General features: G+C 61.9%; 55 protein-coding genes (2 of these 55 only partly in view). 30 read left to right on the top strand and 25 right to left on the bottom strand.

Annotated elements, in window-relative coordinates:
* Window positions 1-756, bottom strand: partial view of an SDR family NAD(P)-dependent oxidoreductase gene (locus H6M51_RS10490; RefSeq protein WP_185809804.1) — the 5' portion only. 9 nt of this gene lie to the left of the window's left edge; only the first 756 of its 765 coding nucleotides appear in the window; it begins with the start codon at window positions 754-756; the stop codon falls past the left edge of the window.
* A 173-nt stretch (window positions 757-929) separates the two neighbouring features.
* On the opposite strand from H6M51_RS10490, the gene rpe reads away from it, so the two are divergent.
* The 4 genes from rpe (at window position 930) to H6M51_RS10470 (ending at window position 3,904) form a co-directional block, all read left to right on the top strand.
* Window positions 930-1,607, top strand: a complete 678-nt coding sequence (gene rpe, locus H6M51_RS10485; RefSeq protein WP_185809803.1) for a ribulose-phosphate 3-epimerase — start codon at window positions 930-932, stop codon at window positions 1,605-1,607.
* Between the two features lie 36 nt (window positions 1,608-1,643).
* Window positions 1,644-2,168, top strand: a complete 525-nt coding sequence (locus H6M51_RS10480) for a hypothetical protein (RefSeq protein WP_246780471.1) — start codon at window positions 1,644-1,646, stop codon at window positions 2,166-2,168.
* A 64-nt stretch (window positions 2,169-2,232) separates the two neighbouring features.
* The gene (purB, locus tag H6M51_RS10475) at window positions 2,233-3,534 is read left to right on the top strand and encodes an adenylosuccinate lyase (RefSeq protein ID WP_185809802.1); all 1,302 of its coding nucleotides are present in this window, start codon (window positions 2,233-2,235) and stop codon (window positions 3,532-3,534) included.
* Window positions 3,535-3,613: 79 nt separating this feature from the next.
* Entirely contained in the window at window positions 3,614-3,904 is a 291-nt protein-coding gene (locus H6M51_RS10470) for a hypothetical protein (RefSeq protein ID WP_185809801.1), read from the top strand.
* A 10-nt stretch (window positions 3,905-3,914) separates the two neighbouring features.
* On the opposite strand, the gene H6M51_RS10465 is transcribed toward H6M51_RS10470, so the two are convergent.
* A complete protein-coding gene (locus H6M51_RS10465; RefSeq protein WP_185809800.1) occupies window positions 3,915-4,706 on the bottom strand; it encodes a DUF2189 domain-containing protein in 792 nt (263 codons plus the stop codon).
* Between the two features lie 377 nt (window positions 4,707-5,083).
* On the opposite strand from H6M51_RS10465, the gene H6M51_RS10460 reads away from it, so the two are divergent.
* Entirely contained in the window at window positions 5,084-5,638 is a 555-nt protein-coding gene (locus tag H6M51_RS10460) for an alpha/beta hydrolase (RefSeq protein ID WP_185809799.1), read from the top strand.
* A gap of 145 nt (window positions 5,639-5,783) precedes the next feature.
* On the top strand, window positions 5,784-8,303 hold the full coding sequence (locus H6M51_RS10455; protein WP_246780470.1) for a bifunctional diguanylate cyclase/phosphodiesterase: 2,520 nt from the start codon (window positions 5,784-5,786) through the stop codon (window positions 8,301-8,303).
* Window positions 8,304-8,341: 38 nt separating this feature from the next.
* Here H6M51_RS10455 and H6M51_RS10450 read toward each other — a convergent pair whose 3' ends face one another.
* Window positions 8,342-8,656: a DUF1476 domain-containing protein gene (locus tag H6M51_RS10450; RefSeq protein WP_185809798.1), complete on the bottom strand. Its 315-nt coding sequence runs from the start codon at window positions 8,654-8,656 to the stop codon at window positions 8,342-8,344.
* Window positions 8,657-8,899: 243 nt separating this feature from the next.
* On the opposite strand from H6M51_RS10450, the gene purC reads away from it, so the two are divergent.
* The 6 genes from purC (at window position 8,900) to H6M51_RS10420 (ending at window position 11,993) form a co-directional block, all read left to right on the top strand.
* Window positions 8,900-9,664, top strand: coding sequence for a phosphoribosylaminoimidazolesuccinocarboxamide synthase (gene purC, locus H6M51_RS10445; protein WP_185809797.1), 765 nt, complete (start codon window positions 8,900-8,902; stop codon window positions 9,662-9,664).
* Window positions 9,665-9,682: 18 nt separating this feature from the next.
* Window positions 9,683-9,925, top strand: coding sequence for a phosphoribosylformylglycinamidine synthase subunit PurS (gene purS, locus H6M51_RS10440; protein WP_185809796.1), 243 nt, complete (start codon window positions 9,683-9,685; stop codon window positions 9,923-9,925).
* 19 nt (window positions 9,926-9,944) lie between these two features.
* Window positions 9,945-10,202: a hypothetical protein gene (locus H6M51_RS10435; RefSeq protein WP_185809795.1), complete on the top strand. Its 258-nt coding sequence runs from the start codon at window positions 9,945-9,947 to the stop codon at window positions 10,200-10,202.
* The gene (gene purQ / locus H6M51_RS10430) at window positions 10,199-10,870 is read left to right on the top strand and encodes a phosphoribosylformylglycinamidine synthase subunit PurQ (RefSeq protein WP_185809794.1); all 672 of its coding nucleotides are present in this window, start codon (window positions 10,199-10,201) and stop codon (window positions 10,868-10,870) included. Before H6M51_RS10435 ends, purQ begins: the two co-directional genes overlap by 4 nt.
* A 61-nt stretch (window positions 10,871-10,931) precedes the next feature.
* The gene (locus H6M51_RS10425) at window positions 10,932-11,318 is read left to right on the top strand and encodes a hypothetical protein (protein WP_185809793.1); all 387 of its coding nucleotides are present in this window, start codon (window positions 10,932-10,934) and stop codon (window positions 11,316-11,318) included.
* Window positions 11,319-11,420: 102 nt separating this feature from the next.
* Window positions 11,421-11,993 (top strand): acyloxyacyl hydrolase, encoded by a 573-nt coding sequence (locus H6M51_RS10420; protein WP_185809792.1) that lies wholly within the window; start codon window positions 11,421-11,423, stop codon window positions 11,991-11,993.
* A gap of 126 nt (window positions 11,994-12,119) precedes the next feature.
* Here H6M51_RS10420 and H6M51_RS10415 read toward each other — a convergent pair whose 3' ends face one another.
* Window positions 12,120-12,368 carry a DUF1127 domain-containing protein gene (locus H6M51_RS10415; RefSeq protein WP_246780469.1) on the bottom strand — a complete coding sequence of 83 codons (249 nt, stop codon included), beginning with the start codon at window positions 12,366-12,368 and terminating at the stop codon, window positions 12,120-12,122.
* Window positions 12,369-12,458: 90 nt separating this feature from the next.
* Here H6M51_RS10415 and H6M51_RS10410 point away from each other — a divergent pair, with 90 nt between their 5' ends.
* The 3 genes from H6M51_RS10410 to H6M51_RS10400 all read left to right on the top strand — a co-directional run bounded on the left by H6M51_RS10410 (window position 12,459) and on the right by H6M51_RS10400 (window position 16,593).
* Window positions 12,459-13,874 carry a PLP-dependent aminotransferase family protein gene (locus H6M51_RS10410; protein ID WP_185809791.1) on the top strand — a complete coding sequence of 472 codons (1,416 nt, stop codon included), beginning with the start codon at window positions 12,459-12,461 and terminating at the stop codon, window positions 13,872-13,874.
* A gap of 148 nt (window positions 13,875-14,022) precedes the next feature.
* Window positions 14,023-16,245, top strand: coding sequence for a phosphoribosylformylglycinamidine synthase subunit PurL (purL, locus tag H6M51_RS10405; RefSeq protein ID WP_185809790.1), 2,223 nt, complete (start codon window positions 14,023-14,025; stop codon window positions 16,243-16,245).
* A 114-nt stretch (window positions 16,246-16,359) separates the two neighbouring features.
* Window positions 16,360-16,593 carry a BolA/IbaG family iron-sulfur metabolism protein gene (locus H6M51_RS10400; protein ID WP_138286229.1) on the top strand — a complete coding sequence of 78 codons (234 nt, stop codon included), beginning with the start codon at window positions 16,360-16,362 and terminating at the stop codon, window positions 16,591-16,593.
* 60 nt (window positions 16,594-16,653) lie between these two features.
* On the opposite strand, the gene H6M51_RS10395 is transcribed toward H6M51_RS10400, so the two are convergent.
* Window positions 16,654-17,808: a hypothetical protein gene (locus H6M51_RS10395; protein WP_185809943.1), complete on the bottom strand. Its 1,155-nt coding sequence runs from the start codon at window positions 17,806-17,808 to the stop codon at window positions 16,654-16,656.
* Window positions 17,809-17,930: 122 nt separating this feature from the next.
* On the opposite strand from H6M51_RS10395, the gene H6M51_RS10390 reads away from it, so the two are divergent.
* The 3 genes from H6M51_RS10390 (at window position 17,931) to H6M51_RS10380 (ending at window position 19,936) form a co-directional block, all read left to right on the top strand.
* Window positions 17,931-18,161: a hypothetical protein gene (locus H6M51_RS10390; RefSeq protein WP_185809789.1), complete on the top strand. Its 231-nt coding sequence runs from the start codon at window positions 17,931-17,933 to the stop codon at window positions 18,159-18,161.
* Window positions 18,162-18,268: 107 nt separating this feature from the next.
* Entirely contained in the window at window positions 18,269-18,601 is a 333-nt protein-coding gene (gene grxD, locus H6M51_RS10385; RefSeq protein ID WP_185809788.1) for a Grx4 family monothiol glutaredoxin, read from the top strand.
* A 129-nt stretch (window positions 18,602-18,730) separates the two neighbouring features.
* Window positions 18,731-19,936 (top strand): multidrug effflux MFS transporter, encoded by a 1,206-nt coding sequence (locus H6M51_RS10380; protein ID WP_185809942.1) that lies wholly within the window; start codon window positions 18,731-18,733, stop codon window positions 19,934-19,936.
* A 53-nt stretch (window positions 19,937-19,989) separates the two neighbouring features.
* On the opposite strand, the gene H6M51_RS10375 is transcribed toward H6M51_RS10380, so the two are convergent.
* Window positions 19,990-20,817 (bottom strand): inositol monophosphatase family protein, encoded by an 828-nt coding sequence (locus H6M51_RS10375; RefSeq protein ID WP_185809787.1) that lies wholly within the window; start codon window positions 20,815-20,817, stop codon window positions 19,990-19,992.
* Window positions 20,818-20,992: 175 nt separating this feature from the next.
* Here H6M51_RS10375 and H6M51_RS10370 point away from each other — a divergent pair, with 175 nt between their 5' ends.
* Window positions 20,993-21,610 carry a thioesterase domain-containing protein gene (locus H6M51_RS10370; protein WP_185809786.1) on the top strand — a complete coding sequence of 206 codons (618 nt, stop codon included), beginning with the start codon at window positions 20,993-20,995 and terminating at the stop codon, window positions 21,608-21,610.
* A gap of 4 nt (window positions 21,611-21,614) precedes the next feature.
* Here the strand turns inward: H6M51_RS10370 and H6M51_RS10365 are convergent, their stop codons facing one another.
* The 5 genes from H6M51_RS10365 to rpsD form a co-directional block, all read right to left on the bottom strand.
* Window positions 21,615-22,199 (bottom strand): protein-S-isoprenylcysteine O-methyltransferase, encoded by a 585-nt coding sequence (locus H6M51_RS10365; RefSeq protein WP_185809941.1) that lies wholly within the window; start codon window positions 22,197-22,199, stop codon window positions 21,615-21,617.
* Window positions 22,193-23,398, bottom strand: coding sequence for an alpha/beta hydrolase (locus H6M51_RS10360; protein ID WP_185809785.1), 1,206 nt, complete (start codon window positions 23,396-23,398; stop codon window positions 22,193-22,195). The genes H6M51_RS10365 and H6M51_RS10360 overlap by 7 nt, the downstream gene beginning before the upstream one ends.
* A gap of 177 nt (window positions 23,399-23,575) precedes the next feature.
* Complete coding sequence (gene ttcA / locus H6M51_RS10355) at window positions 23,576-24,463, bottom strand: tRNA 2-thiocytidine(32) synthetase TtcA (protein ID WP_185809784.1); 888 nt, start codon at window positions 24,461-24,463, stop codon at window positions 23,576-23,578.
* Between the two features lie 58 nt (window positions 24,464-24,521).
* On the bottom strand, window positions 24,522-25,448 hold the full coding sequence (locus H6M51_RS10350; RefSeq protein WP_185809783.1) for a glutaminase: 927 nt from the start codon (window positions 25,446-25,448) through the stop codon (window positions 24,522-24,524).
* Window positions 25,449-25,561: 113 nt separating this feature from the next.
* Window positions 25,562-26,179, bottom strand: a complete 618-nt coding sequence (rpsD, locus tag H6M51_RS10345) for a 30S ribosomal protein S4 (protein WP_185809782.1) — start codon at window positions 26,177-26,179, stop codon at window positions 25,562-25,564.
* A 361-nt stretch (window positions 26,180-26,540) separates the two neighbouring features.
* Here rpsD and H6M51_RS10340 point away from each other — a divergent pair, with 361 nt between their 5' ends.
* Together H6M51_RS10340 and pepT are read left to right on the top strand one after the other, a co-directional pair.
* A complete protein-coding gene (locus H6M51_RS10340; protein WP_246780468.1) occupies window positions 26,541-27,362 on the top strand; it encodes a D-alanyl-D-alanine carboxypeptidase family protein in 822 nt (273 codons plus the stop codon).
* 28 nt (window positions 27,363-27,390) lie between these two features.
* Window positions 27,391-28,626 (top strand): peptidase T, encoded by a 1,236-nt coding sequence (gene pepT, locus H6M51_RS10335; RefSeq protein ID WP_185809781.1) that lies wholly within the window; start codon window positions 27,391-27,393, stop codon window positions 28,624-28,626.
* Between the two features lie 28 nt (window positions 28,627-28,654).
* On the opposite strand, the gene H6M51_RS10330 is transcribed toward pepT, so the two are convergent.
* The 8 genes from H6M51_RS10330 to H6M51_RS10295 all read right to left on the bottom strand — a co-directional run bounded on the left by H6M51_RS10330 (window position 28,655) and on the right by H6M51_RS10295 (window position 36,381).
* Window positions 28,655-30,175 (bottom strand): ATP-binding protein, encoded by a 1,521-nt coding sequence (locus tag H6M51_RS10330; RefSeq protein WP_185809780.1) that lies wholly within the window; start codon window positions 30,173-30,175, stop codon window positions 28,655-28,657.
* Window positions 30,176-30,274: 99 nt separating this feature from the next.
* Window positions 30,275-31,411 (bottom strand): MFS transporter, encoded by a 1,137-nt coding sequence (locus tag H6M51_RS10325; protein WP_185809779.1) that lies wholly within the window; start codon window positions 31,409-31,411, stop codon window positions 30,275-30,277.
* 153 nt (window positions 31,412-31,564) lie between these two features.
* Window positions 31,565-31,801, bottom strand: coding sequence for a DUF1127 domain-containing protein (locus H6M51_RS10320; protein ID WP_185809778.1), 237 nt, complete (start codon window positions 31,799-31,801; stop codon window positions 31,565-31,567).
* A gap of 396 nt (window positions 31,802-32,197) precedes the next feature.
* Window positions 32,198-33,487 carry a hemolysin family protein gene (locus H6M51_RS10315; RefSeq protein WP_185809777.1) on the bottom strand — a complete coding sequence of 430 codons (1,290 nt, stop codon included), beginning with the start codon at window positions 33,485-33,487 and terminating at the stop codon, window positions 32,198-32,200.
* An 85-nt stretch (window positions 33,488-33,572) separates the two neighbouring features.
* On the bottom strand, window positions 33,573-34,403 hold the full coding sequence (gene murI, locus H6M51_RS10310) for a glutamate racemase (protein ID WP_185809776.1): 831 nt from the start codon (window positions 34,401-34,403) through the stop codon (window positions 33,573-33,575).
* Complete coding sequence (locus tag H6M51_RS10305; protein WP_185809775.1) at window positions 34,381-35,214, bottom strand: RNA methyltransferase; 834 nt, start codon at window positions 35,212-35,214, stop codon at window positions 34,381-34,383. Before H6M51_RS10305 ends, murI begins: the two co-directional genes overlap by 23 nt.
* 67 nt (window positions 35,215-35,281) lie before the next feature.
* Window positions 35,282-35,857 (bottom strand): hypothetical protein, encoded by a 576-nt coding sequence (locus H6M51_RS10300; RefSeq protein ID WP_210314791.1) that lies wholly within the window; start codon window positions 35,855-35,857, stop codon window positions 35,282-35,284.
* An 8-nt stretch (window positions 35,858-35,865) separates the two neighbouring features.
* Window positions 35,866-36,381, bottom strand: a complete 516-nt coding sequence (locus H6M51_RS10295; protein ID WP_185809773.1) for a hypothetical protein — start codon at window positions 36,379-36,381, stop codon at window positions 35,866-35,868.
* A 217-nt stretch (window positions 36,382-36,598) separates the two neighbouring features.
* On the opposite strand from H6M51_RS10295, the gene H6M51_RS10290 reads away from it, so the two are divergent.
* Entirely contained in the window at window positions 36,599-37,813 is a 1,215-nt protein-coding gene (locus H6M51_RS10290; RefSeq protein ID WP_185809772.1) for an NADP-dependent isocitrate dehydrogenase, read from the top strand.
* Between the two features lie 34 nt (window positions 37,814-37,847).
* Here the strand turns inward: H6M51_RS10290 and H6M51_RS10285 are convergent, their stop codons facing one another.
* A complete protein-coding gene (locus tag H6M51_RS10285) occupies window positions 37,848-38,372 on the bottom strand; it encodes a hypothetical protein (protein ID WP_185809771.1) in 525 nt (174 codons plus the stop codon).
* A gap of 163 nt (window positions 38,373-38,535) precedes the next feature.
* Here H6M51_RS10285 and H6M51_RS10280 point away from each other — a divergent pair, with 163 nt between their 5' ends.
* A complete protein-coding gene (locus H6M51_RS10280; protein ID WP_185809939.1) occupies window positions 38,536-40,170 on the top strand; it encodes a SulP family inorganic anion transporter in 1,635 nt (544 codons plus the stop codon).
* A 6-nt stretch (window positions 40,171-40,176) separates the two neighbouring features.
* On the opposite strand, the gene H6M51_RS10275 is transcribed toward H6M51_RS10280, so the two are convergent.
* The 3 genes from H6M51_RS10275 to recA all read right to left on the bottom strand — a co-directional run bounded on the left by H6M51_RS10275 (window position 40,177) and on the right by recA (window position 45,461).
* Entirely contained in the window at window positions 40,177-41,427 is a 1,251-nt protein-coding gene (locus H6M51_RS10275; protein WP_246780467.1) for a diguanylate cyclase, read from the bottom strand.
* A gap of 135 nt (window positions 41,428-41,562) precedes the next feature.
* Window positions 41,563-44,220: an alanine--tRNA ligase gene (gene alaS / locus H6M51_RS10270; RefSeq protein WP_185809770.1), complete on the bottom strand. Its 2,658-nt coding sequence runs from the start codon at window positions 44,218-44,220 to the stop codon at window positions 41,563-41,565.
* 152 nt (window positions 44,221-44,372) lie between these two features.
* Entirely contained in the window at window positions 44,373-45,461 is a 1,089-nt protein-coding gene (gene recA / locus H6M51_RS10265) for a recombinase RecA (protein WP_185809769.1), read from the bottom strand.
* A gap of 242 nt (window positions 45,462-45,703) precedes the next feature.
* On the opposite strand from recA, the gene H6M51_RS10260 reads away from it, so the two are divergent.
* Together H6M51_RS10260 and H6M51_RS10255 are read left to right on the top strand one after the other, a co-directional pair.
* Complete coding sequence (locus H6M51_RS10260) at window positions 45,704-46,648, top strand: carbohydrate kinase family protein (RefSeq protein ID WP_185809768.1); 945 nt, start codon at window positions 45,704-45,706, stop codon at window positions 46,646-46,648.
* 30 nt (window positions 46,649-46,678) lie between these two features.
* Entirely contained in the window at window positions 46,679-47,605 is a 927-nt protein-coding gene (locus tag H6M51_RS10255) for a pseudouridine-5'-phosphate glycosidase (protein ID WP_185809767.1), read from the top strand.
* Between the two features lie 82 nt (window positions 47,606-47,687).
* On the opposite strand, the gene cckA is transcribed toward H6M51_RS10255, so the two are convergent.
* A complete protein-coding gene (gene cckA, locus H6M51_RS10250) occupies window positions 47,688-50,312 on the bottom strand; it encodes a cell cycle histidine kinase CckA (protein WP_185809766.1) in 2,625 nt (874 codons plus the stop codon).
* 256 nt (window positions 50,313-50,568) lie between these two features.
* Between cckA and H6M51_RS10245 the strand changes: the two genes are divergently transcribed.
* Window positions 50,569-52,032, top strand: coding sequence for a flagellar biosynthetic protein FliO (locus H6M51_RS10245; RefSeq protein ID WP_185809765.1), 1,464 nt, complete (start codon window positions 50,569-50,571; stop codon window positions 52,030-52,032).
* A gap of 98 nt (window positions 52,033-52,130) precedes the next feature.
* On the opposite strand, the gene dksA is transcribed toward H6M51_RS10245, so the two are convergent.
* The gene (gene dksA / locus H6M51_RS10240) at window positions 52,131-52,550 is read right to left on the bottom strand and encodes an RNA polymerase-binding protein DksA (RefSeq protein WP_185809764.1); all 420 of its coding nucleotides are present in this window, start codon (window positions 52,548-52,550) and stop codon (window positions 52,131-52,133) included.
* A gap of 275 nt (window positions 52,551-52,825) precedes the next feature.
* Between dksA and H6M51_RS10235 the strand changes: the two genes are divergently transcribed.
* The 4 genes from H6M51_RS10235 to H6M51_RS10220 all read left to right on the top strand — a co-directional run.
* Window positions 52,826-53,320 (top strand): histidine phosphatase family protein, encoded by a 495-nt coding sequence (locus H6M51_RS10235; protein ID WP_185809763.1) that lies wholly within the window; start codon window positions 52,826-52,828, stop codon window positions 53,318-53,320.
* A gap of 126 nt (window positions 53,321-53,446) precedes the next feature.
* A complete protein-coding gene (locus H6M51_RS10230; RefSeq protein ID WP_185809762.1) occupies window positions 53,447-54,919 on the top strand; it encodes a YcjX family protein in 1,473 nt (490 codons plus the stop codon).
* Complete coding sequence (locus H6M51_RS10225) at window positions 54,916-56,022, top strand: YcjF family protein (RefSeq protein WP_185809761.1); 1,107 nt, start codon at window positions 54,916-54,918, stop codon at window positions 56,020-56,022. Before H6M51_RS10230 ends, H6M51_RS10225 begins: the two co-directional genes overlap by 4 nt.
* A gap of 141 nt (window positions 56,023-56,163) precedes the next feature.
* Window positions 56,164-56,404, top strand: partial view of a hypothetical protein gene (locus H6M51_RS10220; RefSeq protein ID WP_185809760.1) — the 5' end (the start) only. Its footprint extends 311 nt past the window's final position; 241 of the gene's 552 nt are visible here — the first part of the coding sequence; the start codon lies at window positions 56,164-56,166; its stop codon lies beyond the right edge, outside the window.

Here is a 56,404-nt window from a genome sequence, read left to right as displayed (position 1 = left end):
ATAGGGCCAGAAGGCCTGGCTGAACACGCCGCCATCCACCCAGATCGTCTGGCCGGTGACGAAACCCGATTGCGAGCCAGCGAGGAAGAGGATGGGGCCTGCGATATCCTCTGGAGTTCCGACACGGCGCAGCGGTGTCACATCACCCCATGTCTTGGCATAGTCGGGAGCCTCGGCCTGGGTGCGCGCCGTCTCGATGGCGCCAGGCGCCACGCAATTGACCCTGATCTGGTGCGGCCCGAGCTCGACGGCAGACACTTTGGTCAGCTGCTCGATGCCCCCCTTGGAGGCGGTATAGTCGACGAGCTTCGGGAAGGCATGTTTGTTGCAGCCGGAGCCGAGATTGATGATCGAGCCGCCCTTGCCCGCCTCGACCATGCGGCGGGCGACACGCTGGGTGTTGAGAAAAGTGCCCTTGAGATTGGTGCTGATCACGGCATCCCAGCGCTCTTCGGGAAGCTCGAGCATCGAGGCCCAGGTCTGAATGCCGGCATTGTTGACCAGCACATCCGGCACCTGTCCCGCCCAGGCGGTCACCTCATCGAGAAAGGCCTCGATGGCAGCACTGTTGGCAACCTCGCATTCCCGGCCGATCGCCCGACCGCCGAGCGCTGCCGCTTCGGCCTCGACCTCTGTGGCGGCAGCATGCTGGGCGAGGTGGGTAAAGGCGACGTCATACCCTTCGCGCACGAAGGCCGAAACGAGGTGCCGGCCGATGCCGGAGCTGCCGCCGGTTATGATCGCGAACTTGGCCATGTCGTCCTCCCAGACTGCTTTGCTTGTCTCGAAGGGATGAAGGGCAGCTCGGCAATCGTCAAGGGCGCAACGCCCTCCGAGCGGCGGCGTCTCATTCGAAGGCATGGTTGCCGCCTACGGTGGCCGATGATATGCGGACGCAAACATTGATCCTGCCTGGCAAGGAGCCCCCGATGACCCGCCCCCTCCTGATTTCGCCCTCCATTCTCGCTGCCGATTTCTCCCGCCTCGGCGAAGAAGTGCGCGATGTCGTCGAGGCCGGTGCCGAATGGGTGCATCTCGACGTCATGGACGGCCATTTCGTGCCGAACATCTCCTTCGGTCCGGCCGTCATCAAGGCGCTGCGCCCCTGGACCAAGGCGGTCTTCGACTGCCACCTCATGATCGCGCCGGCCGATCCCTATCTCGCCGCCTTTGCCGATGCCGGCTGCGACATCATCACGGTGCATGCGGAAGCAGGGCCCCATCTGCATCGCTCGCTGCAGACCATTCGGGCACTTGGCAAGAAGGCCGGCGTCTCGATCAACCCGGCCACGCCGCTCTCCGTGCTCGAGCATGTGATGGATGATCTCGACCTGATCTTGATCATGAGTGTCAACCCGGGCTTTGGAGGCCAGAAATACATCCCCGCCATGACCGACAAGATTGCGCGCACCAAGGCCCTGATCGGCAACCGCCCGATCGATCTGGAAGTCGATGGCGGCGTGACGGCGGAGAATGCCGCCGAAATCGCCAAGGCCGGCGCGAATGCCCTGGTCGCGGGTTCCGCGATCTTCAAGGGCAAGGGCGTTGACGACTACCGCAAGACGGTCGACACTCTGCGAAAGGCAGCCGAAACCGGACGGGGCTGACAGGTCGCAGGGCACGGCGGAAGGGGATCAGGACAGTTGAACGCCACAGCCGCGCATCCCATGCCTGAGGGATCAGAGCGCTTCATCGCTCGTCTGCTTCCGCCCAAAGGCTTCTGGCTCGGCGGCGCAATCGGCTGGGCTCTTGCCATGGCGCTGAGCTTTCAGCTGTCGGTTCACCTCTTCGGTCGCGCGACCAGCAGCCATGACCTGGCGCTGACCCTGATCTATGGCTTTGGCGGCATGCTGGGATGGCTCGTGGCGCTGCCCTGCATCCGAGCTGTCACACACAAGGCCGCCCCGCAAACCGTTCTCGCAGCCTGGCTTCTTCTGCTCGGTGTCGTCACCGTTGGTGCGATCGCCGGTGTCTATGCGCTGCAATATCGAACCTTCTATGCCCATTGGCACGCGCCATTTCTCTCGCGCATCTGGGCCTATCAGCAGATTTTCACCACCGCGTCTGCCCTCTACCAGTTCGCCGTGCTCGGGCTGCGTCATCTGCTGCCGGCCGGATTGGCCATGCTTCTGGTGCTGAGCTTGGTGATGGCCCGTCGCAGCCGTTGAGCTTGCGGCCCCACTTTGCTAAGGGGGGCCAGCTTTTTGTGAAGTCCAACGAAAGACGAGCCCGATGATCCCGCGTTACTCCCGGCCGGAAATGGTCGCCATCTGGTCCCCCGAAACCAAGTTCCGCATCTGGTTCGAGATCGAGGCCCATGCCTGCGACGCGCTCGCCGATCTCGGCGTGATCCCGAAGGAATCCGCCCGCACCATCTGGGAAAAGGGCGGCCCGGCCGAATTCGACGTCGCCCGTATCGATGAGATCGAAGCCGTGACCAAGCACGACGTCATCGCCTTCCTGACCCATCTCGCCGAATTCATCGGTCCGGACAGCCGCTTCGTCCACCAGGGCATGACCTCGTCCGACGTGCTCGATACGACGCTGAACATTCAGCTGGTGCGCGCCGCCGACATCCTGCTCGCCGACATGGACCGCGTTCTGGCAGCTCTGAAGGCGCGCGCCTTGGAGCACAAGGACACGGTCCGCATCGGCCGCAGTCACGGCATCCATGCCGAGCCGACGACCATGGGCCTGACCTTTGCCCGCTTCTATGCCGAAATGGCCCGTAACCGTGACCGCCTCGTCAACGCCCGTGCGGAAGTCGCGACCGGCGCGATCTCCGGCGCCGTCGGCACCTTTGCCAATATCGACCCGCGCGTCGAGGAGCATGTCTGCGCCAAGCTCGGCCTCGTGCCGGAGCCGATCTCGACGCAGGTTATCCCGCGCGACCGCCATGCGATGTTCTTCGCCACCCTCGGCGTCATCGCCTCCTCGATCGAAAACGTCGCAATCGAAATCCGCCACATGCAGCGCACGGAAGTTCTGGAAGCGGAAGAATTCTTCTCGCCGGGCCAGAAGGGCTCGTCCGCCATGCCGCACAAGCGCAACCCGGTCCTGACCGAAAACCTGACCGGTCTCGCTCGCCTGGTACGCATGTCGGTGACCCCGGCGCTTGAAAACGTCGCCCTCTGGCACGAGCGTGACATCAGCCATTCGAGCGTCGAGCGCGCCATTGGCCCTGATACGACAATCACCCTCGACTTCGCCCTCAACCGTCTGGCGGGCGTCATCGAAAAGCTCGTGATTTACCCCGAGAACATGTTGAAGAACATGAACAAGTTCAAGGGCCTGGTGATGAGCCAGCGTGTGCTTCTGGCGCTGACGCAAGCCGGCGTCTCGCGCGAGGACAGCTATCGCCTCGTGCAGCGCAACGCGATGAAGGTCTGGGAAAAGGGTGCCGATTTCCTGGAAGAGCTGCTGGCCGACGAAGAGGTGCGCGCCGCCCTTTCGGAAGAGGATATCCGCGAAAAGTTCGACCTTGGCTATCACACCAAGCATGTCGACACGATCTTTGCTCGCGTCTTCGGCTGACACCCGGCGGTCGGGCATGGGACGATTGGACGGGCGCGGAGACATTCGCGCCCGTTTTGATTGAAGGGGGGAGTGAATCATGCCGCACCTGTCACGCCTCCTGCTGTCGGCGATCCCTGTTCTGGCGATTTTCGGCCTGCTTCTATTGCGGGGAAGCGGCTACGAATGGATGGCGGAGCTTGAGCCCGGTCTAGATCCCTCGGCAATCGAGACCGATGGCAGCCGCGCGCTTGTCCGCAATTTTCTGCTTGGTGCAGCGCTGGGAACATCGGCGCTTATGGCGATCGCCAAGAGGACGAGAGGCGCGCAGATACTGCCCCTCGTCTGGGCGGTTCTCGCAACGGTGGCCTATATCTTCAGCAGCACTTGAGGCTGCCGCCCTAAACCACCAGCCGGCGATAGAAGTGCCAGGTCGCATGGCCGAGCACGGGCACGATGACGATCAAGCCGACCATCAGCGTTGCCATCCCGATCGCCAGAAGCGCGGCGACCATGAGGCCCCAGAGGGCGACCGGAACCGGGTTGGCAAGGCTCGCCCTGACCGACGTCGAGACTGCCGAAGCAGCGCCGCAATCACGATCCAAGAGCATTGGAAAAGCCACGAGGCTGATCAGAAGAGCGACCAGCGCAAGGGCAAAACCGATCGCGTTGCTCCAGAAAAGGAAGACGCCCGCGTTGGGGTGATCGAAGACGCCACTGGCAAAGGCAAACAGGCCTGGTGCCGGGTAATCGCCGATCATCGAGAGATACAATCCCCGGGCAACCACCAGCCATATCATGAACAGCGTCACAAGATAGGCGCTCATCATCAGGAGCGACGGAAGGGAGGGTGACTTCAGGAGGTCGAGGACGCTGGACCAGTCGGCGGGCTGTCCAAGTTCACGGCGCCGGCTGATTTCCATCAGACCCAGTGCAAGAAGCGGACCCAGCAAGGCAAATCCCGTCAGGAGCGGATAAACCATCGGCAACAGTTCGACGCCGGCGCTCCAGCCGATCATGATCGCACCGGCAATCGGATAGATAAGTGCGACGAAGGCGTAGTGTGAAGGCTTTTCGCGAAAATCCTCATAACCTTCGCGTAACGCGGAAAACACGTCCGACACGCCGATTTTGCGCACTGCCGGACGTATGATGGTGCCGGTGGCACCTGTCATGACATGAAATGTCGACATTCTCACTTCCTCCTCGAGCAACAGGGTCTGCAAGCTGCAAAGTGAAATGCGTGGGCGGCATCGGGCCGAAGCGGTCGCGACGTCGCGCCGTCATTCTCAGGGCCTAGGCTCCTCCGCCCACAACGCCGAGAGAATTAAGTGATTAGGTTATCAGCTAATGGCCTTTCTGTCGCGCAGCATCGGCGCACGAAGCCGTGAACGCGCAACGCGGAGCAGGCTGCCGGGAAAACCGCATAAGTTCGCGGTTCCAAAAGCGGCCTGCAAGCCCTCAGAAGCCAAGACAAGTCTCGCCAAAGCCCACCTCGAAGCGGATTTTCCGCCGCCAAAATATCCTCCAAAATCTTGACGTCTCCGCATCGGGACAGCAGATAGGGGCCATGAAAGTCTCTGAAGCCGAAATTCTAATCGTCCCGGGCTATACCAACTCCGGACCTGACCACTGGCAGACGCGCTGGGAGCAAAAGCTCTCCACGGCGCGACGCGTCGAGCAGGCGGAGTGGTCCAAGCCTGTGCGCGAAGACTGGGTGGCCCGCGTCGCGGACGAAGTCAACGCGGCTACCAAGCCTGTCGTTTTGGTCGGCCATTCGCTTGGCATACCGGCGATCGTACATGCCATCCCGGAGATGAAGAAGAAGGTTGCCGGCGCTTTCCTGGTAGCGCCACCGGACGTGGCCAACCCGGAGATTCGCCCGAAGCATCTGATGACTTTCGGGCCGTATCCGCGCCTGCCCCTGCCCTTCCCATCGATCATGATCGCGAGCCGCAATGATCCGTTCGGAGAGTATGCCCATGCAGAGGACATTGCCAACGCCTGGGGCTCTTTCCTGATCGACGCCGGTGAATCAGGTCACATCAACGCCGAGTCCGGCCACGGCCCCTGGCCGGAGGGCACGATGGTGTTTGCCCAGTTCCTCGGCCGCCTGCAGCCGTGACAGGTGGCCGCGCCGCCCGGCCCCAGATGCGGGCGGAAGCTTACCAATTGCAAAGACCGCGTTAATTGTCGTCCTGGTAAGCCCAGCTTAAATCCTTCTTAAGTGCGCAGCCCTAGACTTCCTGCAACTTTGCGAAGCCAGGAGCATGAATTTGCGCCCAGAAGCTGCCATCCCCACCAATCCTGGCGCGGGTGGACTTGAAATTTCCAACATACCCTGGCCTGCAGCATGGCTTGATCCCGACGGTATCATCCGTGCGATGAACGAAGCCATGTGCCGGGCGACCGAAGGCGTGATCGCGAGGGGCGACAACATCGTCGCGTGGTTCGCCCGAGCAGATGCCGCGAAAATGGTCCTGGCGCTCAGCCGGCTGATGGACGGCACGCCCTCGACGCTTGAGGTCGCTACCCAGGGCAGGAATCAACAACACTTTATCGCCACCCTCACCGGCCCGGAAACCCTGGGCGCGGGTCATGCATCGACCCTGCTTCAGCTCAACGACATCACCGAACTTCGCCGGGAACTCACTGAGGTTCAGGAGCGCGAAAGCCGCTGGAACCACGCGCTGGTCGGCTCCACTTCGGGTGTCTGGGATCAGCGCAGCTCCGGGGACTATTACTATTCCAGCATATGGCGCCAGATCCGCGGCATGGGTCCCGATGACCCCTTTCCGCCGACCATGGAAGCCTGGCTCGAACTTGTGCACCCGCAGGATCGCGAACGGGTCGTCCACTGCATCGAACGCCAGAATGCCGGCGATCCCGACTACAGCGTGTTTCAGTATCGCGAACTGCACAGGGACGGCCACTATGTCTGGATCGAATGCCGCGGCGCCTGCGTCGAGCGCGACGAAGACGGCAATCCTGCCCGCATCATCGGCACGGACACCGACATCAGCACCCGCAAGCAGCAGGAAGAATGGCTGGAAAGCCTGTCTCGCCGACTGAAACTGGCGATCGACATCTCCGGGATCGGCATTTTCGAAACAGATTTCGAGGCAGGGACCAGCGAGTGGGACGAAGGCATGCGGCGCATTTTCGAGGTCGATCACGACCGCGACGTGCCGATCGGCGGCTTCTGGGAAAGCAAGCTGCACCCGGATGATCGAAGCCGCACACTCGCCCATGTTGCCGCAAAGATTGCCGAGCTCAAGCCATTCACCGACAACTACCGCATCATCGCCAGGGACGGCAGCATCCGCTACATCCGGTCAAACAGCCTGCCCTTCATGGATCATGATGGCCGGTTGAAGCTGATCGGCGTCAACTGGGACGTCACCGAAGACCAACGCCTGCGACAGGAACTGGAACAGCAGAAGACGCTCGCCGAGGCACGCAACGCCGAACTTGAACGGACGAGGCTGGAGGCCGAGCACTCGGCCCTGCACGACTATCTCACGGGCCTGCCGAACCGCCGTTATCTCGAAATGAAGCTGGAGGAATGGCGCGCCGGCAACGGCACGCTGGGCTCCGGCATTGCCGCGCTTCACATCGACCTCGACCGGTTCAAGCAGATCAACGACACGCTTGGCCACGGCGCCGGTGACGCCATGCTGACGCTCGCCGCCAGGATCTTGCGCGAGAACATCCGTGCTGCCGATTTTGCTGCCAGAATAGGCGGGGACGAATTCGTCGTTCTCATCGATCACGATGGCTCGTCTGCGACCCTGGCTGCCGTGGCAAGCCGGATCATTTCGCAGATGCGCCAGCCCGCATGGTATCACGGTCAGGAATGCCGGTTCGGCGCCAGCATCGGCATCGCGCACACGATGACGCGCAAAATCGACCCGAAGCAGTTGCTACAGAACGCCGACATCGCCCTCTACAAGGCAAAAAATCTCGGGCGGAACCGCTATGAATTCTACGCCCCGGCCAGCCGAACCCTGATTGCCGATAGCAGCCGCATGTCGAGCGAGCTGCTGCGCGCACTGGAAAATGACGAAATCTTCCCGCACTACCAGCTGCAGTTCGATGCCAAAACACGCAAGATCGTGGGCGCCGAATGCCTTGCCCGTTGGCGCCACCCCACACGCGGCATTCTCGGCCCCGACAAGTTCCTGGCGATTGCCGAGGAATACGGCGTACTTGCCCAGATCGACGGGCTGATACTCGAAAAGTCGCTCCGCGATCTTGAGGCCTGGCGCTCGGAAGGCATCGCACCGCCGAAGATCTCGGTGAATGTCTCCGCTCGCCGCCTCACGGATCCGGACCTTGCCCGCGGCCTGGCCGATCTCGACATCACGCCAGGGACGGTCTCATTCGAGCTTCTCGAAAGCGTTTTCCTCGACCGGCAGGATTCCGCGGTGATGAGCAATCTCGACACGCTCCGCAGGCTCGCAATCCAGATTGAAATCGACGATTTCGGCACCGGCCATGCCTCGATCGTCGGACTGCTGAACCTGAAACCGACCACGCTCAAGATCGACAGGCAGTTGATCGAGAACGTGCCCGAAAGCCAGGAGCAACGGGTTCTCGTCAAGTCGATCATCCAGATCGCCCGCTCTCTGGGGATCAAGGTGACGGCCGAGGGCGTGGAGACGGAAGAACACGCACGAATCCTCGCGCGCCTCGGCTGCGATGTCCTGCAGGGCTACGGAATGGCGCGACCGGCAGGCTTTGCCGACGTGACGACGCTGCTCCGAAACAGAAAACCCGCCCTGGCCTGAGCCGGGCGGGTTCCTTCAGACTGCTTGTCGAAGAACGATCAGGCGTTCTGGATCTGGTCGATCGCCTGGCCGAGGAACTCGATCATCTTGGCGCGCAGCTCTTCGTCGGTGATCGACACGCCGCCGGCCGTCAGATCGGCCTTGACCTTCCGAATCACGTCTTCGTCACCGGCTTCTTCGAAATCTGCGGCAACCACTTCCTTGGCATAGGCGTCCGGATCAGCCTTGCCGAGCAGACCAGCGGCCCAGAGACCGACAAGCTTGTTGCGGCGGGCTTCTGCCTTGAAGCGCAGTTCCTGGTCGTGGGCAAACTTGTTTTCGAAGGCCTTTTCGCGATCATTCATGCCGCTCATATCGATCTCCCGTTATACGCCGTCATTGTGCGGTTTGGTTTCCCCATTAATCAAAAGGGAGTACAAAGTGCAATGCAAACTTCCGCGATTCCGGGTGAGTCTCTGAAGGCGCGACGTTTTGGCAGGAAGGGGTGATCTGCGCATTGTGAAAACCGAGGTTTTCCGTTATGGGACCGCTTCAATGACCGATCCACTGCATCCGCGCGTCAGGCGCCTTGATGCCAACAACAGAGAAAACAACCCATGAACCGTCGCCGCCGCGTTTACGAGGGCAAGGCAAAGATCCTCTATGAAGGTCCCGAGCCCGGCACGCTGATCCAGTTCTTCAAGGATGATGCAACGGCATTCAACAAGAAGAAGCATGAAGTCATCGACGGAAAAGGCGTTCTGAACAACCGCATCTCTGAATACGTCTTCACGCATCTGAACAAGATCGGCATACCCACACATTTCATCCGCCGCATGAACATGCGCGAGCAGCTGATCAAGGAAGTCGAGATCATCCCGCTTGAGATCGTCGTGCGCAATGTCGCCGCAGGCTCGCTTTCGACCCGCCTCGGCATCGAGGAAGGCATCGTCTTGCCGCGCTCGATCATCGAATTCTACTACAAGTCCGACGCGCTCGGCGACCCCATGGTGTCCGAAGAGCACATCACCGCCTTCGGCTGGGCCAACCCTGCCGAACTCGATGACATCATGGCACTTGCCATCCGCGTCAACGATTTCCTCTCCGGCCTCTTCCTCGGCATCGGCATCCAGCTCGTCGACTTCAAGATCGAATGCGGCCGCCTTTACGAGGGCGACATGATGCGCATCATCCTGGCCGACGAAATCTCGCCGGACAGCTGCCGCCTCTGGGACATCGAGACTCGCGAGAAGCTCGACAAGGACCGCTTCCGCCACGATATGGGCGGCCTGCTCGAGGCCTACCAGGAAGTTGCCCGCCGTCTGGGCATCATGAATGAAAACGAACCGGTGCGCGGCACTGGCCCGGTTCTCGTCAAGTAAGCTTTGGAGAAGAGATCAGTGATCAAGGCACGCGTCACCGTCACCCTGAAGAACGGCGTTCTAGACCCTCAGGGCAAGGCCATCGAAGGCGCGCTCAGCGCACTCGGCTTCGACGGCGTCGGCCAGGTCCGCCAGGGCAAGGTCTTCGATCTTGAGCTTGCCGGCGACGACAAGGCCAAGGCGGAAGGCGACCTGAAGGCAATGTGCGAGAAGCTTCTCGCCAACACGGTCATCGAGAACTATACTATCTCCATCGCCTGAGGGTTGTAGGAGATGCGCGATGGCTGAAGTCACCAGCGAGTTGATGTTCGAGCTTTTGAAGCGGATTCACGCTGATGTTGCGGACATTAAGCTGGGACAGCGGGAATTGCGCGCCGAGATGAACGCGATGCGGGGAGCACTCGTCTCCGTGCATCAGGACATTCACAACATCCATACCACGCTGGCGCGTCACGAGACACGCCTGGATCGGATTGAAAATCGCCTGGAACTGCGCGAGTTTCAGGAAGCCCAGATAAGGTTTGAGCCACAGCCATGAAATCAGCCGTCGTCCAGCTCCCAGGCCTCAACCGTGACCGCGACATGATCGCGGCCCTCACCAAGATCTCCGGCCATGCGCCCGTCACGATCTGGCAGACCGAGACCGAGATCCCGGATGTCGATCTGATCGTCATCCCCGGCGGCTTCTCCTATGGCGACTACCTTCGCTGCGGCGCAATCGCTGCCCGAATGCCTGTGATGCAGGCGATCAAGGAAAAGGCTGAGAAGGGCGTCAAGGTCATCGGCGTATGCAATGGCTTCCAGATCCTCGTCGAAGCCGGCATGCTGCCGGGCGCGTTGATGCGCAACACTTCGCTCAAATTCGTCTGCAAGGAAATCAAGCTAGAAGTCGTCAACGCCGATACCGACTTCACCCGCGCCTACGCCAAGGGCCAGATCATCCGCTGCCCGGTCGCCCACCACGACGGCAACTATTTCGCCGATACCGAGACGCTGAAGGCGATCGAGGGAAATGGCCAGGTGGTCTTCCGTTATGCCGACGGCACCAATCCAAACGGCTCGATGAACGACATTGCCGGCGTCATCAACGCCAAGGGCAACGTGCTCGGCATGATGCCGCATCCGGAAAACCTCATTGAAGCCGCCCATGGCGGCAATGACGGCCGCGGCATCTTCGCTTCGGCGCTGGACGTCATCGCGGCCTGACGTAAGCTTCGCTTAACCACAGACCTTTAATGGAAGGCGGCCATCAGCCGAAAGATCGCCCATGCGTCGCCTCGCCATCTCCGCCATACTCCTTGCCGCAGCCGGGCTCACCGCCTGCAAACCCGAGGCTCCTCGGCCTCCGGCCGGTGGACAGTCGGCTCTCGACATCATGGAGAAGGTGGCCGTCGCTGCGAACAGCTGCTGGTTCAAATCCGCAGACCCCGCGTTCAAGACCTACCAGTTGTCGCCGGAACTCAGTTCCTTTTCCGGGCGCCCACGGATCCTCTTCGTTCGCAAGGGTTCACGCGACGACCGTCCCGTTCTCGTGGTCCAGGCAGAGGGAAAACCTCCGCGTCTCGATGCTTTCGGCCCTCTTCTGAACGAGGATCTCGCGCCACGCATTCGCCAGGACGTTGTTCGCTGGGCAAATGGCCAAAAGAGCTGCTGAAGGCAAGTATCCACAGCTTGTAGCATCCGTGCCATGGCACTTCCGCAAGACCGTGCTAGCCTAACTTAACATTCGGTTAAGGATGCTTGCAGGGGGGATGCAATGGCATTGGGTATCGAGCGTGTATTGTTTTCTGTTTTTGGACTAATGGCTGCGCTCGCCTTACCGCAAGCGATCAACAGCGCGTATGCCGGTGACTGGACCATTGATGAAGCAAGGTTTGGGGCAGCCGGATCTATACAGTCAGACAGCTCCTTTGAGCAGGGCTTCTTCCCAAATGTCGTGATTTTCCTTGATCCACTCAATAGTGACGAGGCAGTCGACTTGCGCGACAAGATGATGCGGCCCCGGATACATGCCGGTGCCATGATCAGCACGACAGATGAGGCAAGCTTTGCCTTTACCGGCATCAACTGGACGTTCGACGTCACGGAACGCCTATATCTCGACTTTGGCTTTGGCGGGGCGATCCACAACGGCAAACTGCATGATAACGGGCACCGCGGACCTTCGCTCGGCTGCGCAGCCCTTTTCCGCGAATATGCAGCGGTGGGGGTGCGTGTCACGGAGAAAGTCCATCTCCTGGCAACCGTCGATCACGCGTCGAATGCGGGCCTCTGTCGCGACAATGACGGAAGCAGCCATGCAGGTCTTGCAGTGGCCTATAAATTCTAGCTGATCACCACCGGCACGCAGCACAACTCCGCGACAAGCACAGGCATTGCGGATGCCCACTCGATGCGCTCCATGGTAGCAAGCAGTTTCTGCCAAAAACCGCGTCGCATTTTTGCAGCGAACGGGTCAGAGCGGGGGAAAGAGCGGCCGATCGATCCATAACAGACGCGACCGGCGGATCTCGCGCATTGCCTCCTCAGGTGTGATGCCGATGTCCTTGAGCTGGTCAGGTGTCAGGTCTGCAATCTGATTGCGCGTGCGCCGCAGCATGAAAACCCTCGTGATCCACCGTATCAGCCGCTGCTGGGTCCCCATCGGCGGGGCGGGCACCTGCGCATAGGTCGCAGACCGATACTCCTCAAGAATTGTAACCATTGTCATCATTCCCAATATCGCTCATCCGTTTTGAGCCTTATGAAGCTATGAATTGACACGCCAACGGTGACAATCTAAAGAATTGTCATCATGACAAATTGGCTTCCTTCACTCGAAAACGGAACTGGACCGCTTTACATCCGCATCGCGGACGAGGCGGAAAGCGCCATCAAATCTGGCACTCTGCCCCACGGCACCAAGCTGCCGCCACAGCGCGACCTCGCTTATGACGTCGGGGTAACAATTGGGACAATTTCGCGCGCCTATGCCCTGTTGCGGGAACGCGGGCTGGTCACGGGCGAAGTGGGCCGTGGCACCTATGTGCAGGGAAACAGCGATGGGCGCGTGCCGGCCCGCGATCCCGTGACGATCAATTATGGTGGCACTCGGGCTATGGTCCCGCCGCCCGGAAAACTGCGCTTTGACACCACGGCCGCGATCGACGTCGGCCAGGCGGAGACCGTGGGGCGGATCATGGCCGAGATTGCATCGGCATATCCGGGCGAGATTTCAAGCTACACCCGAACCCTTTCCTCCGATTGGCTGGAAGCAGGCCGCCAATGGCTATCCTCGGGCAACTGGAAGCCCGAGGCCGATCAGGTCCTGCCGCAGCTTGGCGTGCATGCCGGCATCAACGCCGTCGTCGCAGCTGTGAGCGGCGCCGGCGACCGCATCGTCTGCGAGCACCTCACCTATTCGCAGGTGTCGCGCAGCGCCAACCTGATGGGCCGCCAGATTGCGCTTGTTGATTCGGATCAGAACGGCATCCTGCCCGAAGATTTCGAGCGGGTCTGCGCCCGCGAGCACCCCAAGGCCGCCTTCATCATGTCCTCAGGGCAGAATCCGACGCTTGTGACCCTCCCGCTCTCCCGCCGCAAGGAGATCGTCGACATCGCCCGCAAATACAATGTCTGGCTGATCGAGGACTATCTCTATGGGGGCATGATCGACGACCGCATTCCGCTGCTCGCCGAACTCGCGCCGGATCGGACCTTTCTTCTCAACGGCCTGTCGAAGTCGGTCGCAGCCGGTGTGCGTGGCGGCTGGGTCGCTTGCCCGCCGCATATGAGCCAGCGGGTCCGCGTCACCCAGAAGATGGTGAGCGGCGGCCTGCCCTTCCTGCTCGCCGAACTCTCGGCGCGGCTTGTGCTTTCCGGTGCTGCCGGCGAAATCCGCAGCAAGGTCCTGACCGAGATTGGGGAGCGAGAAGCCTTGGTTCGCCAGCTCTTTGCCGGCAAGGAATTCCGCTCCCACCCGCGCCTCCCCTTCTTCTGGCTGAAGCTTCCCGAACCCTGGCTGTCCGGCACCTTCAAGCAGGCGGTACTGGATGCCGACGTGCTGATCGACGACGAGGACGAGTTTAAGCCGGCCCGCTCGGCGCGCGTCTATCACCATGTCCGTGTCGGCTTCAGCGAGGGCCGCGAACGCGCGATTTCGACCGAGGGCCTGAAGACCATTCGACGAATTCTCGACCAGTCACCGCTTGGCACCAGCGCTATCGTCTGACTGTTACGCGGAGGCACCGCGTCACATCCGGGAAAGCCGCGGGAAAGGCTTGATCGGCCGCATTTTTCAAGTGCGCCGGGCGCAGGCTTGGGTTATAGCCTGCCTCGAAACCGATCTCCCCCAGATCTCCCATTGTCCTGAGAGCCAGATGACCGTTTCCAACTCCCGTCCCATCACCGCAGAATTGATCGCAAGCCACGGCCTGAAGCCGGACGAATACGATCGCATCCTGAACCTGATCGGACGCGAGCCGACCTTCACCGAGCTTGGGATCTTCTCGGCGATGTGGAACGAGCACTGCTCCTACAAGTCTTCCAAGAAGTGGCTGAAGACGCTGCCGACCAAGGGCCCGCGCGTCATTCAGGGCCCGGGCGAAAATGCCGGTGTTGTCGACATCGATGACGGTGACGTCGTGGTCTTCAAGATGGAGAGCCACAACCATCCGTCCTACATCGAGCCCTATCAGGGCGCGGCAACCGGCGTTGGCGGCATACTGCGCGACGTCTTCACCATGGGCGCCCGTCCGGTCGCCGCCATGAACGCGCTGCGCTTCGGAGCTCCCGATCATCCGAAAACCAAGCATCTTGTGGCTGGCGTTGTTGCCGGTGTCGGCGGCTACGGCAATTCCTTCGGCGTCCCCACGGTCGGTGGTGAAGTCGAGTTCGACGCCCGCTACAACGGCAATATCCTCGTCAACGCCTTTGCAGCGGGCCTTGCGAAGTCTGACGGCATTTTCCTGTCCCAGGCTAAGGGCGTTGGTCTGCCCGTCGTCTATCTCGGCGCCAAGACCGGCCGTGACGGCGTCGGTGGTGCGACCATGGCATCGGCCGAATTCGACGAGTCGATCGAAGAAAAGCGCCCGACCGTGCAGGTCGGCGACCCCTTCACCGAAAAATGCCTGCTCGAAGCCTGCCTCGAGCTGATGAAGACCGGCGCCGTCATCGCCATCCAGGACATGGGCGCTGCCGGCCTCACCTGCTCGGCCGTTGAAATGGGCGCCAAGGGCGACCTCGGCATCGAGCTGCATCTCGACAAGGTGCCGGTGCGCGAAGAGCGCATGACGGCTTACGAAATGATGCTGTCGGAAAGCCAGGAGCGCATGCTCATGGTGCTCGAGCCCTCCAAGGAAGAGGTCGCCAAGGCGATCTTCGTCAAGTGGGGCCTCGACTTCGCCATCGTCGGTTACACCACCGACGACCTGCGCTTCCGCGTTATCCATCAGGGCGAGGAAGTCGCAAACCTGCCGATCAAGGAACTCGGCGACGAGGCTCCGGAATACGACCGTCCCTGGATCGAGCCGAAGGTCCCTGCCCCGCTCGCCGAGAACGACATCCCGGCCGGCGACGTCGCAGACGCTCTCATGAAGCTCGTCGGCTCCGCCAACAACTCTTCGCGCCGCTGGGTCTACGAACAGTATGACACCCTGATCCAGGGCAATTCGCTGCAGCTTCCGGGCGGCGATGCCGGCGTCATCCGCGTCGAAGGCCACGCCTCCAAGGCGCTCGCCTTTTCCTCCGACGTCACCCCGCGCTACGTCGAAGCCGACCCGTTTGAAGGCGGCAAGCAGGCGGTTGCCGAATGCTGGCGCAACATCACCGCGACCGGCGCGCTTCCGCTGGCAGCGACCGACAACCTGAACTTCGGCAATCCTGAGCGCCCCGAAATCATGGGCCAGTTCGTCTTTGCCATCAAAGGCATCGGCGAGGCCTGCAAGGCGCTCGACTTCCCGATCGTCTCGGGCAATGTCTCGCTCTATAACGAGACCAATGGCCAGGGCATCCTGCCGACCCCGACGATCGCAGGCGTCGGCCTGATGAAGGATTGGAAGAAGATGGCCCGCATCCGCTTTGCCGCTCAGGGCGAAGCGATCCTGCTGGCCGGCGCTCCCTCCGGCTGGGGCACGCATCTCGGCCAGTCCGTCTACCTGCGCGACATCCATGGCCGCACCGACGGTCCGGCCCCGCATGTCGATCTCGCGCATGAAAAGAAGGTCGGCGATTTCGTCCGCGGCCTGATCCAGGACGGTCTTGCAACTGCCGTACACGACTGCTCGTCGGGTGGCCTCGGCCTTGCTGTGGCGGAAATGGCAATGGCGTCCGGCATCGGCGCCCACATCAACGCCCTGAACGATGCGAACCCGATCGCCGTTTTCTATGGCGAAGACCAGGGCCGCTACGTGCTGACCGTCAAGGAAGCCGATGTCGACCAAGTGCAGGTCCGTGCCGAAGCCGCAGGCGTCTTCTGCCCGTGGATCGGCCGCACCGGCGGCTCGAACGTCGTGCTGGGTAATGCAAAGCCTGTTGCGGTCGAGGACCTGAAGAAGGCCCACGAGGCCTGGTTCCCGGCCCTCATGGATGGCGAGATCGCCTGACCCATTCGACCACATGCCTGTGGAGCATGGGGCAGGCGCCACCTACCCCATTGAAAGACTTCGGGGAATGCACGATAGTTTTCGCACTGCTGATTTGCATGAGGGATCCATTACATGCCGATGAAACCAGGCGACATCGAAGACATGATCAAGGCCGGCATTCCGGGGGCAAAGGTCGTCATCCGCGACCTCGCTGGTGACGGAGATCACTACGCCGCCGAGGTCGTCGCCGAAGCCTTCCGCGGCAAGAGCCGGGTGCAGCAGCACCAGATGGTCTATGAGGCTCTGAAGGGCAATATGGGCGGTGTGCTGCATGCCCTCGCCCTGCAGACCAGCGTTCCCGACTGACCGTCTCGGACCTCGACAAGCCAATGCCTCAAGCCTGCCGCGACAAGCGGCGGGCTTTTTTCATGTCACGGAAGGGAGTGCTGGCGGCGTGGCAGACTGAAGCTGCTCGAAGGACTTGACCGGCAGAGGTCCCGCGGTCATCAGCGTGAAATCAAAGCCGCTTGGCTGATCCGGACCCAGCACGTATTGCCGATGCATTCTGAGGAAATCGCGGCGGTTTTTCCGGTAGCGCTCAGCCGAAAGGGCATGCTTGAACCGGACAAAGACCAGTTTCGGCTGCGGCGCGTCGGGATGTCCCGACAGCGCGACCGTGTGGCACTTGTAGAGGTGGATCGGGTCCGTCAGGCACTGGATTTCGAACCAGTCGACGGCCGCATGACGGGCGAGCGTGCCGATCCGCTGCCTCAACACTACTGCGGAGGATAACAGGCTGCACTGCAGAGCCGCGCCACCGAGGGTGACGAAAACAATCCGGCGTCTCTGCAGCCGATCGGGGGCCTTTTCCAGAATGCGGCCGATCACCGAGATCGCAAAATTCGCCCCCATGCTGTGCGAGGTCACGAGGATTTCGTCAGCGGGCCTTTGCAGGGCGGCGATCGCCTGATCCGCCGATTGCTCAACCAGCAAGGCCACTTCGGGGCGGTTCTCCGCCACGGCGACCGCAAGTCGCCAATCCGCCAGAAGGTGCATGACATGGTAGCGATCCGAGAAAGGCAGCACGCCGTAGCGAAAGACGAAATAGCCGGCCGGCACGGTCAGGAGGAACCACCAGACATCGAGTTCAAAGGTAGACGGAACAGCCGCAATGTTGATGCCGAGCGCCAGGCCGGCAGCCAGGAACAGAAAGGGAAACAGGAAGAACAGCCCGAAACGCCATGCGTGGCGCAGATAGGCAAAGGCGCCCCCCTGGCGGACAACCTGGAAACCGGCTGCAAATCCACGGGCAAGCTGCACCCTGACCGGCTCCGCTCGCATCGCGGTGATCAACCGGTTGTGGTCGAAGACGTGAAGGCGCGACTGCACAGTCCAGCCCTTGCCTTCCGCCTCGATATCGAAATGCGCGCCCCCGTCATCGACAGCCAGTTCACCGACAGCGAACTTCGCCTTCCAGACGGCAGACGCCTGCGCCGCCGAACGCTGATAGCGCTGGCGATGGGCTTCGGCATCAAGCGGCTCGAAGCCCGGAAAATGCAGGACAATACGGCTTTGGATCATGAATTCGGTCACTCGGTCGACGGCATCCCGCCGCAGGTGGCGCTTGCTAGACGAGAATTGCGCTGATTTAAAGAGCAGTTGGAACAAAACCATCAGCAATCAGGCACGGGAGAGGGCGTGAAATGGCAGATCTGGTCGGCGACATCGTGAACAACGTCGTGAAAGGCGTCTTGAACGAAATCCTGAAGAAGACCACCCGCAGCGGCACGACCCGCCGGCGCAAACGCCAGACCCGCTCGGCAACCACCGGACGCTTCGTGCGCAAGACCAGGAAGCGCGTCAAGGCCCCTGCCCGCAAGCAGGTCAGCCGCCGCCGCACCGCTGCAAAGCGCAGCCGTCAGCGCAACCGCTAAAACAGGGTTTTGTCGCAAACTCGCCACTGGCAAAAGCCAAGCCGTATTGCTATTTCTACGGCAGATCGAAGCTGCCGCCTTGAACGGCATGTGAAAGGAAGAATGACATGAGCGCCCACGAATTCATCGACAACGAAGTCAAGACGAACGATGTCGTCCTGTTCATGAAGGGCAGCCCGCAGTTTCCCCAGTGCGGTTTCTCTGGCCAGGTGGTGCAGATCCTCGACTACCTCGGCGTCGACTACAAGGGCGTGAACGTGCTCGCCGACATGGAAATCCGCGAAGGCATCAAGCAGTATTCCAACTGGCCGACCATTCCGCAGCTCTATATCAAGGGTGAATTTATCGGTGGTTGCGACATCGTCCGCGAGATGTTCCAGGCGGGCGAACTCCAGAAGCATTTCGAAGACCAGGGCATCGCTGTCCGCGGCGCTGCCTGATCCCCGGGCCGCGAGGCCGCCAAATACTCCAGGCGATGAAGGCGTTGTCCCAAGCAACGCCTTCATGCCGTTCTAAGGTCATAATTCATGTCAGATTCATTACAGCCCAGCCCAAAGACACTGGGGGCCATGGGGCGTGCCGAATTCATCGCAATGATGGCATTCCTGATGGCGCTCAACGCGCTTGCCATCGACATCATGTTGCCGGGCCTCCAGGAAATCGGTGCGGCCCTCAATGTCGAGAATGAGAACCACCGTCAGTATGTCGTCTCGGCTTACCTGATCGGCTTCGGGCTCGCACAGCTCTTCTACGGCCCGATCGCCGACCGCTTCGGCCGGCGCCTGCCGATGATTGTCGGACTGGCGATCTATGTCGTCTCATCGCTCGCCGTCGTTTTCGTACCCTCCTTCGAATCGCTGCTGCTGCTGCGCTTCATTCAGGGCATCGGATCCGCCGCGACCCGCGTCATCACGGTCTCGATCGTGCGCGATGTCTTCGGCGGGCGCCAGATGGCCGAAGTCATGTCACTGATCATGATGGTCTTCATGGTCATTCCGGTCGTCGCCCCCGGGACCGGCCAGGTGATCATGCTTTTCGGTGACTGGCACTGGATCTTTGTCTTCATGGCGGCCACTGCCCTGATTGTCGGTGTGTGGATGTATGTCCGCCTGCCGGAGACATTGGCACCGGAGGACGTTCGGCCCTTTACCGTCAAGGTGATCCTTGATGGCTTCCGGATCGTCCTGACCAATCGTGTGGCGCTCTGCTACACGATCGCCAGCACCTTCATCTTCGGGGCCCTGTTCGGCTTCATCAACTCGGCCCAGCAGGTCTATGTCGGCATCTATGGCCTCGGCGTCTGGTTTCCGGTCGCCTTTGCTGCGGTCGCCCTGTTCATGGCGCTGTCGTCCTTCGTCAATGCGAAGCTGGTAGGCCGCTTCGGCATGCGCAAGCTCTCCCATGGCTCCTTGCTCGGCTTCATCGCCATCAACCTCGTCTGGCTGGCCGTCCAGATCATCGGACCGCAGCCGATGCCCTTCTTCCTGTTCATCACCTTCTTCTCGCTGGCGATGTTCCAGTTCGGCTGGATCGGCTCGAACTTCAACTCGCTGGCCATGGAGCCGCTCGGCCATGTTGCGGGTACGGCTTCCTCCGTGCTGGGCTTCATGGGCACGATCGGCGGCTCGATCATCGGTGCCGTGATCGGCCAGGCATTCAACGGCACGGCACTGCCCATGGTCACGGGCTTCTTCGTCGTCTCGATCATCGGCCTCGTCTTCGTCCTGATCGGAGAAAAGGGGCGGCTCTTCCACGCGCAGAACAAGCCGGTCTGATCTGAGAAACCATTTGAGAAACAGAAGGCCCGGCTGATCCGGGCCTTTGGTTGTCAGTCGACGGTGAAGATCCGCTCTCGCAATTCCTGCCAGGCATCTGCGTCGGAGGCGACGATCAGCCCGCCCGTCGTATGATGCGGCAGATAGGCCGAGCCGTCGAAGCGCGCGACATGCCCCCCCGCCTCCTGCATCATCAAGGCCCCCGCCAGGTGGTCCCAGGGCATCAGTTTGTTGTACATGGCAAAATCCATATGTCCCTGACCGAGCAGGCGATACTCGTGGGCCGCACAGCGATAGCTGGTGAACAGCCGGACTTCGGCGAGGTTGGAGAGCACCCTGCGGCGGGTCTCGATGTCGAAGAAGCCGGTATTGGCAATCCCGATCATCTGCTCAAGCGACCCACTGGGACGCACCTGCATCTGCTCCTGGCTACCGTCCGGTCGATGAAGCCAGGCACCCGATCCCTTTTCGACCAGCGCCCAGTCATTGCCGACAGGGTCGTAGATGACACCTGCGACCGTCTCCCCTTTCGAGACGACAGCGAGGATCATGCCGAACAGCGTGAGACCCGAAGCAAAATTGAAGGTACCATCGATCGGATCGACAACAACGGCGAGATCGGCATCCTTCAGCTTGTCGAGAAGGGCCGGCTCGGCGGCAACCGATTCCTCACCGACGAAGAGAGCATCCGGCATCAGCGCCTCGATCCCCTTGCGGATGACCCGCTCGGCCGCCTCATCTGCTTCGGTAACCAGATCGATCGCCTCGGTCTTCATCCTGACGTCGCCATCACCGAGATTGCGGAAACGCGGCAGGATCTCTTCGACGGCTGCCTCCTGCAAGAGATTGGCGAGGGCGGCGATGTCGATGGGGGTGGTCATGGGCAGAGAGCTCCTGTTGGCTTGACCGGAACATGCACTGGCGTGCCACCGGCAGCCCCTTCTAGCGTGCGCCAGGGGACAAAGTACAGGCTGAATGGGCTGCGGACCCGTTGTCAGCAGCCTTGAATCATGCATGAATTCGAAACAACAGTTTCCTTCAGGACCACTTCCAGACATGATCTCCAGGCGCGCTTTACTGACCCATGCATCCGTCATTCTGGCAGCATCCGCCCTGCCCGCCGCGGCAGCCAAACCGAAAAAGCCCAAGCTGCCCGCCGGTCAGGTCTATCTCTTCCGCGGATTTGCCGACATCTTCTCGACCGGGCTGAACACGCTGGGGCAAGAGTTAAAGTCCGAAGGCATCAATGCAGAGGTGCTGTCGCTGCCGAATGCCCAGGCCTTTGCCCGTAAGATCGCCGATCGCTACCGCGCCTCCAAGGATGCCCGTCCCATCGTGCTGGTCGGCCACTCGCTCGGCGCCGACATGACCTTTTCGGTGGCAAGCGCACTGCAGCCGATGAAGATACCGGTCGCGCTGATCCTGAGCTTCGACCCGACCGGCAAGGGTCCGGTCCCCGGCAACGTCAAGAAGACGCTGAATTTCTACACCGGGGGAGAAAACCTCTGGTCACCGGTCCTGCCGGCCCCCGGCTTCAAGGGCGAGTTGGCGAACATCAACCTGCGCCAGGGCGAGACCGCCATCAAGGGCATCGGTCATTTCAACATCGACAAGAATCCGAAGCTGCACGAGCGGTCGATGAAGGAAATCAAGCTGGCACTGAAGCGGCGCTGAGCTGTCAGAAGACGCCCGGGACCAGACGCTTGGTGCGGGCGCAATAGGCGTCATACTCGGCGCCGAAGGTTTCCCGCATCATCGCCTCCTCACGGGACTGCCGCACCGCATAGAGTGCCATCACTGCGAGGAGACCGGCGAGGCCGGCGATCCAGTTGGGGATCAAAAGCGCCTGTGTCACGCCCCAGAGCAGAAACGAGGCATACATCGGATGGCGGACATGGGCATAGACGCCTCCGGTCACCAGCTGATGGCCCTCCCGAACTTCGAGCGTCACAGACCAGTTCTTGCCGAGATCCTTGTGGCTGCGGCGGAAGAGCCAGAGAAAGGCAATCCCGGTCAGCGTGCCGAGGACGAGGGTAATCGCCCCCTGCCCGCGATCGGCAAAACCACCAAAGACGTCGAGCCGCCACAGCACCGGCATGACGACCAGCCCGACAGTGCACAAGATCAGAAGCGAGATATCGAGTGGCGTGCGCTTGTCGACCGCGGTCTTCTGCCGCCGCGCCCGGCGCATGGCCGGGTAACGCATGGCACACCAGGTCACCAGCATCAGGGCCCAGAGGATGAAGGAAACGCGGATCATGATACTGCCTCTGCCGTCTTGCCTGCCTCTGCCGCAAGCGGCAGCTTGTCGCCACTTACGGCATCGATCGGCCGCGTGCCACAACAGATCATGAAGAAATCATAGAAATAGCGCCGGCTGTTGGCCGAGATAAACTGATAGTGAACACGGAAGAAGTTCTTCTTCACACGCTTATAGGCGTCGCGTTCCAGCATGTCGCGAATGCGGACCTGGAACTGGCGCGGGAACTGGTCAGCCCGCTGATGCGTGAGGCCAGCGCGCGCATACGGGTCGCATTTGTAAAAATTGATGATGTCGGTGAGTGCCTGGAACTCCGTCCACCGGATGCCCGAATACCCGGCAAGCGCCTGCAACCGCTGTCGTGCGCGGCGGGCAGCCGGATGCAGCGCGACCTTCAGAGAGGTCGAGCCGACTGTGACAAGCTTGAAATCGACCGGACGCCCCTCGCCACGCAGCCTCTCTGCGAGCTGGTGAGCGACATCGAGGATCAATGCGCCGCCGGTGGAGTGACCGATCAGAAGGATTTCGTCATACGCTCTGGCGGAGGACCGCTCGGCGATCAGCGCGGCCCAGGCATCGATCCGCTGATCCATGCCCGGACGCCGACAATGCAGGTGCTCGCGGCTGAAGGACCAGAGATCCATCAGATGGAAGACGAAGTAGCGGCTGCCAATGAACCGGCCGATGCCATAGGCAAGAGCCAGGCCCGCGACCGCCGGCAGAAGCGGCCCGCCGGGAAGTCCGGCAGCGCTCACCAGACGATAGGCGACAGTGCCCAGCCAGGCAAAGAAGGCCAGCATCACGAACGGGTAGAGGAAGTAGAGCGCAAAACGCCAGTTGGTCGCAAAGAAGCGGAACATCGTGCCACTCCCGACATAGTCGAAGAAGGCGACGAGATAGGCCCCAAGTCGGACCAGGAAGGGGCGCGCGCCATCATGCTTCACGATATCATCGAAGCTCAGGAAGGTGATCTCCGACTGGCAGATGCCATCCGGCCCGCGATAGTCGGCAACCGCCATGGTGGCCACTGATTGTCCGGGATCGACCGGGGATCCGAGTGTCGCCTCGACGGACCAGCACTTGCGGAAACGGTCCATCTCGCGGCCGATCCGGCGGAAGAAGCCAGCGGCATCGTTGCGCTCGTAACCTCCGACGAGAAACACCGCACGCCTCGATACCGAAGGCTGAGCAACCTCAGACATTCCTACTCCCACGCAATTCCGTCAGGCGGCCATAACACCTAGAAGCAGCCCCCTGACCCGGGCGAATGTGCAAGAAGCATCCCGCACAGTCCAGCCTTGGAACTCGATCAGGCCCGAATACGGCAATTTTCCTGTGTCTTTAAAAGCAATCCTGCGACAACGGCATGAAAGCTGCCGTTATTCCGGCTTGGAGGCCGCCAACCCGGCAAAATCGAAGAGCTTGGGATCGAGCAGATGCGAGGGATCGACATGGGCAAGCGCCCGCAGCATCGCATCCTTGCGGCCCGGCATCTTCGCTTCGATCCCCGCGAGCATCTCCTTCATGGCATTGCGCTGCAGACCGTCCTGCGAACCGCAGAGGTCGCAGGGGATGATCGGGAACTCCATCGCCTGGGCAAAGCGCGCCATGTCTTCTTCCGCAACATAAGCCAGCGGACGGAGCACGAAGAGATCCTTCTCGTCGTTCAGAAGCTTTGCCGGCATGGCGGAGAGACGACCGCCATGGAAGAAGTTCATGAAGAAGGTTTCGAGGATATCCTCGCGGTGATGGCCGAGCACCAGCGCGTCGCAGCCCTCTTCGCGGGCGATCCGGTAGAGATTGCCGCGTCGGAGCCTCGAACAGAGCGAGCAATAGGTGCCACCGCTTGGCACCTTCTCCTTCACGATGGAATAGGTGTCGCGATACTCGATGCGGTGTTTCACACCGATCGAGGCCAGATAGTCGGGCAGGATATGCTTCGGGAAATTCGGCTGCCCCTGATCGAGATTGCAGGCGACCAGCTCCACCGGCAAGAGCCCACGCCATTGCAGGTCGAGGAGGATGGCCAGCAGGCCGTAGCTGTCCTTGCCGCCGGAAAGTCCCACCAGCCAGCGCTGCTGGCCTTTCAGCATGTCGAAATCGGCAATCGCCTGGCGCACCTGGCGGATCAGGCGCTTGCGAAGCTTGTTGAACGACACCGAACGCGTCGCCTTGGCAAACACCGGATGTACGGGCGACAGGTCGAGCGCATCCTCGCCTTCCAGCGCGGCGGCATCCTGGCTGTCGATCGTGTTGACGAGGTTCATCTTCGGCTCCGGCCTCAGCGGCAATTCGGCAATGCAATGCCTGCTCGGGACCTGAAGATCAAGTCCCGAACACCGACCAGCCCGTGCGGGCCGCCAGCATTTCCAGCGCGGCCGAGCCGAGCGCCGAATTTCCGACCTTGTTGAGACCCGGCGACCAGACGGCAATCGAGGCCTTGCCCGGGGCGACCGCAAGGATGCCGCCACCGACGCCGGACTTGCCCGGCAAGCCGACATGATAGGCGAAATCACCCGAGCCGTCATAATGGCCGCACATCAGCATCAGGGCATTGATGCGGCGCGCGCGCTTTGGCGAAACGACCGAAAAGCCGGTCAGCGGATTGGTGCCGCGATTGGCAAGAAACAGGCCGGCATGGGAGAGCTGCACGCAGGAAAGCGCCAGCGCGCATTGGTGGAAATAGACGCCGAGCGTGTGCTCGACCGGATGGTCGAGATTGCCGAAGCCGCGCATGAAATTGGCGAGCGCGAAGTTGCGATAGCCCGTGCGCTGCTCCGACTGCGCCACCTTCTCGTCGATCGACAGCGTCTCGTCATCGGCGAGATAGCGCATGAAACGCAGATATTCGCCGATCGCCTCGCGCGGCGCGTGGCCTGCCAGAACCATGTCGGTGACGACGATCGCACCGGCATTGATGAAGGGATTGCGCGGGATGCCGTGCTCGTGCTCGAGCTGGACGATGGAATTGAAGGAAGACCCGGACGGCTCGCGACCCACCCGCTTCCAGATCGATTCGCCGGCCTTGCCGAGCGCCAGCGTCAGCATGAAGACCTTGGAAATGCTCTGGATCGAAAAGGCCGTGTCCGCATGGCCGGCCTTGTAGGTCTTGCCGTCGACGGTGGTGATCGCAATGCCAAACTGCTTCGGATCGACGCGGGCGAGCTCCGGGATGTAGTCGGCGACCTTGCCCTCGCCGAGGCGCGGCTCAAGTGCCGTGACGATCTCGTCGGCGATCAGCTGCAGATCCATCTCGTTCCCCTTACCCGATCCGATGCGGCGCCATCATCATCGCTCGACGCTGCACTGCAAACAGAAAAAGCCGCCCCGAGGGGCGGCTTTCCACAAATCCGTCTCGCAAGCAATTACCGCGAGTAGAATTCGACGACCAGGTTCGGTTCCATGATGACCGGATACGGAACATCCGACAGGCCCGGAACGCGAGCGAAGGTGGCAACCATCTTGTTGTGGTCGACTTCGATGTAATCGGGAACGTCACGCTCGGCGAGCTGTACCGATTCCAGAACGGTCACGAGCTGCTTGGACTTCTGACGAACTTCGATGACGTCGCCGGCCTTGCAACGGTAGGAACCGATGTTGACGCGAACGCCGTTGACCGAAACGTGGCCGTGGTTGACGAACTGACGGGCAGCAAAGACGGTCGGTACGAACTTGGCGCGGTAGACGATGGCGTCCAGACGCGACTCAAGCAGGCCGATCAGGTTTTCGCCGGTGTCGCCCTTGCGGCGGTTGGCTTCTTCGAAGATCGCGCGGAACTGCTTCTCGCGGATGTCGCCGTAGTAGCCCTTCAGCTTTTGCTTGGCGCGCAGCTGCACGCCGAAGTCGGAAAGCTTGCCCTTGCGGCGCTGGCCGTGCTGGCCCGGGCCGTATTCGCGGCGGTTGACCGGGGACTTCGGACGGCCCCAGATGTTTTCGCCCATACGACGATCGATTTTGTACTTGGAAGATGCGCGCTTGCTCATCCGTATTTCCTTTCAACAGGTTACAGCGGTTTGTTGCCAAGCCGCCTTAAGGAAACACGCCCTCCTCTGAGCCTCCGTTTCCGAGGCTCCGACAGGATTCTCACGTCAGCGAACGGAGAAAACCACGGGACATGTCAAAACAAACACCGGGCGTTTCGGCCCGGCGTTGGGGGCGTCATTAGTGGCGTGGGAGAAAAATGTCAACAACGACACGCGTAAACGGTGACTTCGAGCGCAAAAATACCGACGATCTCGCACTTTATCCAGCAGAAAGAACCACCTGAGCCGGCGTGACGGCTGACAGAAGCCGCCAACTCCGCTATCCCGGGTCATCCTCAATGACAGAAGCCGTTCCCCGTTCATGATGAATCGCGTTCTCCGCCTGCCCGTCTTTGCCCTCCTAAGCCTTGTCACAGCCATCAGCCCGGCGGCGGCTGAAGTCCAGAAGCCAGGCCATGCCCATATCCTGGTCGATACGGCAACGGGCAAGATCCTCGAGGCCGAGAACCCCGACATGGTGCTCTACCCGGCATCGCTGACGAAGATGATGACGCTCTATCTCACCTTCGAAGCGCTGCATTCGGGCCGTTTCAGCTGGGAACGGCGGCTCACCATCTCCAAGAATGCCAATGACAAGGAGCCCTACAAGTTCGCGATCGGCGCCGGCAATACGATCAGCGTCCAAGAGGCGGTCATGGGCATGGTCGTGCTGTCGACCAATGACGCGGCAACCGCCGTTGCCGAGGAACTGGCCGGATCCGAGGAAGCCTTCGGCCAGATGATGACATCAAAGGCCCGCGCGCTCGGCATGACGAGCACCGTCTTCACCAACCCGTCGGGCCTTCCCGATCCGCGCCAGGTGACGACGGCCACCGACATGGCGCGCCTGGGCCTCGCGCTGCTGCGCGACTTCCCCGAGGAATACAAGCTGTTTGCCTCGCGCGGCATGACCTTTCGCGGGATGAGGTTCCGCGGCCACAATGCCTTCCTGGTGCAGTATCCGGGCGCGGAAGGCATCAAGACCGGCTACACCAAGGCGTCGGGCTACAACATCGTGACGTCAGCCAGCAACGGCAACCGCCGCCTGATCGGCGTCGTGCTGGGCGCAGACAGCGGCAATGCCCGCACGCAGGAAATGATCACCCTCTTCGACCGTCATTTGGGCACAAAAGTCAGCCAGTGATATCAGGAAGACCAGGAAAGGTTTTGCCATGACCGACACCGTTCTCGACCGCTTCCTGCGCTACGTCGTCATCGACACGCAATCCGATCCGGCCTCCGATACGCAGCCTTCGACGGAAAAGCAGAAGGATCTCGGCCGCATTCTCGTTGCCGAGCTTCAGGCGCTGGGACTTGAAGACGCCCATCTCGACGAACATGGCAATGTCTATGCGACGATCCCGTCCAACACGGACAAGGACGTTCCCGTCATCTGCTTCTGCAGCCACATGGATACGGCACCGGATTTCACGGGCACGAACGTCAAGCCGCGGCTGGTGCGCAACTATCAGGGCGGCGACATCACGCTGACCGGTGACACGAGCCAGGTGATCCGCGTTGCCTCCCATCCGCAGCTCAACAACCAGATCGGCAACGATATCGTCACCACCGACGGCACGACGCTGCTTGGCGCCGACGACAAGGCAGGCGTCGCCGAGATCATGACGGCTGCGGCAGGCCTGATGGCGAACCCTCAGATCAAGCACGGCACGATCAAGATCCTCTTCACGACCGACGAAGAAATCGGCCGTGGCGCCGACAAGGTGGATCTCGCAAAGCTCGGCGCCCGCTTCGCCTACACGCTCGACGGCTCGACCATCGGCGAGATCGAAAACGAGACCTTCTCCGCCGATGGCGTCACGATCGAGATCACCGGTGTGGCCATGCATCCGGGTTATTCCAAGGGCAAGATGGAAAATGCCATCAAGGCCGCAAGCGACATCGTCGCCCGCCTGCCCCGCGACATCGCGCCGGAAACCACCGACGGGCGCCAGGGCTTCATCCACCCGGTCGACATGACAGGCAGCATGGAGGCAGCCAGGCTGCAGCTCATTGTCAGGGATTTCACCGAAGCCGGTCTGAAGGAGAAGGAAGACCTGCTGGAAGAGATCACCCGCGAGGTCATGGCCACCTATCCGGGCTCCAGCCATAGCTTCACGGTCAAGCACCAGTATCGCAATATGCGGCAAGTCCTAGATCGTCATCCGGAGATCATGGACAATCTTGAGGAAGCGGTCCGCCGCGTCGGCCTCGAACCCGTCCGCCACAGTATTCGCGGCGGCACCGACGGCTCGCGCCTTTCCTTCATGGGCCTGCCCTGCCCCAACATCTATACCGGCGGCCATGCCTATCACTCGCCGCTCGAATGGGTGAGCGTCCAGGACATGGAAAAATCCGTCGAGACGATCGTCGCGCTGGTAAAGGTCTGGGAAGAGCGGGCGGCGTAAGCCGCCTCTCAAAAAGACAGGACGAACCCTACTCGGCAGCCGAGGGCGTCTGCTCGTCGGCATCCACCTGGTTGGGATCGCCGGGCTGCGTTTCGGCTTCCAGATCCGGGAAGGCGACGATGCGCTTGCCGGAGAAATCGGTGTGCACGACGACCAGCCCCTGCTCCTCGAAGTAACCGAGGAGACGGCGGGCGCGGCGGGCCGAATGCGTGCCGTAGGCCCGCGCGATCCGCTGGTCTGATGGGCATTCCTCGTTGCGGAGGGCGGCCTTGGCGAGCAGCAGGAACACGCCCTGCAGATCGTCGGAAACGCGGACGGAGAGCGACAGCGCCGTCTGCCAGCCTTCGCTCGCAGCCGTCTCCTCATCGACCCCTGCCCTGGCGATCGCCACCCGGCGGCGGAACTCCCCCATCGGCATTGGCGGACCGGCGACGCGGCGCATACGGGCGCGCACCAAGAACTCCTGATAGAGCACGCTGTCGGTTCGATAGGCCGCCTGCGGATCACCGAGGATTTCCGAGAGCACGGCACTCAGCCTGTCCTCGCGCTCTTCCGCCGACATCTCGGCACCGCGCATCGACGCCTCGTTCGGCGCCGGCGTGATGGAGGCGGGCGTCGAGCGGGAGAGCTCGGCGAGAATGTCGGTCGTCGGCCGCGGTGCCGGCGGCGCTCGGCGCACGATCGGCCGGGTGAATTCTTCCGGATCCGGCGTGAAGATCAGGTCTTCGACATCCTGGGGCGCATCGGGCAGCGGCATCAGTTTCGGCGAGGACGAGCGCGCCGAGGTCTCGACGGCGCCGATGACGATCGGCAGCGGCCGGCGCGACATGGCAGGGCCGAGTGCGACGAAATTGCCGCGCTGCAGGTCGCGGAACATCTCCGCCTGCCGGCGATCCATGCCGAGCAGGTCGGCAGCACGCGCCATGTCGATATCGAGAAAGGTTCGGCCCATCAGGAAGTTGGAGGCTTCCGCCGCAACGTTCTTGGCGAGCTTCGCCAGACGCTGCGTGGCGATCACGCCGGCCAGACCGCGCTTACGACCACGGCACATCAGGTTGGTCATGGCACCCAGCGACATCTTGCGGGCGTCTTCGGAAACATCACCGCCGACGGCGGGCGCGAACATCTGCGCTTCGTCGACCACGACCAGCACCGGATACCAGAATTCACGATCGGCATCGAAGAGACCATTGAGGAAGGCGCCGGCGGCACGCATCTGCTGCTCGACATCGAGGCCCTCCAGCGTCAGCACGCAGGACACGCGGTGGCGGCGGATGCGATCGGCAATGCCGGCCAGTTCCGCTTCCGTGCGTTCCCCGTCGACGACGACATGGCCATACTTGTCCGAGAGCGTGACGAAATCGCCTTCGGGGTCGATGATGACCTGCTGGACCCACTGGGCGGACTGCTCCAGCAGGCGACGGAGCAAATGCGACTTGCCCGAACCCGAATTGCCCTGAACCAGGAGGCGGGTCGCAAGAAGCTCCTCGATATCGAGCTTGGCAGGCTGACCGCCCTGCACCGTTCCCATATCGATTCCGACCTTCAATGACGGCATCCTCAAATCATGTGTTGATCTGTAGTCACTAACAGAGTTGGTGGCACCCGTGTCACCCGCATCGACGAAACCCACAGGGAAGTGCGGCTTTCAGGCCACCTTGCGGCACCCGAGCAGACCGGCGAGCAGAATGCTGAGGACAAGCGGCGGGAGAAGTGTGGCAAGCCCGCTGCGAAGGCCGAGCACCTCCGCGACGAAACCGATCATCGGCGGGCCGATCAGGAAACCGAGAAGCGCGATGAAGCTTAGGATCGCGACATTTTCAGCCGCCGGCCTGTCTCCGAGATCGGCAGACGCCGTGACCGCAAGCGGGAAACCGACGGAAACACCGAGACCGACGGAAGCAAGCCCCAGATAGACGAGCGCCGGCACCGGTGCGGTGACCACAAGCAGCATGCCGCCAAGCGCGAAGAGGAGGCAAAGCCTGGCAAGCAGCACCGCGCCGAAGCGCTCCTTGGCCGCATCGCCTAGAAAGCGTCCGACGGAGACCATCATCGCGAAGACGACATAGCCCATCCCGGTCGCCATGCCCGTGGTTTGAAACACATCCTTGAGATAGACGGCGGACCAATCGGCCACCGCCCCTTCGGTCATGGTGATGCCGAAGACGAAGAGACTGATGCCGAGGATCCCGGGGCTCGGCAGTCGCCAGGATGAACGCGGCTGCGTTTCGGCAACCGGTGCCGCGTGGACCGGAAGCACCCGGCAGACGATCACCGAGACCGGCATCAGAACCAGCGACAGGAGGCCGATGGCCACGAGGGGGGATGTGTGCAGCGCCAGGAAGCCCGCACCAACAAGGCTGCCCGTCATGATGCCGAGGCTCCAGAAGCCATGGCAGCGGTTCATGATCGACACCGTGCCGCGCTTCTCGATCACATCGGCCTCGACATTGAGCCCGAGCTCAATCGTCGACAGACCGATCCCAAGGAGTACGAGCAGCAGAAACAGCGAGACGATGTCGGGTGCCGCGACCGGAAGCGGCACCAGCGCCAGAAAGACCGGAAAGCCGAAGATGAGGGTGTTGCGACTGCCGATCCGCCCGACGAGCTGACCGGCAAACGGCAGCATCAGAAGGATGCCCGTCGGCAGGCCAAGAAGCGCAATCGCGAGCTCCGCCGGCCCCAGCGACAGCCTCTCCTGCACGCCCGGAATCTGTGGCAGCCAGCTGCCGAAGGCGATCGGTTGCAGGAAAAAGGCCGTCATGATGGTGGATTTGGGAGACATCAAGGATCCGGGACAATGCGTGGAAGGGAATCACGTGGCCTCCCAACTGTCGTGGAGCGGCGCGGCTTTGGAAAGAAGACCACTGCAGAGACTGGTCTTCTTGCGCGCAAAAAAGGAAGAACGGCTCAGTCGCCCGAACCGCTCTTGCTCGCCTCAGACCCGGAAATCCCAAAGGGTGAGGTTTCTTGGTCTGCTCCACACCTCCTCCTCCGGCAGGCCGATATCGCGCCTCAACTGCGGAGACAGATGCGTGGTCAGATTACGGACCTGTCGCCGTCTCCAGCTGGCACCGACCAATGCGGCCAGAAGCTGCCAGGAGCCGAAGCGCTCGATGAGATCGTCCATACGCTCGTTGAGCGGAATTTCAACTAAAGATTGATTATTGTGCATGACTGGTCCGTCCCGGAACGCATAAGCGTCCAGGTCCTTTCGGTGATGAAAAGCGACGTGGACCAGCCAGACAGACGCGTTCAAACGCGCAGGCGGCAAGTCACGTCAGGATGGTTGAAAAACGCCGGAAAGGCAGGGAAAAATGACTGTTCAGACAGTCATCGGGTGCATGGAAGAAGCGTGGGATAGCCCACGTGATGCCATGACACCAATCCGCCAGAGAGGCGCATGCGCTGAGAAAAATGAGTCATCGGTCGCCTCCTGTTGTTCGTGTTGCGGATGTCCGGACCATGGCACGCGAAAAAGCTCGCCGCAAGAGCGCAATTCGAGATTGCAAAACTTGCGGCGAGCCGTTGCAGATCTGCAACAAAATGTCGCAGGACGTCGAAGGGGTTTTCAGGTTTCTGAAGAGGCGACGCGCGAAACGAGCAGCTTGTCGATGCGGCGGCCATCGAGGTCGACCACCTCGAAACGCCATTCGCCCTTGACGAAGCTCTCCCCGAGTTCTGGGATGCGTTTCAATTCATCGAGGACGAAGCCGGCTACCGTTGTGTAGTCGGGATCGGGGTCGATCGGCACGCGGATAATGTCGACGAACTCATCGACCGGCGTCCAGCCGGCGACCAGGTAGGACCCGTCCTGCCGCTGGACCATTGCCTGCTCTTCGGTCTCGTCCTGACTGAAGGCACCCGTGATCGCTTCCAGGATATCGCCCGACGTGACGATGCCTTCGAAGTGGCCGTATTCGTCATAGACCAGCACCATGTGCAGGGAGGTCTTGCGCAGGGACTCGATGATATCGGTCGCCTTGGCAAGATCCGAGACGACGGGCACGTCGCTCACCATTTCGGCAAGATTGATCGGTCCACCTGTCGCCATGCGCTCGTAGAGCTTCTTGGTCAGGACGACCCCGACCACTTCATCAGAATCGCCACTGCGCACAGGAATGCGCGAATGCGGAATGTCCCGCAGCTTCTCCCGGATATCGTCGATCGTATCGTCGAGCTCAAGCATCTCCACGTCGCGACGCGGGGTCATCAGGCCACGCGCCTGGCGGTCGGCAAGACGCATCACACCCGACAGCATGGCAGATTCGCTGGTCTCGATCACACCGGCACTGTGCGCCTCGGCAAGAACCGTGCGGATTTCCTCGTCGGTCACCTTGCCGCCGCCGTCTCCGCTCTGGCCGAGAAGCGACAGCACCAGCTTGCCGGACCCGTTGAGCAGCCAGACGAGCGGTGCGGCGACCTTCGAAAGCACGGCCATCGGGATCGCGACACGGGCTGCAACACCCTCGGCATTGCGCAGCGCGACCTGCTTGGGGACCAATTCACCCACGATCAGCGACAGATAGGTGATCAGCACCACGACGGTACCGACGCCGAGTGCATCGGCGGCCGCTTCCGAAAATCCCTGCACTTCAAGCCAGGAAGAAAGCCGGGCACCGAGCGTGGCGCCCGAGAAGGCGCCGGAGAGAACGCCGACAAGCGTGATGCCGATCTGCACCGTGGACAGGAAGCGGCCAGGATCACTCGCAAGCTTCAGGGCTGTTTCAGCACCGCGGCTTCCCTGGTCTGCAAGAACCTTCAGACGCGCGGGGCGAGCAGAGACGACCGCAAGCTCCGACATGGCAAGAACGCCGTTGAGGACGGTCAGGAAAAATACAATCGCAATTTCGGTAAACAAGAAAGGGGGCAATGCTCCTCTACACCGGCTGAGCGTCCGGCAACCCGCCATAGGTAGCACGGCACGGGCTCGTCAAAAAGACCGCTCAGGCCAAATAGGGCGTGGAGGTCACCTTGACCGACAGTCCCATGCCCTGCATCAGCCGCCGCGTGGAGAAATCCGGGCTGCCGGAGGTGAAGACGGCAAAGTCCAAATCATCGGGATGTTCGGCCCCATCGACCAGCGGAACGAGACGCCGCGCCTGCCGGGCAATCGCTTCTGCCGGGTCGAGCCAGTCGACCGGCCAGGGCGCCAGCCTGCGGAAGACATTGGCGAGGAAGGGATAATGCGTGCAGGCGAGCACGACGATATCGGTCCGCGCGCCGTCCTTCTCGACGAAGCAGGGCGCGATTTCCGCAATCACGGCAGCATCATCGAGAACCTCGCCCCGGATATAGGCTTCCGCCATGCGCGCCAGATTTTCCGAACCGACGAGCCGCACATGGCACTGCGAGGCGAAGGACTGGATGAGATCGCGCGTATAGGCGCGTTTGACCGTGCCAGGCGTCGCAAGCACCGAAACCAGTCCGGAACGGGTGCGCTCCGCAGCCGGCTTGATCGCAGGCACCGTGCCTATGAAGCGCCTGTCGGGAAAATGCTGCCTGAGATCAGCACCGGCGAGCGTAAAGGCCGTATTGCAGGCAACGACCACCGCTTCCGGATCGTGGCGGGCAAGGAGTTCGCCGAAAAGCGCGATGATCCGCGCCTTCAGCGGCGCCTCTTCCCATCCACCATAGGGAAAGCCGGCGTCATCGGCGACATAGATAAAGCCGCGCTCCGGCATCAGGAGGCGCGCTTCCCGCAGCACGGTGAGACCGCCGATGCCGGAATCGAAGACGAGAATCGGCTTGAGCTCAGGCGTTCCGTTCGTCGTCATCTGTCGAATGCACCTCATTGAGCATCTTCGCGGCCGGCGCCTTCTGTCCGGGGCGAGCGAAACGGTCGAGCGAACTGATGATGCCGCGCACCACATGGATTTCCGGCGCGGTGAAAGCGCGTCTGCTGAACACGGCCCTGAGGTTTTCGATCATCCTGGGCTTTTTGTGGGCCGGATGGAAATAGTTGCGCGCTTCAAGCGCTTCTTCCAGATGGTCGAAGAGCCCGATGAGTTCGTCCTTGGTGGCTGGCGGCTGTTCAGGCGCATCGAAGGGCACGGCGCGCACGTCGTCCATGCCCGACTTCATCCATTCATACGACATCAGGAGCACGGCCTGGGCGATGTTGAGCGAGGCAAACGCCGGATTGACCGGGAATGTCACGATCTCGTCGGCCAGCGCGACATCCTCATTCGAAAGACCCGACTTTTCCCGACCGAAGAGAATGCCGGTCTTTTCGCCCGAACGGAACTTCGTGCGCAGCGTCTCTGCAGCGGTGACAGGCGAGCGCACCGGCTTGAACCCGTCGCGCTGGCGCGCCGTCGTCGCATACACGAAATTGAGATCCGCGATCGCCTCTTCGAGCGTGTCGAAGACAACGGTTCCATCGATGACGTGATCGGCCTTGGCGGCCGCCGCCCGCGCCTTGTCGGACGGCCAGCCGTCACGCGGGTTGACCAGCCTGAGTTCGGCAAGGCCGAAGTTCGCCATGGCGCGCGCAACCATGCCGATGTTTTCGCCCAGCTGTGGCTCCATCAGAATGATTGCCGGCCCCTCGGCCAGCAGAATGCGCTCGCTGTTCGTCCCTGCCATGACGCGTCCCTTGTGGATATTTCGCGCCCCCATTGGCACAAAATGGCCTTGAGGCAAAGGGCATGCGTCATTCTTTGGGCCAGGATCCCGTCAGCCGGAACTGCAGATAGCCATTCACCATGGCCGCGAACTGCGCCTTGACCGAACTGTCGACTGCGCCGTCGCGATAATCGTCGTTCCAGATGTTGTCGATCACGAAGCGCCCGTTCTCTTCGACGACGTGGAAGACAGTCTGAGGCCTTGAGAGGTCCGGTTTGTGCCCGAAGCAGGACGTCGCGTCGAAATAGACATCGACGGCGGTCACGGTATCCTGAAGAGGACGGGCCTCGAAACGGACATCCTTGAGCGAGCAACTGTCCTGCCCGCCGATTACGACGTCGTAGCCCAGCATGTAGCCGCTGCCGTCCTGCAGCTCGTCGGTGCGCTGCGCCAGGCGATAGACATCGGCGAAGCTCGCACTGTAGATCGACGCGAGAAGGCTCTCGTCGAAGTAACCGCTCACGCTCATTCCGGCCGTGATACCATCAGTCCAGCCGGCGACCCGCATCACCGTCTTGACCGGCTCGAGCGCATCGGCTGCCGCAGCGGAAGCGCTGGACAGGGCAGTCAGGAGGGCAGCAAGACGGACGATGCGGACCAGCATGATGGCGTTCAAAGGCCACCCTGCGTCTTCAGGTCCTGCTTGATGGAGGCACCACTCTGGCCGTCCTGCACCGGAAAGATGTCGTCGATCACGGCGCGACCGCCTTCCTCAACGACATGGAAGATCAGCACCGTATCTTCAGCCTCGCCCTCGAAGCAGGAGCGATTGTCGAAGAGCGCCGTCACCTGTCCGTCGCCATCATCCTCGATGCGAATGTTCTCGAACGGGCATCCGTCCTGACCCTGCGCGATCGGGTCGTAATCGAAGGGGAAGCCGGTCGTCTCACCTTCCGGCGGATCATAGGGTGGGTTCTTCGAGGCCGCCTCGAAAGCAGCCCTGAAATCCTGGCTGAAAAGGCGCGCCAGACGGTCCTTCGAGAAGACGTCTTCCTCCTGCCCACCCGATCCCGCCGCCCAATTGCGCGCCGTCGCCTCAACCACCTCGCGCACCGGCGCCGTCTGGTCGGCGGCACTTGCCGTTGCGGCAGAAAGCGTCAGAAACGCGACGATCCAATTTCTCTTCATGATGTCCCCCAGGATCTGATTTGACACGTTTCTAGCCGAAAGCGGGGACCTCAGGCTGACCAAGTTTGGGATGAAACGCACGCCAAAAGTCTGAACCAGAAAATGCCGCGACGCCCCCTCTCCTGTTTGCCTTGGCCTGAGAGAATGTTATAGGCAGGCCATCGGCAGAGCGCCCTCCCCGCGCCTGCACGTCAGGCAAGAACTCGTGAGGATATTCATGACCAAGATCAAGGTAGCCAACCCGGTCGTCGATCTCGACGGCGACGAGATGACCCGCATCATCTGGCAGTTCATCAAGGACAAGCTGATCCTGCCCTACCTCGATCTGCAGATCGAATATTACGACCTCTCGGTCGAAAACCGCGACGCCACCAACGACCAGGTGACCATCGACGCCGCCCACGCCATCAAGAAGCACGGCGTCGGCATCAAGTGCGCGACGATCACCCCGGATGAAGCCCGCGTGAAGGAATTCAACCTCAAGGAAATGTGGAAGAGCCCGAACGGCACGATCCGCAACATCTTGGGCGGCGTCATCTTCCGCGAGCCGATCATCTGCAAGAACGTGCCCCGTCTCGTTCCCGGCTGGACCAAGCCGATCGTGGTCGGCCGTCACGCCTTCGGCGACCAGTACAAGGCAACCGACTTCAAGTTCCCCGGCAAGGGCAAGCTGACCATCAAGTTCGTCGGCGAAGACGGCGAAGTGATCGAAAAGGAAGTCTACAACGCGCCGGGCGCCGGCGTGGCTCTCGCCATGTACAACCTCGACGAATCGATCCGCGAATTCGCCCGCGCCTCGATGATGTACGGCCTGATGCGCAAGTGGCCGGTCTACCTGTCGACGAAGAACACCATCCTCAAGGCCTATGACGGCCGCTTCAAGGACATCTTCGAAGAAGTCTACCAGAACGAGTTCAAGGCGAAGTTCGACGAAATCGGCATCGTCTACGAACACCGCCTGATCGACGACATGGTCGCTTCCGCTCTGAAGTGGTCCGGCGGTTACGTCTGGGCGTGCAAGAACTACGATGGCGACGTCCAGTCCGACACGGTTGCCCAGGGCTTCGGCTCGCTCGGCCTGATGACCTCGGTTCTCTTGTCGCCCGATGGCCGCACGGTTGAAGCCGAAGCCGCCCACGGCACGGTGACTCGTCACTACCGCCAGCACCAGAAGGGTCAGGAAACCTCGACCAACTCGATCGCCTCGATCTTCGCTTGGACCCGTGGCCTCGCCCACCGCGCCAAGCTCGACGACAACGCCGAACTCGCAAAGTTCGCAACGACGCTCGAAAAGGTCTGCATCGACACCGTCGAAGCCGGTTACATGACCAAGGACCTGGCACTCCTGATCGGTCCGGATCAGCCTTGGCTCTCGACGACCGCCTTCCTCGACAAGGTGGACGAGAACCTGAAGAAGGCCATGGCGGCCTGATAAGCCGCCGAAAGCCTCGCATTCCAGAGCCCGGTCACGGCAACGTGGCCGGGTTTTCTGCATCCGGTTCAGCGATGTCCCCGCCGGCATCCACCTCGGCGAAGCGTTTGCGGATCTCGGCACCGAGCCTGCGGCCGGAAATGTGATAGCCCGACAGCGGCAATGCGTAGGTTTCGAGGCGGTCCGGATCCTCCTCGTCCAGATGGTCGATATCGATCACCCAGACACCGCCCACCCGGCGCTGGGCGAGTTCGGTCATCGATGCCCAGGCGATGCGCCGGTCATCGCGGTAGTCGATCAGTTCTTCGTTGTTGAGCTCGACCACGGGGTTCATCGCCGTACTGATCTCACGCCAGCCCTTGCGCAGCCCATAAAGGGCCAGAGAAAGAAGGGCGAGATAAACCAGCAGAATGGGACTGGCCCAATCGCCACCGAGAAGACCGGCAAGGAGGCCGCCGAAAGCCACGGACAACAGGATGGCGGAACCCGCAGCCCACAGGACAGCAAGTCCCCGGCGCGGATAGACGATGAGCGTGGGATACGTGGTCTCGGTCTTCATGCCTGTCCACCATAGGCAAAATCCACGGGCGCGAACAGTCGGTGATGATGCCGGGGCACAGTATCCCTTTGGCCATGTTGTCAAAAGCGGGGACTCAGCGTCCTATGTCATTTCAGAATGGCGGGAGGGGCCGGCCATGTCCTGAACGGCGAGCATGACCACCATGACCGATTTCATCCTGCCAAAGACCGTGAGCGTCTTCCGCGAAGGCTATGGGCCTGCCCGTTTCAAGGCGGATGCGCTGGCAGGCCTGACAGTGGCCATCGTCGCGCTTCCGCTCTCCATGGCGATTGCCATAGCCTCCGGCGTCACGCCGGATCGTGGGCTTTACACCGCGATCATCGGCGGCTTTCTCGTCTCTCTGCTGGGCGGTAGCCGCCACCAGATCGGCGGACCGGCAGGTGCCTTCATCGTTCTGGTGAGCGCAACCGTCGCCACGCACGGTGTTGATGGACTGCTGCTTGCAACCGCCATGGCCGGTCTCATCTTGATCGCCTGCGGACTGCTGAGGCTTGGCGATTACATCAAGTTCATTCCCTATCCGGTAACGGTCGGCTTCACGGCCGGCATAGCCGTGATCATATTCGCCAGCCAGATCGGCGAACTTCTCGGTCTTGCATTTCCCGATGGCGAACCTGGGCCGCTTGCGGAAAAGCTCGGCGCGATCATGGCCGCCCTTCCGGGATTTTCACCCTCGGCGGCTGCGGTCGCGGGGCTCACGATTGCCGTCATCCTCGTCCTGCGCCGGCTCCGGCCATCCTGGCCCGGCCTGCTGATCGCCGTTATCGCCGCATCCGTCACGGCATCGATCCTGCAGCTTCCGGTGGCGACCATCGGCTCAAAATTCGGTGGCATACCCTCCGGTCTGCCGCTCCCTTCCCTGCCAGTGTTCACCCCGGAACTGGCGATCGCCGTTCTTCCCGATGCCATCGCCTTTGCCCTGCTGGGAGCCATCGAGTCGCTGCTGTCCGCCGTCGTGGCCGACGGCATGACCGGGCGTCGCCATCGCTCGAACACGGAACTGGTAGCGCAGGGCGTCGCCAATATCGGCTCCGCCCTCTTCGGCGGCATCTGCGTCACCGGCACGATTGCGCGAACAGCAACCAATGTCCGCGCGGGCGCGACAAGTCCCGTGTCCGGCATGCTGCATGCTGTTTTTCTCCTTGTCTTCATGGTGATTGCCGCCCCGCTCGCTGCCTACATCCCGCTTGCAGCGCTCGCTGGCGTGCTTGCGGTCGTCTCGTGGAACATGGTGGAAAAATCGGCGATCGCGGCTCTCATCCGCTCCTCGCGCGGCGAGACTTTGATCCTTGTCGTCACCTTCCTGCTTGTCATCTTCCGCGACCTGACCGAAGGCATCGTGGTCGGCTTTTCGTTGGCCGCGCTGCAGTTCATCCATCACATGTCGAAGAGCATCCGGGTGACCGCCGAGGGGCCGGAAAAGCCTTTGGATGCGACGGATAGCGATACCGTGACCTATCGCCTCGACGGAGCCTTTTTCTTTGGTGCTGTCGCAGCCGCAGGCGCCGCGCTCGACCGCATCGGTGACGACCACCGCAATCTCGTGCTCGATTGCTCCGGCATCCGCTTCGTCGATACCTCAGGCGTCAATCTGCTCGCCAGCGTCATCCGCAAGGCGATACGGCAGGGAGTTGAGGTTTACGTCATCACGGAGCGACGCGAGTTGAAGACAATGCTGCACCATCAGGAAGTGCCGGATCATGGCGTCCACTTTGTCGAGACGCTGGCTGAGGCACGCGCGCAGATCGCCCAGACGGAGAGGCATTCCACAAACTGAAGGCGATCAGGCGGCGGAACGGGAGACAGGAGCGGCAAATTCTGGTGCCGGAGTCACGGCCTTCGAAGACCTCTCCAGCACACCGCCTGACTCCTGACCACTCCATGTTACGCTGTTCCGCCCCGCCTTCTTGGAGGCGTAAAGCGCCTTGTCGGCCAGCGCCAGAGCCTGAGGGAAGTCCAGCGGTCCCGGCGGCAACAGGACCGCACCAATGCTGACCGTCACCTTCGGCAAGGAATGCCCGTCACCGGCGATCATCTCAGCGACGCTCAGCCTGAGATCTTCCAGCAGGTCCGCTCGCTGTCCAATATGCCCTGCCGGCAGATAGACACCGAACTCTTCACCGCCAAGCCGCCCAACGATGCACCCTTGCGGTATGGCCCGAGAAAGCAGACGGCCGAGTTCCACCAGCACGAGGTCGCCCGCACCATGGCCATGGGTGTCATTGATACGCTTGAAATGATCGACATCGACAAGCGCCAGCACGGCACCCTCAGCTTCACCAGCTCTAGAAGCGCGAAGCGTCGCGATGGAATCGATGAAGGCGCGTCTATTTTTCAGAAGCGTCAGGCCGTCGGTCTCGGAGGCGATCTTGTATCGCTGAGTGGCTCTTTCATGCACCATTCCCAAAACGGCGAGTGCGGCGAGCAGACCCTGAACGAAGAAGCCGAAGGTCATGATCCCGTACCAGAGCGGGGCATGGCCGGCCACCAGTTGAACCGGCTCCACCACCAGCAAGGGCAGCCGAACCAGATAGGCGGCACCGTGTGTGCCAAAGGCGAGAATGGCAAGCATGCGAGCAGGCAGAGGCTCGCGCCGCTGACCGCGCAACAGCACCGGTATGATCATGAACGAATAAAAGGCATAGAGCACGGAGGCGACGAGGAGACGCATACCGAGGTTCGTGGAAAAACCAGGAAGCGCGAACAATGACAGCCAAACGACGGCGCCAGCAGCCGCAACCAGACCCGCGCCTTTGCGCGGCTCCTCTTCAAACGCCTGACACCCCATCCAGATCAGACCCAGGCTGTAAATGCCAAGGGCGTTGCCAACACCAAGCGCCAGAAGCGGCAGTGCCACATCACGAAGACTGACCAGCACCATGCCCAGCGCGCCAGCTGAGAAACCAAGCGACCACAGACCAAGGGCCCGATTGTCCCGCTCGGTTGCCCAAAGCAAGGTCAGGAAACCGGCAAGGATGATCAGCGTTGCCGCGAGGCAAACGGTGAGGGTCGGAATGTGGAAGACTGCAGCCAAGTCAAGCACCTCTAAGGGGCCTTACCGATATCGCAGAAGACTGAAGAAAACCCAAAATCGATCGGTAAATCTCAATTCTCTTAAACAAAAAGGCCGAGCAAAGCCCGGCCTTGATTGACAGAAATCATCTATGGCTCAAGCAAGCGATGCTTCGACCGCCGCGATCGCGGCATCCGCCTGCGCCCCGTCGGGACCGCCGGCCTGGGCCATGTCCGGGCGACCGCCACCACCCTTGCCGCCAAGAGCAGTCGAGGCGACGCGTACGAGGTCGACAGCGCTCCAACGATCGGTGAGATCCGGCGTGACCGAGACAACGGCGCTCGCCTTTCCATCTTCAGCGACGGCGATCAGCACGACGACGGCGGTGGCAAGACCGGCCTTCGCCTCGTCCGCCATGCCCTTCAGGTCCTTGGCGTCGATACCATTCAGGGTGCGACCGATGAAATTGATGCCGTTGACCTGCTTCGGCGCTTCGGCGCCTCCGGAAGCACCGCCGCCCATGGCAAGCTTGCGCTTGGCATCCGCCAGTTCCTTTTCGAGCTTGCGACGTTCATCCACCAGCGCTTCCACGCGGGCAACGACATCCGTCGGCTGCACCTTCAGCGTCGCGGCGAGTGACTTCACCCGCTCGTCCTGCTCCGCGAGATAGGCTCGCGCCGCCTCACCGGTCAGCGCTTCGATACGGCGCACGCCGGCACCAACAGCGCTTTCGCCGACAAGACGCACGAGGCCGATATCGCCGGTGGCCGACACATGCGTGCCGCCACAGAGCTCCGTGGAATAGGACTTTCCGGCCTTTTCGCCGCGCACTGCCGTTCCCATCGAAACAACGCGAACCTCATCGCCATACTTCTCGCCGAACAGCGCCATGGCGCCTTCCGCGATCGCGTCGTCAACGGCCATCAACCGCGTGGTGACAGGCGTATTCTGGATGATGATCTCGTTGGCCATTTCCTCGACGATCTTCAGTTCATCGGCGGAAATCGGCTTCGGATGGGAGATGTCGAAACGCAGACGCTCGGGCGCGACCAGCGAGCCCTTCTGGGCGACATGGGTGCCGAGCACTTCGCGCAGCGCCTCGTGCAACAGATGGGTCGCCGAATGGTTCGAGCGCAGGCGCGAGCGACGGGCGTGGTCGACATTGAGCTGCACCGCACCGCCGGCTTTGACGACGCCGTTCTGAACCGTGGCGACATGAACAAAGACGCCTTCGCCCTTTTTCTGGGTGTCGCTGACAGCAAGCGAGAAACCTTCACCGATGATTTCGCCGGTATCGCCCATCTGGCCGCCGGACTCGCCGTAGAACGGGGTCTGATTGACGACGATCTGAACCTCTTCGCCGGCGCTGGCCTGTTCCACGACCTTGCCGTCCTTGACGACCGCCAGGATCTGGCCTTCGGCGGTTTCCGAGCTGTAGCCGAGGAATTCGGTCGCGCCGAACTTTTCCTTGAGCTCGAACCAGACGGTCTCCTGGGCCTTGTCGCCGGAGCCGGCCCAGTTGGCACGCGCTTCGGCCTTCTGGCGCTGCATGGCATCATTGAAACCCGTCAGGTCGACGCCGATGCCACGGCCGCGAAGCGCGTCCTGCGTCAGGTCGAGCGGGAAGCCATAGGTATCGTAGAGCTTGAAGGCGGTCTCGCCGTCGAGGCTGTCGCCCTTGTCCAGCGACGCGGTCGCGTCGGAGAGCAGCGTCAGGCCGCGCTCCAGCGTCTTGCGGAAACGGGTTTCCTCGAGCTTCAGCGTCTCGGAGATCAGTGGTTCGGCGCGGACCAGCTCCGGATAGGCGCGGCCCATCTGCTGAACGAGAACCGGCAACAGCTTGTAGATGATGGGATCCTTGGCGCCGAGCAGCTGCGCATGGCGCATGGCGCGGCGCATGATGCGACGAAGCACGTAGCCGCGGCCTTCGTTCGACGGCAGAACACCGTCGGCGATCAGGAATGCGGACGAGCGAAGGTGATCGGCGATCACACGGTGGCTGGCCCGGCGCTCGCCCTCGGCCTTGACGCCAGTGAGATCGACGGATGCATCGATCAGCGCGCGGAACAGGTCGATGTCGTAATTGTCGTGGCGGCCCTGCAGGACGGCGGCGACGCGCTCGAGGCCCATGCCGGTGTCGATCGACGGACGCGGCAAGTTGATGCGCTCTTCCTTCGTCACCTGCTCATACTGCATGAAGACGAGGTTCCAGATCTCGATGAAGCGGTCGCCATCCTCTTCCGGCGACCCCGGAGGGCCACCCCAGATGTGATCGCCGTGGTCGTAGAAGATTTCCGAGCACGGGCCGCAGGGACCGGTGTCACCCATCGCCCAAAAATTGTCGCTGGTCGGGATGCGGATGATCTTGTCGTCGGAAAGACCCGCGATCTTCTTCCACAGGCCATGCGCCTCGTCGTCAGTGTGATAGACGGTGACCAGAAGCCGATTGCGGTCGAGGCCGAATTCCTTGGTGATCAGGTTCCAGGCAAGTTCAATGGCGCGCTCCTTGAAGTAGTCGCCGAACGAGAAATTGCCGAGCATCTCAAAGAAGGTGTGGTGACGCGCGGTATAGCCGACATTGTCGAGGTCATTATGCTTGCCGCCGGCACGAACGCATTTCTGCGCCGTCGCAGCCGTCGAATAGGGGCGCTGTTCTAGGCCGGTAAAGACGTTCTTGAACTGCACCATACCGGCATTGGTGAACATCAGCGTCGGATCGTTGCGCGGGACCAGCGGGCTGGAGGAAACGACCTCGTGACCGTTCGTCTTGAAGTAATCGAGAAAAGTCGACCGGATGTCGTTTACACCGCTCATGTCACGCCCTTCATTCAGGCCGGGAAGCCGGCCAATTTGCAAAATCAATGGCTTTTATCGCCCGGCTCCTTCGCTGTCCAGCAGCCGCAACGAAAACCGGCCGCGTTTGGATCAAACGCGGCCGGCTCCGATTCATCGCTTGAGCGAAGTGATTACATATCGTCGGCACCGTCGCTGTCATTGGCGTCGGGACCACCATTCTGCAGGAAGCGCTCGGCAATCAGGCCGGCATTCTGGCGCAGCGCCATCTCGATTTCCTGAGCGACCGCCGGATTGTCACGCAGGAACAGCTTGGCGTTTTCACGGCCCTGGCCGAGACGTTGGCTGTTGTAGGAGAACCAGGCACCTGACTTCTCGACGATACCGGCCTTGACGCCGAGATCGACCAGCTCGCCGGTCTTGGAAACGCCTTCGCCATACATGATGTCGAATTCAACCTGCTTGAAGGGCGGTGCCATCTTGTTCTTGACGACCTTGACGCGGGTCTGGTTGCCGACAACCTCTTCGCGATCCTTGACCGCGCCGATACGGCGGATGTCGAGACGGACCGAGGCGTAGAACTTCAGCGCGTTACCGCCGGTCGTCGTTTCCGGCGAACCGAACATCACGCCGATCTTCATGCGGATCTGGTTGATGAAGATGACCATGGTCTTGGAACGGGAGATCGAAGCCGTCAGCTTGCGCAGCGCCTGGCTCATCAGGCGAGCCTGCATGCCCGGCAGGCTGTCACCCATTTCGCCTTCGATTTCGGCGCGCGGCGTCAGAGCCGCAACCGAGTCGACGACCAGAACGTCGATCGCGCCGGAGCGCACCAGCGTGTCGGTGATTTCAAGCGCCTGCTCTCCGGTATCGGGCTGCGAGATCAGCAGGTTCTGCAGGTCGACGCCAAGCTTGCGGGCATAGACCGGGTCGAGGGCGTGTTCGGCGTCGACAAAGGCGCAGATGCCGCCCTTCTTCTGGGCTTCGGCAATGGTCTGCAGCGCCAGCGTCGTCTTACCAGAGCTTTCCGGCCCGTAAACTTCAATGATGCGCCCCTTCGGCAGGCCGCCGATGCCGAGCGCGATATCGAGGCTGAGCGACCCCGTCGAGACCGTCTCGACTTCGACCACGCTCTCGTTCGCGCCGAGCTTCATGATCGAGCCCTTGCCGAACGAGCGTTCGATCTGCGAGAGCGCCGCTTCCAATGCCTTGCTTTTATCCACCGATTTGTCCTCTACAAGCCGCAAAGAATTCTGTGCCATTTGATCCACCTTTAGGTTATTGAGGCCGCATAGGCAATGAAGCCGCCGATGGGGAATATGTACTCTTTTTGTTCTCATTTTGCAAGAGCAATCGAAGCGATTGATATGAAATCGCTTTTTGAGGCGTGTTCGAAATCTGTTCCGCCGCTTCCCACAGCCGATCAGGCAACGGGCCTGATCGGCGGCCGCGGTCCAGATCGCAGCGCTTCGATTCGCCCTTTCACGGTCGCGGAGACGAGAGCATGACGTTCGAGATTGTCGCGATCGGCGGAGCCCATATCGATCGGCGCGGACGCCTGTTTGGCGACACGAAACCCGGCGCCAGCAATCCCGGCCACTGGTTCGAGGAAGCCGGCGGTGGCGTCTTCAACGCGGCCTGCAATCTCTCGCGGCTCGGCCGCGCCGTTCGGCTGATTGCCCCTCGCGGCGGCGATGCAGCCGGCCAGATCGTCACAGAAGCAGCCGCCCGGGCCGGCCTCGACGACCAGCCGGTGATTTTCCTCGACCGCGCGACGCCGAGCTACACCGCCATCCTCGAACGTGATGGCAATCTGGTCATCGCTCTCGCCGACATGGCGCTCTACGATGCCTTTTCGGCCCGTCGCATCAAGGCGAGATCGCTTCGCGACAGCCTTGCCGAAGCAGGCCACGTGCTGACCGATGCGAACCTGCGCGCTGACACGCTATCCGCCCTGGCCAGCGCCTGCGATGCAGCGGGCCTCGGCCTGTCCGCGATTGCCATCTCGCCGGCCAAGGTGGTGAAGTTCGAGGCGGCCCTGCCGCACCTCACCCATCTGTTCATGAACGGCGCGGAAGCCGAAGCCATTGCCGGCAGGCGTGCCGAGCGGGCGGAAGACTGGCCCCACCTGCTGCGCGCAAAAGGCCTGAGAGGCGGCAGCGTGACGAGCGGCAGCGGCCCGACCATTGCCTTCGACGAGAAGGGTGTCGCCGTGATCGAACCCGCAGCAATCACCGAGATTGCCGATGTCACCGGCGCGGGCGACGCCTTCGCGGCAGGCTTCCTCAACGCCCGCCTATCCGGCGCATCGCTGGCGCAAGCCCTGCGCCAGGGCACCGCAAGCGCAGCCATCACCCTGAAATCGCCCCATGCGACCGATGAGAATCTCTCCCAGGCGAAGCTGGAGAGCCAGTTGGCTCTTGTCCCGCCGGCCCGTTTCCTGTCATGAGAACCTGAATTTACAAACGGAAGATCCCCCATGACCCGTTCCATCTCCCCTCTCCTTCCCATCACCTATTCGAGCGAAGTGAGTGCCGCCAAGCAGCGCGGCGCACCGATCGTGGCACTCGAGTCCACCATCATCACCCATGGCATGCCCTATCCGGGCAATCTGCAGATGGCGCGCAGTGTCGAGGACATCATCCGCCAGCAGGGCGCGGTGCCGGCGACGATCGCCGTCATCAAGGGCGTGCTGCATATCGGCCTGGAACCGGCAGAGCTTGAGGCGCTGGCGCAGATGGAGCATGTGATGAAGCTATCGCGCGCCGATCTCGCCTTTGCGATTGCCGAGCGCCGCAACGGCGCCACCACCGTCGCCGCCACCATGATCGCCGCCGCCCGCGCCGGCATCTCTGTCTTTGCGACCGGCGGCATCGGCGGCGTGCATCGCGGTGCCGAGGAAAGCTTCGATATCTCGGCCGATCTCGAGGAGCTCGCCCGCACCGCGGTGATTGTCGTCTCCGCCGGCCCGAAGGCGATCCTCGACATCCCGAAGACGCTGGAAGTGCTGGAGACGCGCGGCGTGCCCGTCGTCACCTATGACAGCGAAGACTTCCCGGCCTTCTGGTCGCGCAGTTCGGGTCTCAAGAGCGTGCTCAACCTGCCCAGCCCGGCGGCAATCGCCAATTTCCAGAAGATGCGCGACCAGCTCGGCATCGATGGCGGCATGCTGATCGCAAATCCCGTCCCGGAAGCCGACGAGATCCCACGCGAAGAGATGGAAATCTATATCAGCCGCGCGCTTGCCAATGCCGAACGCGACGAGATTGCGGGCAAGGCGGTCACCCCGTACCTGCTCGACAACATCTTCCACCTGACGGGTGGCCGCTCGCTGAAGACAAACATTGCGCTCGTCGAGAACAATGCGCGCCTGGCAGCTGAAATTGCCGTTGCCATGAACGGCTGAGCGACAAGCACATCGCAGAAACGATAGACCCCGCCGGAGCAATCCGGCGGGGTCTTTCGTTTCGGACGTCTCAATACTGTGGTCAGCCCTGCCCGTCCAGCATCTCACGCACGGCGACAGCCAGCTGCTTCAGCGAAAAGGGTTTCGGCAGGAAGCCGAACTTGGCGTCCGCCGGCAGATTGCGGGCAAAAGCATCCTCGGCATAACCCGAGACGAAGATGAACTTCAGATCCGGATACTTCTTGCGCAGCTCGGTCAGCAGCGTCGGACCGTCCATCTCCGGCATGACGACGTCGGACACCACGATGTCCACCTCGCCCTCAAGCTCTTCCATGATGTCGAGCGCCTCGACACCGGAGCCCGCCTCGTGGACGGTATAGCCGCGTGTCTCCAGCATGCGCTTGCCGCCACGGCGCACGGCCTCTTCGTCCTCGACGAGCAGCACGACAGCCGACTTGCCCGTGAGATCGGGGGCATCCTGCGCCTCGCTTGCTGCCTGGACCGGGGTCACCGTGATGGTATCGCCATCGACGGTCGCAGTGACCGACTTTGCGTCAACTTCAGCCTGCACCTCAGGAACATGCCGCGGAAGGAAGATGCGGAAGGTCGTTCCCCTGCCCACTTCCGATTCCGGATAGATGTAACCCCCGGACTGCTTGACGATGCCATAGACCATCGCAAGCCCCAGTCCCGTACCCTTGCCGACCTCCTTTGTCGTGAAGAAGGGCTCGAAGATCTTGTCCATGATCTCGGGCGCAATCCCGGTCCCGGTATCGGCGACTTCGACCAGCACCATGTCTTCCGACGGCAGGCCACGATAGCCGAAGGCACCTGCCTCCGCCGAATCGATGTTGCGCGTCGAGACCGTGATCGATCCACCCTCGGGCATTGCATCGCGCGCATTGACGCAGAGATTGATCAGCACCTGCTCGAACTGAGACAGGTCCGTCTTCACCGGCCAGAGGTCGCGGCCATATTCGACCTTGAGCTTAACATTGGTGCCGGAGATCAGCCGGTCGACCAGCATCCGGAGATCGCCGATCACGTCCGTCAGGTTGAGCACACTCGGCCGCATCGTCTGCTTGCGCGAGAAGGCAAGCAGCTGGCGCACCAGGACGGCAGCGCGGTTGGCATTGCGCTTGATCTCCATGAGATCGGCAAAACTTGCATCAGACGGACGCGCCTGCAGCAGCAGGTGATCGGAGGACAGCAGGATCGCGGTCAGCACGTTGTTGAAGTCGTGCGCGATGCCGCCGGCCAGCGTGCCAACGGCATTCATCTTCTGCGTCTGCGCCATCTGCGCTTCAAGCGCCTTCTGGTCGGTGACATCGACGGCATAGACGATGGCCGCCTCTTCCGGCGCCTCGTCGCTCTGGTCGATCACGGCATTGACATAGAAGCGGAAATGCCTGCTGTCATTGGTCGGATGGCGGCTGTCGATCGGCGAGATGTCGACCTGACGATCCATGGCCGCAGCCAGCGCCTGACGGAAGCCCTCGCGCTCGTTCTCGTGCAGGACGACTTCGATTCGGCCATGCCGTTCGATCTCGTCGCGCGAGATGATGTCGGCAAAGAGCTTCATGAACGGCGCATTTGTCCGCAGAATTCGACCTTCACCATCGACCGAGGCGATTGCCATCGGCGTATTGTTGAAGAAGCGGGTGAACCGCATCGAGGCAACGGAATCGGATTGATCACCGCCCTCGGCCTGGCTGCGCGCCAGAACGATCGACCGGCTCTCGCCCGGTGCACCATCGCGCGCAGCCCGAACACGGTGCACCAGGCGCACCGGCAGGCTCTGACCGTTGACCCGTCGCAGATCGAGGTCGAGCGTTTCGGTACGCGCCTGGCCAGGCTCGGCCTGGACGGAATTGATCAACGCCATGCCTTCGCCGGCCACCAGATCGGCGATCGTCATGGAGCCAGGATTGAATTGCGTGAGGTCGACGCCCAACCATTCCGCGAGCGTGGCATTCAGATAGTAGATCTCACCCTTGCGCCCGGCGGAGAAGAAGCCGGCCGGCGCATGGTCAAGGTAGTCGATCGCGTGTTGCAGCTCCTTGAAGAAACGCTCCTGATCGTCACGCTCGGCGGTGATGTCCGATATCTGCCAGACATGCAGCGGCTTCTCCCGTCGTTCGCCCGGCAGAAGGCGCGCCTTGAGCCGGTACCAATGGGCGCCGGAACCATTCGCCGTCTGGCTACCGAGCGGCTTCAGCAGCCGGAACTCTTCATAGCTGTCGCGCCCCTCGCGCAGGCCATTGGTCAGCCGGTAGAGCGCTTCGCTCGACTCGCGGTAGCGCGAGAGGAGCGCATCGAGCGTCTGCACTTCGGTTGCCTTGCGCGCGCCCGTCATCGCCCCGTAGGCGGCGTTGGCGAAGACGATCCGGCCTTCGGTATCGGTGATCAGTGTCCCCTCTGGCTGGCTTGCGAGAAAATTCCGTGCAAGCGCATCGTTGTTCGACTGCGGCATCACTTCGACGAACCCGATGACAGCAGAGACGATGAAGAAGATCCCCATCATCGCCAGGATGCCGAGCACGCCCAGCACCATCTGATTGTCGAGCTGGTCGCGGAAAAAAATGAAGGCGGCGGATGCCGCGATCAGGGCGAGCGCGAGCAGAAGGATGCGCAGCGCCATGCCGACGCCACCGCGGCGATCGACCAGGGGGGCGTCTCCATCTCGATCGAACTGCTGTCGTGTCATTGATGCCTCTTGCCTAAGCGCACGGACGATCCGACCAAGCGAGAATCGGCGCTTTCACCTGTTTATCAAGTTGCCGCAACAGCAAAAAGGAAAGAAAGAGCCAGATCGCCCTGCGCGCCCGCTCTCCCACAGGAATGCCGCATTCGTGGTCGATCTATGGGAGCCTTTTCGCGATCGAGAGCAGCAGCACCACCCCTTGTGCTAGATTGCGGACGCAGCCGTCTTCTGCCAGAAAGCCAGTCAAAAGGAGCACGACATGCTGAATGACCTGATCTCGGCCTATGGCGATCGTTTTCTCGTTGCAGCGCTGGGCGTCAGCCTGGCTCTGCTCTGCCTGTTCATCGTGCTCTGGATACTGCGCAACCGGGCACCCTCACCCTTTGTGCGCGGTGGACGCAACCGCCAGCCGCGCCTCCAGGTTCTGGATGCCGCTGCTGTCGACACCCGCCGACGCATCGTTCTGATTCGGCGCGACAATATCGAACACCTCGTGATGATCGGGGGGCCGACCGACATCGTCATCGAGAGCGGCATCGGTGATGAGCGCGCCTATCTCAACGCGCAGACGGTTCTGCCACACGCAACAGGCGAGCAGCAGGAACTCCCGAAGCCCGCGCAAACGGCAGCACTCGCAGCAAGCAGCGCGCCGGCTCAGGCCGAGCCAATGCCCGTGGCCCCGGCCGCCGCGATCGAGCCACCGGCGAGACGCACAGCCACGCCGGAGCCGATGCGACCGGTCGCAGCCGAGACACCGCTTCGCTCACAGTCGCCGTCGCCGTCGCCGAGTATTGCAGCCGAACGCCGCCCGCAGCCGGCGCCCGTTCGCCCGGCCGAACCCGTAGAACAACGCCAACCGCAGAGAGAAGCGCTGCCGCTGGCCACTGCAGCGACCATGGCCGCAGTCCCGGTCGCGACAGCCTCCCCGGTCGTGGAGGCGCCCCGACCATCAACGCCGCCGACGACGGTCACTCCCGCTTCCGCTTCCGTCACCCCACCCGTCGAGCCATCCTCTCCGCCGGCAGCCCCCACCACGCAACCGTCTGCCAGGCTTGAGCCGATGGTCGTCGCAAGTGCGGAACCCGTAACGAACGCCGCTCTCCCTGAGGCGGGAGCGTCCGACCAGGGGCCGGCGGTGGTTCCGGCTGTGCAGGCTGAATCGACGGCAGGAACGCCGCCGATCGAGCCGATGCGGCGGCAACCCGTCGAACCGGTGATGACTGAGGTGCCGAAGCCCGTCTCCTTCCACGAAGTCAGGCAGGATCGGGCTGAACCACAGGTCGTGCTGCCCCCAGTCATCGATGCGCCGGTCGCCGAAGATCTGCTGGACGCCGCGCGCCAGCGGGTGCTTGCCCCTGCCCAGACGCCGGTTCACACCCGTCTGGTCGAACCGCATCAGGTCGAACCGGTGATCGAGCGTCAGCCGCCGATCGCCGCAAACGAGCCAGCCCCGCGCGACATGAGCGACTTCGAGCGCGTGCTGGAAGAGGAAATGGCATTGCATCTATCGGCGGATCCTGCGCCGAAACCCGCAACCCAGTTGCCGCAGATCCTGCCTGACACACGGGCGGACCGTCCGCGCCCACCGGTGACGGCTGTACTTCCCGACGTCGCGCGTTCAAACGACACTCAAACCCCGCCGTCGCAACAGGGCCAGGAACCCAATCTCCAGAACGAAATCGCTCGGATCTTTGGAGAAATGTCCGCCAGCCGTAATCCGTAATGGTTCACCAGAGGCCAATTGGCCTCAGATGCAGGATAAACAGAAAGACCCGCCGTCGGCGGGTCTTTGAAAGGACAAATGGTGTCGGGGCTTGCCCATCACTCGTCGCGATAGACCTTTTCGCGACGCTCGTGGCGCTCCTGAGCTTCGATAGACAGGGTGGCGATGGGACGGGCATCGAGACGTTTCAGGCCGATCGGCTCGCCGGTTTCTTCGCAGTAGCCGTATGTCCCGTCTTCGATGCGCTGCAAAGCAGCGTCGATCTTGGAGATCAGCTTGCGCTGGCGGTCTCGGGCACGAAGTTCGATGGCTCTGTCTGTTTCTGAAGAAGCCCTGTCGGCGAGGTCAGGGTGATTGGCGCTTTCTTCGGCGAGGTGGTCGAGCGTCTCGCGCGCTTCTCGGAGGATGTCGTTCTTCCAGGCGATGAGCTTGGCCCTGAAATAGGCCCGCTGGTTCGCGTTCATGAACTCTTCGTCCTCGGACAGGACATAATTGCTAAGATTGATCTTCTCACTCAACGCGATTCTCCTGAAGAACATCTCAATGGGCGGCTGTATATCCTTTCAGGGCAAGCGGTTCAAGCCTTGAGACTGTTTCCATACCATTTTTAAATCTGTTACATTTTTCATCTAAATTTCTATTTTTTAAGCATAATTTTCTTTTCCACCTTGGGCGCCACACCCAACTGAAAACAACGATAGGATGATGTGAGCATCGGTGCCGGATGGTTGACGGCAAGCCCCAAGAACCGGTACTTCAGAGACCAGCTTGATCGCACGCGGAAATACACCGGATGACGCCCTCCACTCAGCATCCCCAGCGCATCTTTCTGCTGCGCCACGCTAAATCCGGTTGGGCCGAGCCCGGTGGTCGCGATTTCGATCGCAGCCTTTCCGATGCGGGTTTCGCCGAGGCCGAACTTTTGGCCGAAACCGCGGCCGACAAGGGCTATCGTCCTGATCTTGTTGTCTGTTCGACCGCAAAACGGTGCCGCCAGACGGCAGACGCCATCAATCGCGTCTTCTCTGGTCTTGTCGAGTTCCGTTACGTCGACGCACTCTACAACGCACCCGCGGAAGTCTATCTCGAGATCGCGCGCTCGACGCACGGTATCGAGGGCCTGATGCTGGTCGGCCATAACCCCGCGATCGAGGAGGTCTTCGCGCGCCTGTGCGGCAACGACGTCATGGCTCGCACCGTTCCGGAAGGCTATCCGACCTCCGGACTTGCCGTCATCGACGCGGCGAGCGACGAGACTTACACTCTGCGCGACTTTCTCGTGGGTTAACGGCTCCCCCAGCCAACGTGTGCCTCTTTTTTGCGCCATCACCGGCTCCTATATGGGGACATCGGGCGTACACGGTCTTGTGCCGAATGCGCGCCCTTGCCCGCCACAGTCTAGCAGGACCTGACCTTGCCCCCTTCCGTGACCAGCCTGACCGACGAAGCCGCCATCGCGCTCGACAATCTCGCCGACCGCGCCTCTAACCTCGTCAACCCGACGATCAGGCTCGGCGTGACCGGACTGTCACGGGCAGGAAAAACGGTTTTCATCTCGTCCCTGGTGCACAATCTCCTGCATGGCGGCCGGCTGCCGCTCTTCGAACCGCTTCGATCCGGACGAATGACCGGCGCCGCTCTCCAGGAGCAGCCGGATGTTGCCGTGCCTCGCTTCCAATACGAAGATCACATTCGCGCCCTTGTTGAGGACCGGATCTGGCCGGAATCGACCCGGGCCATTTCCGAGTTGCGGCTGACGATCGAATACAAGAGCGCAAGCAGCTTCAGCCGGATGTTTTCATCCGGCAGGCTCTCGATCGACATCGTTGATTATCCGGGCGAGTGGCTGCTGGACCTTCCGCTTCTGGGCCAGGACTATCGCGGCTTCTCGGAAAACACCGCGACACTCGCAGCGAGCGGCGTGCGCGCCGAGCTGGCCGAGGAATGGCTTGCACTTGCCGCAACGGTCGATCCGAACGGCCCGGCCGACGAAATGACGGCCCGTCGTCTGTCGGAAGCCTTCACGACCTATCTCAGGCGCTGCAAGTCGGATGAACGTTCCCTCTCGACCCTGCCACCGGGCCGCTTTCTCATGCCGGGCGATCTGGAAGGCTCGCCGGCCCTCACCTTCGCTCCCCTGCCGGTCATTCCGGAGGGACGTGCGCCGAAGGGATCCCTGCGGGCGATGATGGAACGTCGCTTCGAAGCCTACAAATCTGTGGTCGTGAAGCCCTTCTTTCGCGAGCATTTTGCACGGCTGGACCGCCAGATCGTCCTCGTCGACGCATTACAGGCCATCAACCGGGGACCGGAAGCCGTCCAGGACCTGGAACGTGCGCTCGGCGACGTGCTCGCCTGCTTCCGCGCCGGCTCAAACAACATCCTGACATCCCTCCTCCGTCGCCGCATCGACCGAGTCCTGGTCGCCGCGACCAAGGCCGACCATCTGCACCACGAGAGCCACGATCGGCTGGAGGTGCTCACGCGGCGCCTTGTCAACCGCGCCATCCGGACCATCGGCATGAGCGGCGCGGGCATCGAGGTCATGGCGCTCGCATCGGTCCGCGCGACCCGCGAAGCCAATGTCAAACAGGACGGCCACGATCTTCCGGTGATCGTCGGGACACCGATGCCGGGTGAGAGGATCGGCGACGAGGTCTTTGACGGCAACCGCAAGACCGCGGTTTTCCCGGGCGACCTGCCACGCGACCCAGAAGCCTATTTCCGCTCCGTGGACGAGGGAGATCCCTCGGCCGCCCTACCCGACCTAAGCATTGTGCGTTTCCGCCCGCCGCAGCTCGATGACAAGCAGGGCATCACCCTTTCCGTGCCGCATATCCGCCTCGACCGGGCACTGCAATTCCTGCTGGGAGACCGCCTCGCATGAAGAAACCGACAGTTCCGCCGACAGGCACCTCGGGCACGCCTGGCCCGGACCTCCGGAGACGGCCCGCAGCCTTCACCGTAAAGCAGGATGCCAACCCGGGCCGGACGGCAGAGACGATCAACCGACCGCCGCGGAGTTTCGCCGGCGAGGTGGTGATCGTCCCCGACGAAGAAGACCCCTTTTTCACCGCCGCAGACGAGCTTCCGTCGGTGCCTGTCGCAGAACCGCGGCGCAGGCGGTTTTCCTTCGCCAAGCTTGCCACCGGCGCATTCGGGCTTCTCCTGTCGCTCGCCTTCGGCCTTTGGGTCGATGGACTGGTGAGGGATCTTTTCGCCAGGGCAGACTGGCTCGGCTATCTCGCGCTCTCGGCCCTTGCTGTCGGCCTTGTCGCGCTCGCGGTTGCCGTTGGCCGCGAACTTGTCGGCCTCTGGCGGCTCGATGCGGTACAGGACCTGAAGGCGGAAGCGGACGCCGCAGCTGAGAGCGGCAAACGCAAGCAGGCCGCCGCTGTCGTGAAGAAGCTCACGAACCTCGTTACCCATCGGGCCGAGACCGCGCGTGGCCAGAAGACGCTCGCAGCGATCGAAGACGACATCATCGACGCGCCGCATCTGATAGAGCTCGCCGAGCGCGAGCTGCTTGCCCCGCTCGATGCAAAAGCGCGCGCCTTGATCCTCAATTCTGCGAAGCGGGTTTCGGTGGTGACGGCCGTCAGCCCCCGCGCCGTGGTCGACCTAGCCTATGTCCTGTTCGAAGTCGTGCGGCTCGTGCGCGCCATGGCAGACCTCTATGGCGGACGCCCGGGCTCCTTCGGCATGCTGAGGCTCCTGAGAGACGTTTTCGCCCATCTGGCCGTCACCGGCTCCATCGCCATCGGCGATGGCCTCGCCCAGCAGGTGCTCGGTCATGGCCTGGCAGCCCGCCTGTCGACCCGCCTGGGCGAGGGTGTCATCAACGGTCTGATGACAGCCCGTATCGGCATTGCCGCGATGGATCTTTGCCGCCCTCTACCCTTCCGCGCCGCCAAGCGCCCCGGCATCGGTGACTTCATTGGCGACCTCACGCCGTCGATGACCGGCAAGGATCGCGACAGGAACGGGTGAGGCAGAGGGGCCACACCGGCTGGACCAGTGACTTTTGCCGGTTGTCGAGACCAGCATTTGAGGTTAATGGCAATGATGCATTAACCATTTTTCCGCTAGGGTCTTCGCGGGGTTTCTGGTTTCTCGTACCAAGGCAAATCGATGTTCTCTCGCTCCTCGACACTCGGCCGTTGCGCCGCCATCCTTGCCGTTGCCGGACTCATGCCGGCCACGGTCGCAGATGCCGCTTCGCGCGACAAGCGCTTCTTCGAATCCGTCGCCGGGGTCTGGAAGGGTCCGGGCGAGATCGTTGCCGGCAAGTACAAGGGCACCAAGTTCACTTGCAGCCTCACCGGCCTGCCGGCAGAGGGCAAGGAGACCGGCCTGAAGCTTGACGGCACCT

Source organism: Rhizobium sp. AQ_MP (assembly GCF_014237835.1).
GTDB lineage: Bacteria > Pseudomonadota > Alphaproteobacteria > Rhizobiales > Rhizobiaceae > Allorhizobium.
Note: the sequence above shows the minus strand (reverse complement) of the source record. Positions and strands in the feature narration are given on the sequence as shown.

What these genes read in the sequence shown, in the direction of transcription:
- H6M51_RS10460 (WP_185809799.1), top strand. Translation starts at nt 5,084, where the DNA reads ATGAAAGTCTCTGAAGCCGAAATTCTAATCGTCCCGGGCTATACCAAC.
- H6M51_RS10370 (WP_185809786.1), top strand. Translation starts at nt 20,993, where the DNA reads ATGATCTCCAGGCGCGCTTTACTGACCCATGCATCCGTCATTCTGGCA.
- pepT (WP_185809781.1), top strand. Translation starts at nt 27,391, where the DNA reads ATGACCGACACCGTTCTCGACCGCTTCCTGCGCTACGTCGTCATCGAC.
- H6M51_RS10280 (WP_185809939.1), top strand. Translation starts at nt 38,536, where the DNA reads ATGACCGATTTCATCCTGCCAAAGACCGTGAGCGTCTTCCGCGAAGGC.
- H6M51_RS10400 (WP_138286229.1), top strand. Translation starts at nt 16,360, where the DNA reads ATGCCGATGAAACCAGGCGACATCGAAGACATGATCAAGGCCGGCATT.
- rpe (WP_185809803.1), top strand. Translation starts at nt 930, where the DNA reads ATGACCCGCCCCCTCCTGATTTCGCCCTCCATTCTCGCTGCCGATTTC.
- alaS (WP_185809770.1), bottom strand. Translation starts at nt 44,220, where the DNA reads ATGAGCGGTGTAAACGACATCCGGTCGACTTTTCTCGATTACTTCAAG.
- H6M51_RS10410 (WP_185809791.1), top strand. Translation starts at nt 12,459, where the DNA reads ATGACAAATTGGCTTCCTTCACTCGAAAACGGAACTGGACCGCTTTAC.
- H6M51_RS10320 (WP_185809778.1), bottom strand. Translation starts at nt 31,801, where the DNA reads ATGCACAATAATCAATCTTTAGTTGAAATTCCGCTCAACGAGCGTATG.
- H6M51_RS10465 (WP_185809800.1), bottom strand. Translation starts at nt 4,706, where the DNA reads ATGTCGACATTTCATGTCATGACAGGTGCCACCGGCACCATCATACGT.
- H6M51_RS10425 (WP_185809793.1), top strand. Translation starts at nt 10,932, where the DNA reads ATGCGTCGCCTCGCCATCTCCGCCATACTCCTTGCCGCAGCCGGGCTC.
- H6M51_RS10285 (WP_185809771.1), bottom strand. Translation starts at nt 38,372, where the DNA reads ATGAAGACCGAGACCACGTATCCCACGCTCATCGTCTATCCGCGCCGG.
- purQ (WP_185809794.1), top strand. Translation starts at nt 10,199, where the DNA reads ATGAAATCAGCCGTCGTCCAGCTCCCAGGCCTCAACCGTGACCGCGAC.
- rpsD (WP_185809782.1), bottom strand. Translation starts at nt 26,179, where the DNA reads ATGAGCAAGCGCGCATCTTCCAAGTACAAAATCGATCGTCGTATGGGC.
- purC (WP_185809797.1), top strand. Translation starts at nt 8,900, where the DNA reads ATGAACCGTCGCCGCCGCGTTTACGAGGGCAAGGCAAAGATCCTCTAT.
- H6M51_RS10255 (WP_185809767.1), top strand. Translation starts at nt 46,679, where the DNA reads ATGACCCGTTCCATCTCCCCTCTCCTTCCCATCACCTATTCGAGCGAA.
- ttcA (WP_185809784.1), bottom strand. Translation starts at nt 24,463, where the DNA reads ATGAACCTCGTCAACACGATCGACAGCCAGGATGCCGCCGCGCTGGAA.
- H6M51_RS10235 (WP_185809763.1), top strand. Translation starts at nt 52,826, where the DNA reads ATGACGCCCTCCACTCAGCATCCCCAGCGCATCTTTCTGCTGCGCCAC.
- murI (WP_185809776.1), bottom strand. Translation starts at nt 34,403, where the DNA reads ATGACGACGAACGGAACGCCTGAGCTCAAGCCGATTCTCGTCTTCGAT.
- H6M51_RS10260 (WP_185809768.1), top strand. Translation starts at nt 45,704, where the DNA reads ATGACGTTCGAGATTGTCGCGATCGGCGGAGCCCATATCGATCGGCGC.
- H6M51_RS10420 (WP_185809792.1), top strand. Translation starts at nt 11,421, where the DNA reads ATGGCATTGGGTATCGAGCGTGTATTGTTTTCTGTTTTTGGACTAATG.
- H6M51_RS10415 (WP_246780469.1), bottom strand. Translation starts at nt 12,368, where the DNA reads ATGGTTACAATTCTTGAGGAGTATCGGTCTGCGACCTATGCGCAGGTG.
- recA (WP_185809769.1), bottom strand. Translation starts at nt 45,461, where the DNA reads ATGGCACAGAATTCTTTGCGGCTTGTAGAGGACAAATCGGTGGATAAA.
- H6M51_RS10375 (WP_185809787.1), bottom strand. Translation starts at nt 20,817, where the DNA reads ATGACCACCCCCATCGACATCGCCGCCCTCGCCAATCTCTTGCAGGAG.
- H6M51_RS10305 (WP_185809775.1), bottom strand. Translation starts at nt 35,214, where the DNA reads ATGGCAGGGACGAACAGCGAGCGCATTCTGCTGGCCGAGGGGCCGGCA.
- H6M51_RS10350 (WP_185809783.1), bottom strand. Translation starts at nt 25,448, where the DNA reads ATGGATCTGCAGCTGATCGCCGACGAGATCGTCACGGCACTTGAGCCG.
- H6M51_RS10470 (WP_185809801.1), top strand. Translation starts at nt 3,614, where the DNA reads ATGCCGCACCTGTCACGCCTCCTGCTGTCGGCGATCCCTGTTCTGGCG.
- cckA (WP_185809766.1), bottom strand. Translation starts at nt 50,312, where the DNA reads ATGACACGACAGCAGTTCGATCGAGATGGAGACGCCCCCCTGGTCGAT.
- grxD (WP_185809788.1), top strand. Translation starts at nt 18,269, where the DNA reads ATGAGCGCCCACGAATTCATCGACAACGAAGTCAAGACGAACGATGTC.
- H6M51_RS10380 (WP_185809942.1), top strand. Translation starts at nt 18,731, where the DNA reads ATGGGGCGTGCCGAATTCATCGCAATGATGGCATTCCTGATGGCGCTC.
- H6M51_RS10455 (WP_246780470.1), top strand. Translation starts at nt 5,784, where the DNA reads ATGAATTTGCGCCCAGAAGCTGCCATCCCCACCAATCCTGGCGCGGGT.
- H6M51_RS10360 (WP_185809785.1), bottom strand. Translation starts at nt 23,398, where the DNA reads ATGTCTGAGGTTGCTCAGCCTTCGGTATCGAGGCGTGCGGTGTTTCTC.
- H6M51_RS10435 (WP_185809795.1), top strand. Translation starts at nt 9,945, where the DNA reads ATGGCTGAAGTCACCAGCGAGTTGATGTTCGAGCTTTTGAAGCGGATT.
- H6M51_RS10395 (WP_185809943.1), bottom strand. Translation starts at nt 17,808, where the DNA reads ATGATCCAAAGCCGTATTGTCCTGCATTTTCCGGGCTTCGAGCCGCTT.
- H6M51_RS10295 (WP_185809773.1), bottom strand. Translation starts at nt 36,381, where the DNA reads ATGAAGAGAAATTGGATCGTCGCGTTTCTGACGCTTTCTGCCGCAACG.
- H6M51_RS10225 (WP_185809761.1), top strand. Translation starts at nt 54,916, where the DNA reads ATGAAGAAACCGACAGTTCCGCCGACAGGCACCTCGGGCACGCCTGGC.
- H6M51_RS10300 (WP_210314791.1), bottom strand. Translation starts at nt 35,857, where the DNA reads ATGCTGGTCCGCATCGTCCGTCTTGCTGCCCTCCTGACTGCCCTGTCC.
- purL (WP_185809790.1), top strand. Translation starts at nt 14,023, where the DNA reads ATGACCGTTTCCAACTCCCGTCCCATCACCGCAGAATTGATCGCAAGC.
- purB (WP_185809802.1), top strand. Translation starts at nt 2,233, where the DNA reads ATGATCCCGCGTTACTCCCGGCCGGAAATGGTCGCCATCTGGTCCCCC.
- H6M51_RS10340 (WP_246780468.1), top strand. Translation starts at nt 26,541, where the DNA reads ATGATGAATCGCGTTCTCCGCCTGCCCGTCTTTGCCCTCCTAAGCCTT.
- H6M51_RS10290 (WP_185809772.1), top strand. Translation starts at nt 36,599, where the DNA reads ATGACCAAGATCAAGGTAGCCAACCCGGTCGTCGATCTCGACGGCGAC.
- H6M51_RS10450 (WP_185809798.1), bottom strand. Translation starts at nt 8,656, where the DNA reads ATGAGCGGCATGAATGATCGCGAAAAGGCCTTCGAAAACAAGTTTGCC.
- H6M51_RS10390 (WP_185809789.1), top strand. Translation starts at nt 17,931, where the DNA reads ATGGCAGATCTGGTCGGCGACATCGTGAACAACGTCGTGAAAGGCGTC.
- H6M51_RS10245 (WP_185809765.1), top strand. Translation starts at nt 50,569, where the DNA reads ATGCTGAATGACCTGATCTCGGCCTATGGCGATCGTTTTCTCGTTGCA.
- H6M51_RS10325 (WP_185809779.1), bottom strand. Translation starts at nt 31,411, where the DNA reads ATGTCTCCCAAATCCACCATCATGACGGCCTTTTTCCTGCAACCGATC.